Origin of the sequence: Promicromonospora sp. NPDC059942 (assembly GCF_042731755.1) — a bacterium.
GTDB lineage: Bacteria > Actinomycetota > Actinomycetes > Actinomycetales > Cellulomonadaceae > Promicromonospora.
On the sequence record NZ_JBHWLR010000001.1, the window covers coordinates 400543 to 456129 of the forward strand.

At 71.1% G+C, this 55587-nt stretch carries 49 protein-coding genes, 7 tRNA genes and 2 pseudogenes; 25 read left to right on the forward strand and 33 right to left on the reverse strand.

Features of this window, described 5'->3' with window-relative positions:
- Window positions 1–137 precede the first annotated feature (137 nt).
- Window positions 138–854 carry a DUF1361 domain-containing protein gene (locus ACFV9Q_RS01675; RefSeq protein WP_377232863.1) on the forward strand — a complete coding sequence of 239 codons (717 nt, stop codon included), beginning with the start codon at window positions 138–140 and terminating at the stop codon, window positions 852–854.
- Window positions 855–891: 37 nt separating this feature from the next.
- Here the strand turns inward: ACFV9Q_RS01675 and ACFV9Q_RS01680 are convergent, their stop codons facing one another.
- The 4 genes from ACFV9Q_RS01680 to ACFV9Q_RS01695 form a co-directional block, all read right to left on the reverse strand.
- Entirely contained in the window at window positions 892–2094 is a 1203-nt protein-coding gene (locus ACFV9Q_RS01680) for a sialidase family protein (protein ID WP_377232864.1), read from the reverse strand.
- Between the two features lie 137 nt (window positions 2095–2231).
- Complete coding sequence (locus ACFV9Q_RS01685; protein WP_377232865.1) at window positions 2232–3548, reverse strand: ABC transporter substrate-binding protein; 1317 nt, start codon at window positions 3546–3548, stop codon at window positions 2232–2234.
- Window positions 3549–3583: 35 nt separating this feature from the next.
- Window positions 3584–4483, reverse strand: a complete 900-nt coding sequence (locus tag ACFV9Q_RS01690) for a carbohydrate ABC transporter permease (protein WP_377232115.1) — start codon at window positions 4481–4483, stop codon at window positions 3584–3586.
- A complete protein-coding gene (locus ACFV9Q_RS01695) occupies window positions 4473–5432 on the reverse strand; it encodes a carbohydrate ABC transporter permease (protein ID WP_377232866.1) in 960 nt (319 codons plus the stop codon). Before ACFV9Q_RS01695 ends, ACFV9Q_RS01690 begins: the two co-directional genes overlap by 11 nt.
- 238 nt (window positions 5433–5670) lie before the next feature.
- Between ACFV9Q_RS01695 and ACFV9Q_RS01700 the strand changes: the two genes are divergently transcribed.
- Window positions 5671–6687, forward strand: a complete 1017-nt coding sequence (locus ACFV9Q_RS01700) for a LacI family DNA-binding transcriptional regulator (RefSeq protein ID WP_377232867.1) — start codon at window positions 5671–5673, stop codon at window positions 6685–6687.
- 10 nt (window positions 6688–6697) lie between these two features.
- Here ACFV9Q_RS01700 and ACFV9Q_RS01705 read toward each other — a convergent pair whose 3' ends face one another.
- On the reverse strand, window positions 6698–7162 hold the full coding sequence (locus tag ACFV9Q_RS01705) for a GNAT family N-acetyltransferase (protein WP_377232868.1): 465 nt from the start codon (window positions 7160–7162) through the stop codon (window positions 6698–6700).
- 52 nt (window positions 7163–7214) lie between these two features.
- Between ACFV9Q_RS01705 and ACFV9Q_RS01710 the strand changes: the two genes are divergently transcribed.
- Window positions 7215–8192 carry a GlxA family transcriptional regulator gene (locus tag ACFV9Q_RS01710; protein WP_377229496.1) on the forward strand — a complete coding sequence of 326 codons (978 nt, stop codon included), beginning with the start codon at window positions 7215–7217 and terminating at the stop codon, window positions 8190–8192.
- A 93-nt stretch (window positions 8193–8285) separates the two neighbouring features.
- Here the strand turns inward: ACFV9Q_RS01710 and gap are convergent, their stop codons facing one another.
- Complete coding sequence (gene gap, locus ACFV9Q_RS01715; protein WP_377232869.1) at window positions 8286–9284, reverse strand: type I glyceraldehyde-3-phosphate dehydrogenase; 999 nt, start codon at window positions 9282–9284, stop codon at window positions 8286–8288.
- A 145-nt stretch (window positions 9285–9429) separates the two neighbouring features.
- Window positions 9430–9891 (reverse strand): protein-tyrosine phosphatase family protein, encoded by a 462-nt coding sequence (locus ACFV9Q_RS01720; protein ID WP_377232870.1) that lies wholly within the window; start codon window positions 9889–9891, stop codon window positions 9430–9432.
- Window positions 9892–9977: 86 nt separating this feature from the next.
- Between ACFV9Q_RS01720 and ACFV9Q_RS01725 the strand changes: the two genes are divergently transcribed.
- Window positions 9978–10559, forward strand: a complete 582-nt coding sequence (locus tag ACFV9Q_RS01725) for a dihydrofolate reductase family protein (RefSeq protein WP_377232871.1) — start codon at window positions 9978–9980, stop codon at window positions 10557–10559.
- 76 nt (window positions 10560–10635) lie between these two features.
- On the opposite strand, the gene ACFV9Q_RS01730 is transcribed toward ACFV9Q_RS01725, so the two are convergent.
- The 9 genes from ACFV9Q_RS01730 to ACFV9Q_RS01770 form a co-directional block, all read right to left on the reverse strand.
- On the reverse strand, window positions 10636–12249 hold the full coding sequence (locus tag ACFV9Q_RS01730) for a beta-1,3-glucanase family protein (protein WP_377232872.1): 1614 nt from the start codon (window positions 12247–12249) through the stop codon (window positions 10636–10638).
- Between the two features lie 192 nt (window positions 12250–12441).
- On the reverse strand, window positions 12442–12696 hold the full coding sequence (locus ACFV9Q_RS01735; protein WP_377232873.1) for a hypothetical protein: 255 nt from the start codon (window positions 12694–12696) through the stop codon (window positions 12442–12444).
- A gap of 109 nt (window positions 12697–12805) precedes the next feature.
- Window positions 12806–14221: a DUF1254 domain-containing protein gene (locus ACFV9Q_RS01740; protein WP_377232874.1), complete on the reverse strand. Its 1416-nt coding sequence runs from the start codon at window positions 14219–14221 to the stop codon at window positions 12806–12808.
- Window positions 14222–14350: 129 nt separating this feature from the next.
- A tRNA-Val gene (locus tag ACFV9Q_RS01745) sits at window positions 14351–14422 on the reverse strand.
- Window positions 14423–14504: 82 nt separating this feature from the next.
- Entirely contained in the window at window positions 14505–15353 is an 849-nt protein-coding gene (locus ACFV9Q_RS01750; protein WP_377232875.1) for an aminotransferase class IV, read from the reverse strand.
- A gap of 13 nt (window positions 15354–15366) precedes the next feature.
- Window positions 15367–15957 (reverse strand): dihydrofolate reductase family protein, encoded by a 591-nt coding sequence (locus tag ACFV9Q_RS01755; protein WP_377232876.1) that lies wholly within the window; start codon window positions 15955–15957, stop codon window positions 15367–15369.
- A gap of 64 nt (window positions 15958–16021) precedes the next feature.
- Entirely contained in the window at window positions 16022–16408 is a 387-nt protein-coding gene (locus tag ACFV9Q_RS01760; RefSeq protein WP_377232877.1) for a VOC family protein, read from the reverse strand.
- Window positions 16405–17268 carry a helix-turn-helix domain-containing protein gene (locus ACFV9Q_RS01765; RefSeq protein ID WP_377232878.1) on the reverse strand — a complete coding sequence of 288 codons (864 nt, stop codon included), beginning with the start codon at window positions 17266–17268 and terminating at the stop codon, window positions 16405–16407. Before ACFV9Q_RS01765 ends, ACFV9Q_RS01760 begins: the two co-directional genes overlap by 4 nt.
- Before the next feature lie 76 nt (window positions 17269–17344).
- Window positions 17345–18412, reverse strand: coding sequence for a chorismate-binding protein (locus ACFV9Q_RS01770; RefSeq protein WP_377232879.1), 1068 nt, complete (start codon window positions 18410–18412; stop codon window positions 17345–17347).
- Between the two features lie 191 nt (window positions 18413–18603).
- Between ACFV9Q_RS01770 and ACFV9Q_RS01775 the strand changes: the two genes are divergently transcribed.
- From ACFV9Q_RS01775 to ACFV9Q_RS01785, 3 genes are all read left to right on the forward strand, one after another.
- Window positions 18604–18675: transfer RNA gene (locus ACFV9Q_RS01775), tRNA-Gly, on the forward strand.
- Window positions 18676–18739: 64 nt separating this feature from the next.
- Window positions 18740–18810 (forward strand) — tRNA-Cys (locus ACFV9Q_RS01780).
- A gap of 11 nt (window positions 18811–18821) precedes the next feature.
- Window positions 18822–18893: transfer RNA gene (locus ACFV9Q_RS01785), tRNA-Val, on the forward strand.
- Between the two features lie 65 nt (window positions 18894–18958).
- Here ACFV9Q_RS01785 and ACFV9Q_RS01790 read toward each other — a convergent pair.
- The 3 genes from ACFV9Q_RS01790 to ACFV9Q_RS01800 all read right to left on the reverse strand — a co-directional run bounded on the left by ACFV9Q_RS01790 (window position 18959) and on the right by ACFV9Q_RS01800 (window position 20898).
- Complete coding sequence (locus tag ACFV9Q_RS01790; protein WP_377232880.1) at window positions 18959–19795, reverse strand: MBL fold metallo-hydrolase; 837 nt, start codon at window positions 19793–19795, stop codon at window positions 18959–18961.
- 31 nt (window positions 19796–19826) lie between these two features.
- Entirely contained in the window at window positions 19827–20393 is a 567-nt protein-coding gene (locus ACFV9Q_RS01795; protein ID WP_377232881.1) for a dihydrofolate reductase family protein, read from the reverse strand.
- Between the two features lie 106 nt (window positions 20394–20499).
- A complete protein-coding gene (locus ACFV9Q_RS01800) occupies window positions 20500–20898 on the reverse strand; it encodes a PPOX class F420-dependent oxidoreductase (RefSeq protein ID WP_377229509.1) in 399 nt (132 codons plus the stop codon).
- Window positions 20899–21113: 215 nt separating this feature from the next.
- Here ACFV9Q_RS01800 and ACFV9Q_RS01805 point away from each other — a divergent pair, with 215 nt between their 5' ends.
- The 5 genes from ACFV9Q_RS01805 to ACFV9Q_RS01825 all read left to right on the forward strand — a co-directional run bounded on the left by ACFV9Q_RS01805 (window position 21114) and on the right by ACFV9Q_RS01825 (window position 26242).
- Entirely contained in the window at window positions 21114–21992 is an 879-nt protein-coding gene (locus ACFV9Q_RS01805) for a S1 family peptidase (RefSeq protein WP_377232882.1), read from the forward strand.
- 200 nt (window positions 21993–22192) lie between these two features.
- Window positions 22193–22264 (forward strand) — tRNA-Gly (locus tag ACFV9Q_RS01810).
- A gap of 25 nt (window positions 22265–22289) precedes the next feature.
- A tRNA-Cys gene (locus ACFV9Q_RS01815) sits at window positions 22290–22360 on the forward strand.
- A 1-nt stretch (window position 22361) separates the two neighbouring features.
- A tRNA-Val gene (locus tag ACFV9Q_RS01820) sits at window positions 22362–22436 on the forward strand.
- 299 nt (window positions 22437–22735) lie between these two features.
- A complete protein-coding gene (locus ACFV9Q_RS01825; RefSeq protein WP_377232883.1) occupies window positions 22736–26242 on the forward strand; it encodes a glycoside hydrolase N-terminal domain-containing protein in 3507 nt (1168 codons plus the stop codon).
- A gap of 95 nt (window positions 26243–26337) precedes the next feature.
- On the opposite strand, the gene ACFV9Q_RS01830 is transcribed toward ACFV9Q_RS01825, so the two are convergent.
- Together ACFV9Q_RS01830 and ACFV9Q_RS01835 are read right to left on the reverse strand one after the other, a co-directional pair.
- The gene (locus tag ACFV9Q_RS01830) at window positions 26338–27039 is read right to left on the reverse strand and encodes a tyrosine-protein phosphatase (protein WP_377232884.1); all 702 of its coding nucleotides are present in this window, start codon (window positions 27037–27039) and stop codon (window positions 26338–26340) included.
- A 9-nt stretch (window positions 27040–27048) separates the two neighbouring features.
- Window positions 27049–28830 (reverse strand): cation:proton antiporter, encoded by a 1782-nt coding sequence (locus ACFV9Q_RS01835; protein ID WP_377232885.1) that lies wholly within the window; start codon window positions 28828–28830, stop codon window positions 27049–27051.
- 178 nt (window positions 28831–29008) lie between these two features.
- Between ACFV9Q_RS01835 and ACFV9Q_RS01840 the strand changes: the two genes are divergently transcribed.
- The 9 genes from ACFV9Q_RS01840 to ACFV9Q_RS01880 all read left to right on the forward strand — a co-directional run bounded on the left by ACFV9Q_RS01840 (window position 29009) and on the right by ACFV9Q_RS01880 (window position 37898).
- Window positions 29009–29194 (forward strand): hypothetical protein, encoded by a 186-nt coding sequence (locus ACFV9Q_RS01840; protein ID WP_377229514.1) that lies wholly within the window; start codon window positions 29009–29011, stop codon window positions 29192–29194.
- A gap of 130 nt (window positions 29195–29324) precedes the next feature.
- Window positions 29325–31352 (forward strand): threonine--tRNA ligase, encoded by a 2028-nt coding sequence (gene thrS, locus ACFV9Q_RS01845; RefSeq protein ID WP_377232886.1) that lies wholly within the window; start codon window positions 29325–29327, stop codon window positions 31350–31352.
- Between the two features lie 22 nt (window positions 31353–31374).
- Window positions 31375–31947 carry an HIT family protein gene (locus ACFV9Q_RS01850; RefSeq protein WP_377232887.1) on the forward strand — a complete coding sequence of 191 codons (573 nt, stop codon included), beginning with the start codon at window positions 31375–31377 and terminating at the stop codon, window positions 31945–31947.
- The gene (gene pgsA / locus ACFV9Q_RS01855; protein ID WP_377228647.1) at window positions 31947–32615 is read left to right on the forward strand and encodes a phosphatidylinositol phosphate synthase; all 669 of its coding nucleotides are present in this window, start codon (window positions 31947–31949) and stop codon (window positions 32613–32615) included. Before ACFV9Q_RS01850 ends, pgsA begins: the two co-directional genes overlap by 1 nt.
- Window positions 32615–33610, forward strand: coding sequence for a phosphatidylinositol mannoside acyltransferase (locus ACFV9Q_RS01860; RefSeq protein ID WP_377232888.1), 996 nt, complete (start codon window positions 32615–32617; stop codon window positions 33608–33610). Before pgsA ends, ACFV9Q_RS01860 begins: the two co-directional genes overlap by 1 nt.
- Window positions 33607–34836, forward strand: a complete 1230-nt coding sequence (locus ACFV9Q_RS01865) for a glycosyltransferase family 4 protein (protein WP_377232889.1) — start codon at window positions 33607–33609, stop codon at window positions 34834–34836. The genes ACFV9Q_RS01860 and ACFV9Q_RS01865 overlap by 4 nt, the downstream gene beginning before the upstream one ends.
- Window positions 34833–35420, forward strand: a complete 588-nt coding sequence (locus ACFV9Q_RS01870) for a hypothetical protein (protein WP_377232890.1) — start codon at window positions 34833–34835, stop codon at window positions 35418–35420. The genes ACFV9Q_RS01865 and ACFV9Q_RS01870 overlap by 4 nt, the downstream gene beginning before the upstream one ends.
- A gap of 161 nt (window positions 35421–35581) precedes the next feature.
- Entirely contained in the window at window positions 35582–36484 is a 903-nt protein-coding gene (gene pdxS / locus ACFV9Q_RS01875) for a pyridoxal 5'-phosphate synthase lyase subunit PdxS (RefSeq protein WP_377233001.1), read from the forward strand.
- 340 nt (window positions 36485–36824) lie between these two features.
- Window positions 36825–37898, forward strand: coding sequence for a hypothetical protein (locus tag ACFV9Q_RS01880; protein WP_377232891.1), 1074 nt, complete (start codon window positions 36825–36827; stop codon window positions 37896–37898).
- 48 nt (window positions 37899–37946) lie between these two features.
- On the opposite strand, the pseudogene ACFV9Q_RS01885 reads toward ACFV9Q_RS01880, so the two are convergent.
- The 7 genes and pseudogenes from ACFV9Q_RS01885 to ACFV9Q_RS01915 all read right to left on the reverse strand — a co-directional run.
- Window positions 37947–38132, reverse strand: a pseudogene (locus ACFV9Q_RS01885) (hypothetical protein); the annotation flags it as partial.
- Between the two features lie 31 nt (window positions 38133–38163).
- Window positions 38164–38337 (reverse strand): annotated as a pseudogene (locus ACFV9Q_RS01890) (peptide deformylase); the annotation flags it as partial.
- Window positions 38291–38557, reverse strand: coding sequence for a peptide deformylase (locus ACFV9Q_RS01895; RefSeq protein WP_377232892.1), 267 nt, complete (start codon window positions 38555–38557; stop codon window positions 38291–38293). The gene ACFV9Q_RS01895 and the pseudogene ACFV9Q_RS01890, both read right to left, overlap by 47 nt.
- Window positions 38554–38766: a hypothetical protein gene (locus tag ACFV9Q_RS01900; protein WP_377232893.1), complete on the reverse strand. Its 213-nt coding sequence runs from the start codon at window positions 38764–38766 to the stop codon at window positions 38554–38556. Before ACFV9Q_RS01900 ends, ACFV9Q_RS01895 begins: the two co-directional genes overlap by 4 nt.
- Window positions 38767–39116: 350 nt before the next feature.
- Entirely contained in the window at window positions 39117–41159 is a 2043-nt protein-coding gene (locus tag ACFV9Q_RS01905) for an ATP-binding protein (protein WP_377232894.1), read from the reverse strand.
- 168 nt (window positions 41160–41327) lie between these two features.
- On the reverse strand, window positions 41328–42338 hold the full coding sequence (locus ACFV9Q_RS01910; RefSeq protein WP_377232895.1) for a DUF4917 family protein: 1011 nt from the start codon (window positions 42336–42338) through the stop codon (window positions 41328–41330).
- Between the two features lie 150 nt (window positions 42339–42488).
- Complete coding sequence (locus ACFV9Q_RS01915) at window positions 42489–43196, reverse strand: hypothetical protein (protein WP_377232896.1); 708 nt, start codon at window positions 43194–43196, stop codon at window positions 42489–42491.
- A 440-nt stretch (window positions 43197–43636) separates the two neighbouring features.
- On the opposite strand from ACFV9Q_RS01915, the gene ACFV9Q_RS01920 reads away from it, so the two are divergent.
- Window positions 43637–44572: a hypothetical protein gene (locus tag ACFV9Q_RS01920; protein WP_377232897.1), complete on the forward strand. Its 936-nt coding sequence runs from the start codon at window positions 43637–43639 to the stop codon at window positions 44570–44572.
- Window positions 44573–44608: 36 nt separating this feature from the next.
- On the opposite strand, the gene ACFV9Q_RS01925 is transcribed toward ACFV9Q_RS01920, so the two are convergent.
- Window positions 44609–45595, reverse strand: a complete 987-nt coding sequence (locus ACFV9Q_RS01925; protein WP_377232898.1) for an Abi family protein — start codon at window positions 45593–45595, stop codon at window positions 44609–44611.
- 212 nt (window positions 45596–45807) lie between these two features.
- Between ACFV9Q_RS01925 and ACFV9Q_RS01930 the strand changes: the two genes are divergently transcribed.
- The gene (locus tag ACFV9Q_RS01930; RefSeq protein ID WP_377232899.1) at window positions 45808–46755 is read left to right on the forward strand and encodes a S41 family peptidase; all 948 of its coding nucleotides are present in this window, start codon (window positions 45808–45810) and stop codon (window positions 46753–46755) included.
- 48 nt (window positions 46756–46803) lie between these two features.
- Here ACFV9Q_RS01930 and ACFV9Q_RS01935 read toward each other — a convergent pair whose 3' ends face one another.
- Entirely contained in the window at window positions 46804–48303 is a 1500-nt protein-coding gene (locus ACFV9Q_RS01935; protein ID WP_377232900.1) for an SDR family NAD(P)-dependent oxidoreductase, read from the reverse strand.
- A gap of 173 nt (window positions 48304–48476) precedes the next feature.
- On the opposite strand from ACFV9Q_RS01935, the gene ACFV9Q_RS01940 reads away from it, so the two are divergent.
- Entirely contained in the window at window positions 48477–49859 is a 1383-nt protein-coding gene (locus ACFV9Q_RS01940; RefSeq protein WP_377232901.1) for an FAD-dependent oxidoreductase, read from the forward strand.
- Between the two features lie 24 nt (window positions 49860–49883).
- Here the strand turns inward: ACFV9Q_RS01940 and ACFV9Q_RS01945 are convergent, their stop codons facing one another.
- Together ACFV9Q_RS01945 and ACFV9Q_RS01950 are read right to left on the reverse strand one after the other, a co-directional pair.
- Window positions 49884–50597 carry a hypothetical protein gene (locus ACFV9Q_RS01945; protein WP_377232902.1) on the reverse strand — a complete coding sequence of 238 codons (714 nt, stop codon included), beginning with the start codon at window positions 50595–50597 and terminating at the stop codon, window positions 49884–49886.
- The gene (locus ACFV9Q_RS01950; RefSeq protein WP_377232903.1) at window positions 50594–51457 is read right to left on the reverse strand and encodes a hypothetical protein; all 864 of its coding nucleotides are present in this window, start codon (window positions 51455–51457) and stop codon (window positions 50594–50596) included. Before ACFV9Q_RS01950 ends, ACFV9Q_RS01945 begins: the two co-directional genes overlap by 4 nt.
- 43 nt (window positions 51458–51500) lie before the next feature.
- Between ACFV9Q_RS01950 and hrpB the strand changes: the two genes are divergently transcribed.
- Window positions 51501–54029, forward strand: coding sequence for an ATP-dependent helicase HrpB (gene hrpB / locus ACFV9Q_RS01955; protein WP_377232904.1), 2529 nt, complete (start codon window positions 51501–51503; stop codon window positions 54027–54029).
- Window positions 54030–54089: 60 nt separating this feature from the next.
- On the opposite strand, the gene ACFV9Q_RS01960 is transcribed toward hrpB, so the two are convergent.
- A complete protein-coding gene (locus ACFV9Q_RS01960; RefSeq protein WP_377232905.1) occupies window positions 54090–55583 on the reverse strand; it encodes a tripartite tricarboxylate transporter permease in 1494 nt (497 codons plus the stop codon).
- Window positions 55584–55587: the final 4 nt, after the last annotated feature.

The window sequence follows — 55587 nt, forward strand, 5'->3', positions numbered from 1 at the left end:
TCTCGCTGGGCGTGTGGAGTTGTGTGCCTGGAACACAACGTGGGCTCGGGGGCTGGGGTACACCCTCGCCTCGCCTGTTCCCTCTTTTCTTTCTTCACCGGGGCGCGACGGCGGGGCCGCGGTGATGATGTGCGGTGATGAACGCGATCCTGCTGTTGCCCGCCGGCATCGTCCTGCTCAACGTCTTCGCCCTGGCCCTGGTGCTGCTGCGCGCGCCGGTGTTCCGGCTGCCGGTGTACTGGCCGATGGTGCTCAACATCGGGCTGTCGGTGGCCCCGGCCGTGGTGCTCGGGATCGGGTTGCTGCTGGTGCTGGGCGTCATCACGTTCGTGCCCAACCAGGCGCTCATGCTCACCGTGATCGCGGTGGTGCTCCTGGTGTGGGTGCTGCTGCTGCCCAACTCGGCGTACCTGGTCACGGAGCTGAACTTCTCCCACCGGCGGCCCACGGACGACCCGGCGCCGCTCTGGTACGACATCGTGATGGTGCTGTCCCTGGCGCTGTCCGGGGTGCTGAACATGCTGATGAACGTGCTGCTGGTGCAGTTCGCGTACGTGCTCATCGTGCGGCCCAACGACGACGACCCCTACCGGCAGCCCGACTCCTGGGTGCTGGTGGCGCTCACCCTCCTGCTGGTCAGCGTCGGCATCTACCTGGGGCGCTACGTGCGGTTCAACTCCTGGGACCTGCTGCACCCCGGGTCGTTCGTGCGCAAGCTCGTCGGGCACTTCCGGGTGGGCGCGCACTGGCGGACGGTCGGCGGCTTCGTCGTCGTGCACACGCTGTTCTTCGGCCTGATGTACCTGCTGGTGGTCGCGCCCGTGGTGCTGATGGTGGCCGCCGTGAGCGCGTGAGGCTCGCGGCGGCCACCCCTGTCGCAGGTGGGTCAGGTCAGTCCGGCAGATCGGCCACCGCGAAGTACGTGGTGCAGCTCCCGCCCTCCGACTCGTACCCCGTGGACAGCTCCAGCAGCTCGCCGCGCTCGGGCAGGGCCAGCAGCGTGGGGCTGTAGTTGGGGCAGTAGTTGTTCCACGGGTCGAGGATGCCCACCGGCGCCTCGGCCGTGGCCCAGGAGTCCTCCGGCACGCCCTCGTTGGTCATGATCGTGGACCCGCTGCCGGGCAGCACCGCGCCGTCGGCGCCGTAGAGCATCTGCCCGACGCCGAGGAGCCGCCCGTCACGCGTGCCGTCGTCGTACCAGCTGATGTTCGGGGTGTGCCGGAAGTGCGTGCCGTCCGCCGTCGCGACCGGGCTGCCGATCTCGGTGACGGGCTGCCAGGCGATGCCGTCGGCCGAGCGGCGGGTGTAGTGCCGGCAGTCCTGCACCGGGCCGCACACCTCGTAGCTCATCAGGTAGGTGCGGTCCGGCAGCCGGCGCACCACGGGCATCCCCGGGCGCAGCCCGGCGTCCGGCAGAGCGATGACGTCCTCCAGGGGCGTCCACGTCACGCCGTCGCGCGACGTGGCCTGGACGATCACCTGGCTGTGCGCCGGCTGCTGGTTCTCGTCGGAGACGTACAGCACCAGCTCACCGCCGGGGGAGACGGCGAACTCCGGCTCCCACAGCCCCTTGCCGCCCGACGCCGTGGCCGCCGTGGACACGTGCTCCCACGTGCGGCCCTGATCCCGGCTGGCCCACACCGGCAGCGTCATCCGGCGGGTGGACTCGTCCACCTGCTGGCCCACCGACGCCGACCACAGCAGGGTGCCCTTCGGCAGGTCGCCCACCTTGCGCGGCAGCTCGAACAGCGTCGAGCAGCACAGCCCCTGCGCCGCTCCCGGGTCCGAGACCGTGCCGACCCGCTCGAAGCTGCGACCGTCGTCCGTGCTGGTGAAGATCGCGCCGTGCCCCGTGTCGCCGTCGAACGTGACCGTGCTGACGACGATCGTGCCGTTCGCCCGGCCGGAGTGCTCCAGCCGGATGGCGCGCGGGTAGAGGGAGGTGCCCTCCATCAGGCGGGTCCCGTTCACCGCCCCGCCCGGCGGCGGTTCCGCCCCGCCCGCCCCGCCCGCGCCGGCCGTCGCCGGGACGACGGCGGTGGACAGGGCGAGCGCGGCGAGCGCCAGGACGGTGAACAAGCGTCGTACGACCATGGGTGGTACCTCTCTGATCGACTCTGATCTCGGCTTCACGCTAGTGATCCTCGGCAAGTGCGTCAACGTTGCACCACCCCGCCCGGACCCGCCCGCCTCGTTGGGCGGCCGGGTCCGGGCGAGCGCGGCCCGGCGGGTCAGCCCGCGGCGTCGACCGCGGACTGCAGCTCCTCGATGAAGCCTGCGGCCGCTTCCTGCGGGGAGAGCTTCCCGAACTGGACCTGCTGGTTGTACCGGGACAGCATGGTCTCGATCTCGCTCGCGCCGTTCGGCGTGATGGGCGGGGCGTCGCCAGAACGCTCGCCCACCAGCTTGGTGAAGTCGAGCAGCTTCCTGGCCTGCTCGTCGAGCGTGGGCTCGAGCGCCGCCTGGAAGGCCTCGTTGGCGGGGATCCCCCGGTCGGTCCCGAAGGCGTGGGCGACCTGGGGGTCGTTGACGAGGAAGTCGATCAGCAGAGCTGCCTCGGCCGGGTGCTCGGACTGGGAGGACGCCGCCCAGTACATCGACGGCTTGGGGTACTGGAAGCCCTCCGGCGTGTCCGGGTCGGCGGGCCAGTCCGCCACCTCGTACTCGAAGTCGGGTGCCGCCGCGGCGATCGCGGTGAACTGGCCGGCGGCGATGAAGGCCATGGCGGTGTTGCCCACTACCGTGTCGCCCTGGTCCAGGGGCACGCCCGCCTTCTCGCTCAGGGCGGCCGCGTCCGGCGCCGCGCCGGACTCGATCCAGTCGAGCTCACGCTGCCAGTACGCGGCGACCGTGGCGGGGTCGATCGCCACGTCACCCTCGGCGTCGAAGATCTGGTCACCCTGCTGACGGGCGAACACCTCCAGGCTGAACGAGTCCGCCCCGAACGGGGACAGGCCGCGTACCTTGCCATCGGATGCCTCGGTGATCGCCTGCGCGGCGGCGTCGAACTCCTCCCAGGTCCACGTGTCGGTGTCCGGCACCGGCACGTCGTACTTCTCGAAGAGGCTGGTGTTCAGCACGACGCCGTTCCCCGCGACACCGATCGGCACGGCGTACAGGCTGCCGTCGACCTCACCGGAGGCCAGCACGTTGTCGGGCAGCGAGCTCGCATCGAGGAACTCCGGCACCGCGTCGAGGTCCAGCAGCGCCCCGCGCCCCGCGTAGGAGGAGAGGTAGAGCTGGTCGAACTGGACGACGTCCGGCATGTCGCCGGCCGCCGCCGTGGTCGCCAGGCGGTCCCAGTACCCGCCCCAGTCCGCGTACGTCGGCTCCACGTGGATCCGGGGGTACTTCTCCTCGAACAGCTCGATCGCGTCGAGGGTCGACTGGTGGCGGGCGTCCGCGCCCCACCAGGTCATCGTCAGGGTCACCTCGCCGTCGCTGAGCTCCGCGTCGGCGGGGTCGGGCGCGATGCCGCACCCGGCCAACCCGACGCTCAGGGCGAGGGCCGAGCCGGCCAGCACACCCCGTCGCGCGCGTCGTTCCATCGTGGTTCTTCCTCCGGTCGTCAGTCGTCGGCTCATCACTTGCCGCCCGTCGTCGCGATGCCGCGCAGCAGGAACCGCTGCCCGAACAGGAACACGAGGAACACCGGGATCAGCGAGACGACGCTCATCGCGAACAGGGCCCCGAAGTCGGACTGCGACTGGGCGTCGATGAACTGCCGCAGCGCCACCGGGACCGTGTAGAGGTCGGGGTCGGTCACGAAGATGAGCTGGGAGAAGAAGTCGTTCCAGGTCCAGATGAACGTGAAGATCGTGGTGGTCGCCAGGGCGGGCACCATGAGCGGCAGGATCACCTGGAGGAAGATCCGGGCGTGGCCGGCGCCGTCGATCCGCGCGGCCTCGTCGAGCTCGCGGGGGATGCCGCGCACGAACTGGACCATCAGGAACACGAAGAACGCGTCCGTGGCCAGCAGCTTGGGCACGATCAGCGGCAGGTAGGTGTTGATCCAGCCGATCTGGGCGAACATCACGTACTGCGGGATGATCAGCACGTGCACCGGCAGCATGATCGTCAGGAGCATCGCGGCGAACGCGACGGTCTTGGCGCGGAACTGCAGCCGGGCGAACGCGTAGGCCGCCATCGAGCAGGAGATGAGGTTGCCCACCACGGAGCCCAGCACGACCAGGGCCGAGTTGAGCAGGTAGCTGCCGAACGGCTTGCTCAGGGCGTTCCAGCCGTCGGGGTAGTGGCTCAGGTCGAACGTGTCGATCAGCAGCCCGGGGCTGGTGAAGATGTCTTCGTTCGGCCGCAGCGAGCTGGTCACCATCCACAGCAGCGGGTACAGCATCACGATCGCCACGAGGATCAGGCCCACGTGGGCCAGGATCCGCGGGCGGCGTCGGCGCTGCTTGATGACGAGGGGGCGCCTGCCCGGCCCCGTGGTCGGTTCGGTGGTCAGAAGAGTTTCAGTCGTCATAGAACACCCAGTACTTCGAGGCCCAGAAGTTCAGGGCCGTGAACGCGCCGATGATGATGAGCAGCAGCCAGGCCAGGGCCGAGGCGTACCCCATGCGGAAGCCGGCGAAGCCTTCCTGGTAGAGGTACAGCGAGAAGAAGAGCGTCGAGTCGGCCGGTCCGCCGCTGCCGTTGGAGACGATGAACGCCTGCGTGAACGACTGGAAGCTGCCGATCAGCCCGAGCACCAGGTTGAAGAAGATGATCGGGCTCAGCAGGGGCAGCGTGATCTTGCGCAGCTGCTGCCACTTGTTCGCGCCGTCGGTCGACGCCGCGTCGTAGTACTGCCGCGGGATCTGGCGCAGGCCGGCGAGGAAGATGACCATCGGCGCGCCGAAGGTCCACACGTGCAGCACGATCAGGGTGCCCAGCGCGGTGTCCGGCTCGGCCACCCACGCGGGTCCCTGGATGCCGAACAGGCCGAGGAACGCGTTGAACAGGCCCTCTCCGCCGAACACGAGGCGCCACAGCACGGCGATGGCCACGCTCGCCCCGAGCAGGGAGGGCAGGTAGAGCACCGACCGGTACAGGGCGAGCCCGCGGATGCCGCGGTCCAGCAGGAGCGCGAGGCCGAGGGCGACCGCGAGCTGGATGGGCACCGAGACCACGACGTAGGTCATCGTCGCGACCAGCGACTTGCCCAGCCGCTCGTCGCCGACCATGCGCTGGATGTTCTCCAGCCCCGTGAAGTTCGGGTCCTGCAGCAGGTTGTAGTCGGTGAACGCCAGGTACAGGGAGGCGAGCATCGGGCCGAGCGTGATGGCGACCAGGCCGAGGAGCCACGGGGCCAGGAAGACCGCAGCGGCCTTCGAGTCCCGGCGTCGTTCCTTGGCCAGCGCCTGCTTCTGCTCGGTGGTCAGACCGCTGCGGCCGTCGCGGCGCAGCGTCCGCAGCTCGCCGATAGCGCTCACGACGTGCGCCCCGGGCTGACCGGACGAGTGCGCCGTCCGGCGGCGGACCCTCCGTGAAGGGTGGTGGGAGCTGAGGACACAGATGCTCCTTCGGATCGTGTCGTGCGTCTTCGCAGATGGTGTACGAGGAATAGTGATCGTTCACTTTTCCGTCCGGCGTCAACATAGTGAACGTTCACTATGCTGTCAACGCTGGTGTCGGCGGCCCGCCGGCCGCCGCGAGCGAGAGGATGGCGGAATGTCCGAGAATGCCGTGCGCCGGCCGACGATCGTCCAGGTCGCGCGCCTCGCGCAGGTCTCCCACCAGACCGTCTCGCGGTACCTGCGGCACAACGGCGGGCTCAAGCCCGAGACGGTGCGGCGCGTCGAGGCGGCTATCGAGGAGCTCGGCTACCGGCCCAACCTGGTGGCCCGCTCCATGCGCACGCGCCGCACCGGCCGGCTCGCGGTGCTGCTGCCCGCCCCGGCGCTCCTGCTGCCGACGCGCCTGCTCAGCGCCGCCGCCACGGTGGCGCACGACGCCGGGTTCCTCATCGAGGTGGTCAGCGTGGAGGGCGGCGCACAGGAACGCAGCGACCGCGCCATGGACCTGATGTCCTCCGGCCAGGTCGAGGGGGTGCTCTCGCTCACCTCCCTGCCCGGGCTCAGCGACCAGCCGGCCACCGCCTCCGGCGCCGCCTTCGCCGTCGTGGGGCAGTACGACGACGAGATGCGCGGCATCGGCGAGCTCGCCTACGCCTCGGTGGTCGCCGAGATCGTCGAGCACCTCGCGGGCATCGGCCACCGCCACTTCGTGCACATCGCGGGCCCCGACGTCTGGTCGTCGGCCAGGGCGCGGCGCCAGGTCTACCTCGAGGTGATCGAGCGGCTCGGGCTCACGTCGCACGGCGTCGTCGACGGGGACTGGTCGGGGGAGTGCGGGTACGAGACCGTGCGCTCGCTGCCCGACTCCAGCCCCGTCACCGCGGTCATCGCGGCGAACGACCCCATGGCGACCGGCGCGGTGCGGGCGGCCCTGGACCGCGGCTGGGGCGTGCCGGAGCGCCTCAGCGTCGTCGGCTGGGACGACCTGGAGCTCGGCCGTTTCGCGACGCCGTCGCTGTCCAGCGTGGTCGTCGACCGCGAGGAGCAGGGGCGGGTGGCCATGGAACGGCTGATCGCGCTGATCCGCGGCGGGCCGGAGCCCGAGGCCCCGCGGCTGCCGCTGAACCGGTTGGTGCTGCGCGAGTCGACGGGGCCGGCGCCGGTGCTGTGAGCAAGGCCGCCTAGCGCCGGGCCCGCGTCATCATGCCGCCCTGCGCCGTGAAGCCCAGGCGCTCGTAGAACGGCATCACGGAGACGCGCGAGTCGAGCGTGAGCTTGCGGACGCCCAGGTCGTCGGCCGCGCCGCACAGGGACTCCATCAGCCGCCGGCCGATGCCGCGCCCCTGGTGCTCGGGCACGACGAAGACGCTCTGCACGTCACCGGACCGGCGGACGGCGTCGCCCGGGTTGGGCACCCGGTCGAACAGTGCGAGCCACGCCATCCCGACCAGGGCGCCGTCCACGGTCGCGACGTGGCACACCGACCGTTCGCCCTGTGCCCGCATCCACCCGCTCAGCGCGGCGGCGAACTCCCGGGCCTCGTCCGGGCCGGGCGTGCGGCCCGGCTGCGCCCAGCGCCACCGCAGCGCGGACAGGGCCTGGGCGTCGGCGAGGGTGGCTGGTCTGATCACGAGGTCCGGTTGCACGACGCAAGCCTGGCACGGACCTCGCGGTGGCGCGGTGCATAGGATTCCTGGCGTGAGCGCCGCCCGTCGCAAGAACCACCAGGTCGCCGTCCTCGTGCTGGAGGGCGCCAAGCCGCTCGACGTCGGCATCCCGGCGCAGGTGTTCTCGAACCGGCCGAGCATGCCGTACGAGGTGCGAGTGTGCGGCGCCGCGCCCGGCCTGGTGACCGGCGGCGACGGCCTCTCGTACCACGTGGCCGAGGGGCTGGACGCGCTGGAGCGCGCCGACACGGTGTTCGTCCCCGGGTACCGGACGCCGGCCGCCGCCGACCCGCCGGCCGTCGTCGTCGACGCGCTGAAGGCGGCGCACGCGCGCGGGGCTCGGCTCGCGGCCATCTCGACCGGCGCGTTCGCCCTGGCGGCGACCGGGCTGCTCGACGGTAAGCGCGCCACGACGCACTGGCACTACACGAGGGCGCTGCGCGAGCGGCATCCGCTGGTGCAGGTGGACGAGAACGTGCTGTTCGTGGACGAGGGCGGCGTGCTCACCTCGGCCGGTGCGGCGTCGGGCATCGACCTGTGCCTGCACCTGGTGCGGCGCGACCACGGCGTCGGCCTGTCCAACCACGTGGCCCGGCGGCTGGTCGCCGCCCCGTACCGCAGCGGCGGACAGGCGCAGTACGTGCCGCGCAGTGTGCCAGAGCCGCTCGGCGACCTGTTCGCCGACACGCGCGAGTGGGCCCTGGAGCACCTCGCCGAACAGCTCACCCTGGAGGCGCTCGCCCGCAACGCGCGGGTCTCGGCGCGCACCTTCTCGCGGCGGTTCGTGCAGGACACCGGCTACACGCCGATGCAGTGGGTGCTGCGGGCGCGCGTGGACCTGGCGCGTGAGCTGCTGGAACGCAGCGACCTCAGCGTCGAGCAGGTCGCGCACCGGGTCGGGCTCGGCACCGCGGCGAACCTCCGCCTGCACTTCCACCGGATCCTCGGGACGTCGCCGACGGAGTACCGGCACACGTTCTCGGCCGGTGCCGAGGGCGGCGACCTGTAGGCCGGGTGGTCGGCAAGAGGTCTGCCGACCACCCGGATCCCGGGCATCAGCCCGGGAGCGCCTCGGCCGCCGGAGCCTCAGCGCTGGCGGGCCTCAGCCCTGGGCGAGCAGCTCCAGCGTGTCGATCACGCGGTTGGAGAAGCCCCACTCGTTGTCGTACCAGGCGACGACCTTGACGTGCTTGCCGTCGACCCGGACCAGGGCGGAGTCGAAGATCGCCGAGGCCGCCTCCCCGGTGATGTCGCTGGAGACCAGCGGCTCCTCGGAGTAGTCGAGGATGCCCTTCAGTGCCCCGTCGGCCGCGGTGCGGTACGCCGCCAGGACCTCCTCGCGGGTGACCTCGCGCTCGACCGTGGTGTTCAGCTCCACGACGGAGCCCACCGGCACCGGAACGCGGATCGAGTCGCCCGACAGCTTGCCGTTCAGGTTGGGCAGCACCAGGCCGATCGCCTTGGCGGCACCCGTCGTGGTCGGCACGATGTTGACGCCGGCGGCGCGGGCCCGGCGCGAGTCGCGGTGCGGCCCGTCCTGCAGGTTCTGCTCCTGGGTGTAGGCATGCACGGTGGTCATGAACCCGTGCTCGATGCCGGCCAGGTCGTCCAGCACGGAGGCGAGCGGCGCCAGCGCGTTCGTGGTGCACGACGCGTTGGAGACGATCACGTGCTCCGCGGGGTCGTACGCGTCGGTGTTCACGCCGTAGGCGAGCGTCACGTCCGCGCCGGCCGAGGGGGCGCTGACCAGCACCTTCCGGGCGCCGGCGTCGAGGTGCGCGCGGGCGGCGTCGGCGGAGGTGAAGCGGCCGGTGGACTCCAGCACGAGGTCCACGCCGAGCTCCGCCCACGGCAGCTTGCCGGGCTCGCGCTCGGCGAGCACCTTGATGCGGTGGCCGTCGACGACGAGCTCGTCGCCGTCGACCTCGACCGGACGGCCCAGCCGGCCGAGCGCGCTGTCGAACTTGAGCAGCTGGGCCAGGGCGTCCGGGGCGGTAAGGTCGTTGATCGCGACCACCTCGAGCTTGCTGTCGCGCTCGAGCAGCGCGCGCAGGGTGTTGCGTCCGATCCGGCCGAAGCCGTTGATGGCGATGCGGGTCATCGTTTTCCTTTCGTCACCGACCATGCTGCGCGTCTTGGCATCGAGCCGAAAGCGGCTGGAAGGCCACTGTCCGCAAGGATTCCGCCAGAGGTTTGGTCACCGGTCGCAAGGATCTCGCCAGCCCTCTGTGACGGCCTGCGGCCGATCACCCCGCCTGGTGGTGCCCCCTCCCGAGGGACGATGCCGACACCTCCGCGATCCACCTGCGCTGTGCCCGCGTCTCCACCGCGCGCGGGTGGTAGCGGTCGCGGACCCACGCCACGGCGTCGTCCGGAGACACGCCGCTCATGATCGCGAGCACCGCCATCGCCGTGCCGGTTCTGCCGATCCCGCCGCCGCAGGCGATCTCCACCCGCTCCGTGGCCGCTCGTGCGTGAGCCTCCTTGAGCGCGGCCAGTGCCTCCTGCGTCGAGTCGGGCAGGCGGAAGTCGCGCCAGCGCACCCAGCGGTACTCCCTGTTGGGAACCGCGGGATCTCGGCCGCGCAGATACACGGCGAAGTCCGGGAGGGGAATCTCGCCGCGCGGGCGGCGCAGCCCCGTTCCTCGGACGCGCCGTCCGTCGGGAAGCTCGACCACGCCGCCGTCGGCCAGGTTCCAGTGATCCATCGCTCCAGCCTAGGGAGGCGGGCGGCGATGAGTAATGGGGTTGTCCGCAGTCGGACGGTGAGGAGAACCGGAAGAGGGAGCCTGAGATGAGCAAAGTCATCACCCACATGACGATGTCCCTGGACGGGTTCATCGCCGACCCGGACGACGGCATCGACGACATCTTCGACTGGTACGCGGTCGGGCCGGTCAGTGTGCCCAGCGCCAACGAGGGCGTCTCCCTGCTGGTCGACGAGGCCAGCGCCGAGATGCTGCGCGACCTCACCGAGGGCACAGGCGCACTCGTGTCCGGTCGGCGCCTGTTCGACATCACCGACGGCTGGGGCGACAACCACCCCGTGGGCGCCCCCGTCGTCGTGGTCACGCACCACGTCCCCGAGAACGCGGACCGCTGGCCGCGGACCACGTTCGCGGGCGACGTCGAAGAAGCCGTCGCCCGTGCCCGCGAGATCGCCGGCGACAAGGACGTCACCGTCGCGAGCGCGAACGTGGCCCAGCAGGCGCTCGCGCTCGGCCTGGTCGACGACGTGTGCGTCAGCCTCGCCCCGGTGCTGCTCGGCGCGGGCATCCCGTACTTCGCCGACCTGGGCCGGCACCTGCTCCTGGAGGACCCTGAGGTGGTCCAGGGCAAGCGCGCCCTGCACCTGCGGTACGCGGTGCGGCGCTGAGCGGCGTCGTGCGACGACCCCCGGCCGGCGAGACGCCGGTCGGGGGCCGTTCACCGCGGTGCCGGACGGCGCCGGCTCAGAAGGTCCAGCGCTGCTCGGCGCCGCCGGAGCAGGTGCGGATCTCCAGGCGCTGGCCGTCGTGCAGGGGCGTACCCCCGACCGCCGTCAGGCACTTGCCCGACTGCGGGTTCACGAGAGCCTGGGTGCCGGACTGGTAGGTCCAGCTCTGCGCCCCGGTGCCGTTGCACTCCCAGAGCTGCACGACGGCGCCGTCCGCCGAGCTCCCGGACGCCACGTCGATGCACCGGCCCAGAGCGCTCAGGGTCGAGCCGGACCGGGTCCAGGTCTGGGCCGTGTTGCCGCTGCAGTTCACGATCTGCAGCGGGTTGCCGTTGAACGAGTCGGCCCAGGGGACGTCCACGCACATGCCGTTGGACGCGTGCACCGCGCCCGTGCCGGACGGGAGCGGCCCGCTGCCGCCGTCACCCCCGCCGTCGTCGGACCCCGCGATGGGCGTCGCGGCGCCGGAGAACGGGTCGAGCTGGATGTAGGCGGCCGACGGGTTGCCGTCGTGCACGAGGGACTCCTGCGCGAGGACGTCGTCGAACGCGAACCCGTACGCCTTGCCGTTGGCCATCTGCTGGTGGATGAACTTGGAGTAGTAGTCGGTCACGGAGGCCTCGTAGAACCCCGTGGTGCTGGTGCCGGGCTGGGTGGTGCGGGTCAGCAGGGTGGAGCGGTGGAAGCCGGCACAGAGGGTGCGGGCGATGGCGCCGATGTCGTTGTTGGGCGCGGCCAGGTCGTTGTAGCAGCCGAAGACGGAGTCGCTCGACGGCTTGCGGAACTCGGTCACGTACGCGCCCGAGGCGTTGGTGAAGCGCATGACGCCGTTCTGCACCCGGCCGGTGAACACGGCGGCGGGGTCGTAGGAGTAGGGCGCCACGGTGAGGTTCTCGTTCGTGTACTTGGCCCACACCTGGTCCACGTAGGACGAGAGGATGTTGGCGTCGAGCTGGCCGGTCCCGATCGCGTGCCCGGGGGCGAGGATCCGCAGCTGCGACCCGTCCGGGGCGCGCTGGGCCAGGTTGGTCCAGCCGGGGGTGGCGGCCAGGGCGTTGACGATGTTCTGGTAGCCGTCGGGCTTGAGCATGCCGGTGCTGATCACTGAGCCGTCGGCCTTGCGCAGACCCGTCTGGTACGGGGCCGAGAGGAAGTCGACCTGGGTGCTGTTGATCCACAACCCCGAGTCGTTGAGCGTGAACTCGGTCCAGCTGAAGAGCTTGTTGCGGTTCGGGTCGCTCGGGTTCTGGACGGCGGGCTGGACGAGGCGGCCGTCGTTGACGACCTTGAAGCTGAGCTTGCTGCCGTACGAGAAGTAGACCCGGCCCGACATCTTGGGCAGCTGGATGGTCTTCGATTGCCCGTCGGCCGGGCCGGCGATCGAGGCGTCGGGCGCGTCCACGGGGGTGCCGCCGACGGTGGGCCAGGCGTGGAACACGCCCGCGGCGTCGGCCCAGCCGAGCTGGCCGGTGCCGGGGTCGCCCAGGACGTAGACGAACACCTGGTCGCCGCGCCCGGAGTCGTTGGTGATGGTCAGGGGGATCGTGGCGGGGACGGCCGCCGCGGGAGTGGGCTGCGCGACGACGAGTGCCGCCGCCGTGATCGCGAGCGCGCCGAACGCGGCGAGCACGCTGCGGAGCGGGTGGAGTCTGAGCCTTCGTGCACGTGACGGGGTTCGTGACATGGGGAGATCTCCTCGTGTATCCGGGTAGCACGCCGTTGTACTTACTGGACTGTCAGGGAATCGGATATTAGTGAGGATCCCTGCCAATGTCACGAGTCGGGCGAAACTTTCTCCTGCGCAAGGTGGTCGGGGAGGCGGTCAGGGGCGGCGGTCCAGGATCGCCTGGGTGGCGTTGTCGAGGTTCTCGACGAGTTTGTGCACGCCGTCGAGCAGGGCGGCGACGCCGATCAGGAGGGCCGCGACGCCGACGATCACGGCGACGGTTCCGAGGGCGGCGCCGACGGTGAGGACGATCGGCCCGATGAGCAGCCCGGCCAGTCCCAGGGTGATCGTGCCGGCGGAGCGATTGGCCGCGGTGGGGGAGTTGCGCACGTTCTCGTTCGCATCAGTCATGCGGCACATCGTGCTGCCCCGGTAGGCCCCGTGACCAGGGAAGTCGGTGTACTGGCGTGCGCGCCCCGAGGGCCGGTCGACCCCGCCCGGTACTTTGTCGCCTGATCCGTCAGCCAATTCGTCGGACCGGTGGTGGGGTCCAGTCGCCTCCGGTGGTCTCGACCGTCGGCCAGTAGGCGCGCACGTAGAGGGAGATGTCGCCGGCCGGCGCGGGGAGCCAGTTCGCGCGCCGGGTCGCGTCGGTGGGTTCGTCCGCCTGGACGTAGATGGTCAGCGAGCCGTCGTCGGCGACGACGAGGTCCTTGTTCTTGGTGCCGACGGAGAACCGGTTGATGTCGTTGGCGACGAAGAAGTGGTGCTCGTTGTAGATCGACAGCGACCAGAACCCGTGCACCGGAGGTGTCTGCCCGGCCGGAAAGGTGACCTCGTACCGGCTACCGCCGTTGAGCCGGTGCCCGTCGGCGTCGAGGTCGGCGTAGAAGTACTTCGTCTCGTTCGGGCTGTTGACCAGGATGTTCGACTTCGCGACTGCCGTGCGCGTGTAGTAGTCGACGCCGAAGGCGGACTCGTTGGAGATGGTCGTCCAGTGGTGCGGCAGCTGCCGGCCGTAGCTGCGGAACTGGAACAGCGGCTTGACCAGCTCGGCATCCGCCTCCACGGCCCCGTCGGTCATCGCCTGGTGCACGTCGGGGTCGTTCTTCGCGGCCTCGAGCACGGCGAGCACCTGGGCGTAGCGGGCCTCCTCACCCGGCAGCGGGGTCGCGTCGGCCAGAACCCGGGGCAGCTCGTCGACGAACTTCTCCGGGAAGACCCACTGGGTCTCCTCCTCCCCGTGGGGCAGCTCGGGAAGCTGCGGTATGCCCTTCCAGTCGATGACCTTCATCTGGCCGTCGTACTGGTCCACCGGGTACATCCGGACCCGCGAGATAACCTCCTGGATGGCGGCACGGTCCTCGTCGGTGTCATCCATGAAGATCCGCGGCCCGACCAGCCCGGTGCTCGTCGGCGACCGGAACACCTGGGTGATACCGGGCGGCACGTCGCCGTCCCAGTCCGGCCCGACCAGCAGGTAGAACCCGGGCGTCGTGGCGTACATGGCGCCGAGCCGGACGAAGCTGTCGGTGCGGAGATCGACAGCCTGGTAGACCCAGAACCGGTCACCGAAGTCCGGGACCTGCACCACGACGGGTGACTCGTCGAGCCCGATCGCGCCGAGTCCGTAGACGACGTCCTGGTTCGGGCAGGCCACGACCCGCTCCTCGGGGCTCACGTAGTCGGTGAGCATCGTGAACTGGTTGACGGGCGCCTGGATGAGCGGCCCGACGTGGGCGAGCTCTGAGGTCGTCGCGAAGTGAAGGCGACGGTTGAAGACGTTGACCATCGGCCACGTCCAGAAGTACGCGTCACGGCCGACATGCCTGGCGTATGCGGTCGTGATGCGCACCGAGGCATCCGGGGCGGCCGGCATGCCTCGGGCCCAGCCGGGGCCGATCTGGACGGGGGCGGGAAGATGTGGGGAACCCATGCGTGCACGGTTCCGAGGTGACCGCTCGGGCGGGGTCACCCGAACAAGGTGAACCGGTGCGGCGAGTCCACCAACGCGAAAGGCCCTCCCGCTCAGCGTTTCCGCTGGCTGGAGGGCCTTTCTGCACGGTGGGCGATACTGGGATCGAACCAGTGACCTCTTCGGTGTGAACGAAGCGCGCTACCCCTGCGCCAATCGCCCGTGCTGCCTGCCCGGTAGGGCGTGCGTGGACGATATTAGCCTGGTTCGAGCGCGGATGCGAAATCCGAATCGCCGGGCCGCGTCAGGGGTCGGTTCGCTCGCGCATGTTCCGCTCGAACAGGTCGCGCGCGGCCGCCGAGAGCTCGCCGATCTGCAGGTCGGCGCCGTCGAGCCAGACCGTCGGCTGCACGTTGCGCACCGAGCCGGTCAGCAGCATCTGCGCCTCGCCGGCCGAGACCCGGTCGAGCACCGAGAACGGCAGCTCGCCGTCCTTGGCCTCGCGCACGGGCAGGCCCGCCTCGGCGCCCCACTCGAGCAGCAGCTCGCGCGTGATGCCGGCCAGGCAGCCGACACTCAGCGGGGGAGTGACCAGCTCGCCGTCGAGCTCCAGGAACACGTTCGAGCCCGTGCCCTCGCACAGGTCGCCCGCGGTGTTCGCGAAGACGGACTCGTCGGCGCCCTTGCCGATCGCGTCGGCCAGGGCCACGACGTTCTCGGCGTACGACGTTGTCTTCAGGCCCGCCACCGCGCTGTTCTCGTTGCGGGTCCAGGGGGAGCGGGCGGCCCGTCCGGTGCGCACGACGACGGCCTCCGTCGCCGCGACCACGACCGTCTGCGGGGTGTCCGACCGGCCCGAGCCCAGCGGCCCGATGCCGTCGGTCACCGTGATGCGCAGCCGGCCGGCGTCCGGCGAGGCGGCCAGCACCGCGTCCACGCCGTCGCGCACCTTGCGCAGGTCCAGGGGTGCCATGCCCATGCCGGACGCCGACCGCTCCAGGCGCGCCAGGTGGCGCGTCAGCGCGAACGCCTGCCCGTTCAGGACGGCGCAGGTCTCGAAGACGCCGTCGCCGACCGTGATGCCGTGGTCCACCGCGCTGAGCGCGGCCTCGCCGGGCGCGACCATGCGCCCCTCTGTCCAGATGACCGTCATGCCGCCCAGTCTGTCACCGGCGGAGGGTCACGTGGGTCACCTCCGGCGTGTGCCGCACGCTCGTGGACGAGAACTCGATGGGCGGCACGCCGTCGAACACGCGCGTGCCCGAGCCCAGGGTGAACGGGACCACGTGCAGGCGCAGCTCGTCGATGTGTCCGGCGGCGAGGTACTCGTTGACGGTGGTGGCGCCGCCGGCGATGGAGATCTCCTTGTCCCCGGCCGCCTCCCGGGCCTGGGCCAGCGCGCTCTCGATGCCGTCGGTGACGAAGTGGAACGTGGTGCCGCCCTCCATCTCCACCGACTCGCGCGGGTGGTGGGTGAGCACGTAGACGGGCCCGTGGTACGGCGGGTTGTCGCCCCACCAGCCCGTCCAGTCCAGGTCCCACGCGCCGCGGCCGGCCGTGAACATGTTGCGGCCCATGATGTACGCGCCCGCGCCGACGATGGCGTCCGCCTCGGCCTTGTGCGCGTCGCCGTACTCGAACATCCAGGTGTGCAGGCGCTCGCCCGCCAGCGGGCCGAACGGGTGCTCCAGGCTCTGGTCATGGCCCGCGGAGTAGCCGTCGAGCGAGACTGCCAGGTCTGCTTTCACGATTCCCATGCCCGTCCGACGACGGCGGCCGCCGGTACTCATCGGTGGCCGCCCGCGCCGTCGGAAAGGTGACTCAGCCCTCGCCCCGGTAGCTCCCGAAGCTCCACAGGTTGCCCTCGGGGTCGCGCACCACGCAGGACCGGCCGCCGTAGTCCTGGTCGGCGGGCTCGCGGAGGCCGGAACCCCCGGCGGCGAGCGCCGCGTCGTAGGTGCCGTCGACGTCGTCGGTCACCGCGTAGGCCGAGCCGGTCCCGGTCTGGTCGGGCCACTGGGGGCGCGGCCGGTGCGTGCCGAGCATGACGCCACCGCCCTCCGGCCAGGTCAGCTCGGCGTGCTGGACGACGGCGGGGTCGGCGTCGTCCCGGTAGACGGCGCGCTCGGTGAAGCCGACGGCCTTGAGCCAGGCCAGGCCTGCGTCGGCGTCGCGGTAGGACAGGGTCACCCACAGTCCGGTGCTCATCGTGGTCCTCCTCGTTCGGGTGCCTCCCACGATGCCCGGGGCGGGTCGGCGACGTCTTGAACGAACGGGAACTCTTCCCGGAGCCAGGTGCTCGGGGTGCAGCCGCCCAGGGCCACCCACTCCCGGGTCAGGTGGGCGTGGTCGGCGTACCCGGCCGACGCGGCGACGTCGGCCAGGCCCACGCGCCCCGACCGGGCGGCCACCACGATCGCGCGGCGCGAGCGGGCGAGGCGCGCCACGCGCCGCAGGTCGCGGGGCGTGAGCCCGCACTCGGCGCGGACGAGGTCCTGCAGGCGACGGCGGCTCCAGCCCTGCTCGGCCGCGACGTCGCGGACCTGGCCGCCGCGCGCGATCCCGGCCAGTGCCCGCCCGACGTCGGCCCGCGGACCCGGCTCCCCGGCCCCCGCGAGGTGTTCGACGAGGACCCGGACGACGGCCGCGGCGTCGGGGGAGGCGCCGTCGGAGGACGCCGCGAGCAGCTCGGGCAGGTGCGCGAGGTGGGGCGCGACCTCGGACAGGTCCGTCAGCTCGCCGGCCAGCTCGCCCGCGGGCACGCCGAGCAGCGCCCGCGCGCCGCGCAGCGTGAGGGACACGCTGACGCCGCGCTGCCGGCCGCCGTGGTGGATGGCAGCGGGCCGGGTGTGCAGCCCCGACACGCACGACCAGGCCTGCCGCCGCGATCCGTCGGTCCCGGCCCACGAGACGTCGAGCGGCTCGTCCAGCGGCAGCTCGAACGTCACGCCCGTGCCGGGCATGCCCCGGTGCACGCCCGGGGCTCCCAGGTCGAGGTCGTACGGGACGACGGCGGAGACGTAGGGAGCGAGAACCCCCGGGACCCCGGAGCCGAGGACGTGCGCCACGCCTCCACGGTAGACCGGGCCTCCGACACCCGGCCGGACGACGGCACCCGGCCGGACTCCACCCGCGCCCGGGCCGCTACGAGGACGCCAGCGCGACCAGCCGCTCCGCCTTGAGCTGCGTCTCGTGCCACTCCGCCGTCGGGTCGGAACCCCAGGTGATCCCCGCGCCCGTGCCGAACCGGAGCACGCCGTCGGCCCACCAGAAGGTCCTGATGCCGACGGCGAGCGACGCCCGGCCGCCGTCGACCCAGCCCACGGCCCCGCAGTACGGGCCGCGCGGGGCGGTCTCCAGCTCGCGGATGATCCGCAGCGCGCTGGACTTCGGGGCGCCCGAGACCGACCCGGGCGGGAAGGTGCCGGCCAGCACCCGGCGCCACAGCTCGCCGGGGCGGACGACGTCGTCGGCCAGGACGCCGCGCACCCGCGAGACCAGGTGCACCAGACCCGGGTGCTCCTCGACGGCGAGCAGCGACGTGACCTCGACCGTGCCCGGGCGGCAGACCGTCTGCAGGTCGTTGCGCACGAGGTCGGTGATCATCACGTTCTCGGCGCGGTCCTTGTCCGTGAGGCCCTCGGGGGTGCGGGCGGTGCCCTTGATCGGGCCGGACTCGACGACGGGCCCGTCCGGGCCGTCGGCCAGCGACAGGTACAGCTCGGGCGACGCGCTCACCACCCAGACCGGCTCCAGCCCGCTCGCGGCGGGGACGTGGACGGCGGCCGCGTGCGGGGCCGGGTTGCCCGCCGCGAGCCGGGCAGCGAGCGCCCGCGCGTCGGGCTCGGAGCTCGCGGCGTTCCCGCCGACGGCGCCGGGCAGGGGAGCGGACAGCACCCGGCAGATGTTGGCCTGGTAGACCTCGCCCTCGCGCACGTACTCGCGCACCCGCTCGACGGCGGCCTCGTAGGCGGCCTGGTCCATCGAGGTGGTCCACGTGTCGGACGTCGGTCCGTGCCAGGCGCCGGCGGGCTCCGTGCCGGCGTCGTGCACCTGGGCGAAGCGCCACGCGCGCGCCCGGCCCTCGAAGTCGGCGACGACGAACCAGGTGCCGGTCTCGAGCCGTTCCGGGTGTTCGTGCACGTCCACGCACTCGACGGCGTCCGTGGCGACGCGTCCGGCGAAGCTCGCCCAGCCGGTGGCGCCCGTCACGTCGGACGGGGCCGGGAGAGGGCCGGGGCGGGACGAAACCGGTGGGATCGTGCGGTTTGCGGGCAGATGGGCCGGGCGGGGTGACACGGGACAACCGTACGGGCGGCGCGCGCGATTGGACGGTTCGCCCTCCGTTCGATTAATGTTCAGAACGCCGGAACACCGGGGGAAACCCCAGGATGCCCGGCTTCGCGGATGTAGCTCAGTGGTAGAGCATCACCTTGCCAAGGTGAGGGTCGCGGGTTCAAGTCCCGTCATCCGCTCGGAAAGTCGCTCTCGTGATATTTCGGCTGAAGAGAGCAGCCGTCGGCTGCGGTCTGGCCGAGCGGTGGGTTGGCCGAGAGGCGAGGCAGCGGTCTGCAAAGCCGTACACACGGGTTCGAATCCCGTACCCACCTCGCAGCACGACGGGCGATTGGCGCAGCGGTAGCGCGCTTCCCTGACACGGAAGAGGTCACTGGTTCGATCCCAGTATCGCCCACGCGCAGAAAGGCCCCCGGGGCCGGCGGAGACGCCGACCCGGGGGCCTTTCGCATGTCTGGGGTCCTAACCGGCCGTGCCCCGCCGCTCCTTCCACCGCGCGAAGCAGGCCGCCTGCCCCTCGTGGATGGCGCCCACCCACTCCCAGCCGGGTTCGATCCCGCCGATGCGCGGGTCGTCGGGGGTGCGGCCGTCCCGCAGGGCGTGCAGGTACGCGCGGTCCAGCTCGATCCGCGCCCAGATCGCGTCCTTCCCGGCGACGGCGGACCCGTGGCCCGGCACCAGCACCTCGACGTCGTCCGCGACGTCCTCCAGCGCCCGCAGCCCGGCGAGGTACTCCTCGACCGGGTCGCTCGTGTCGGTGAACTCTCCGAGCATCGGCACGAAGACGTCGGACAGCATGTCGCCGGCGGCCAGCACGCCGGACTCCTCGACGAACAGTGCCGCATGCCCCGGGGAGTGCGCCGGATGCTCGATGACCCACACGTCGGGGCCGTCCCACGGGATCCGTGGCGTCCCGGCGGGCAGGCCGGTGACCAGCCCGAAGAGGTCCAGCGGCACGTCGTCGGCGATCTCCGGCGGCAGTCCCTCGGTCACGCGGGCCCGCCACGCGTCGTCCGATCGCAGGTCGCGCAGGTCCGCGGCGCAGCGGGCCGTGCCGTAGCGCGGGGCCTCGCCGAGGCCGGTGTGCCAGAGCACGTGGTCCCAGTCGGGGTGTGTCGAGAAGCCCGCGACGACCGGCAGGGCGAGCTCGTCCAGGTCGTTCGCGAGGCAGGTCAGCTCGGCGCCCGTGATCCCGGCGTCGACGACCAGTGCGCCGTCCTGGCCCCGCACGACCAGGGTGTTGTTCCGGAGCAGCTCGCTCCGGTGGACCAGGACGCCGTCCGCCACCTGCGTCAGCATGGCGTCTCCTTCCGCGCGTCGGTGCCCGGCATCAGCTGCCCGTCCCGGGCGGTCCGTCCATCACGGTCGGCACGTAGTCCAGCAGCTGGAGGCGGCCGTCGAACGTGCGGTGCTCGACCAGCTCCATCGCCACGTCGGGGTACCCGTCGAAGATCCGCTCCTTGCCGCTGGCGCCCGTGACGACCGGGAACACGACCACCCGGTAGCGGTCCACCAGCCCGGCGAGCAGCAGCGACCGGCACAGGCTGAGGCTGCCGAGCGTGCGCAGGGGACGGTCGGAGGTCTCCTTGAGCCTGCGCACCGCCTCGACGGCGTCGCCGGTGACGAGCTCGGTGTTGGCCCAGGACAGCGGCGTCTCCAGCGTCGAGGAGAACACCACCTTGGGCATGTCGGCGAGCGGGTCCTCGGGGATGTCGGCCATCAGCGTGGTCATCACACGGTACGTCGTCGCGCCCATCAGCGTGGTGTGCTGGTTCTCGGCGTCCTCCGCGAGGAAGGCGAGGTATTCCGGGCCCTCCAGGCCCCAGAACCCTGGCCAGCCCTCCGCGGCCGCGTAACCGTCCAGCGAGATGATGAAGTCCACCATGAGCTTCTGCATGGGTCTCTCCTCGGATTCGGTCTCTGCCTTGGTGACCGACCGTGCCGAGGAAACTCATCGGTGGACGGCGGCCCGCCTGCTGTGCGGCCCGCCGTCCGGGACCCGCCTACTGCGTCGTGTAGTGCTCGATGCTCATCACCAGGATCACGCGGTCGGCGCTGTCCGCGGGCGGCTGCTGCGCGGCGTTGCCGTAGCGCTTGCCCAGGTGCACGTAGAACTCGCCCGTCGGGTCGGGGACCACCTCGACGAGCTTGCCGCGCACCTCGATGTAGTTGAAGGCGTTCTCGTCGTTGAGGATCGCGAGGCTCATCGACGGGTTGTGCTGCAGGTTGCGGTACTTGGCGCGGTACGTGGTGTGCGTGAAGCGCAGCGTCTCGCCGTCGAAGTCGAACCACATGGGGTTGACCTGGACCGTGTCGTCGGGGCGGATCGTGCCGAGGAACGCGTAGTTCGGCGCCTCGAGCAGGTGCATCAGGTGGGCGGGGATGATGTCGGAAGCACTCATGCCGCCGAACATAGCCCGCCCGCGCAAGCGCTGCCGGGGGTGAAACCACCTCGAAAGAAGCTGTTTTCGTTTCCTGCCGGTTACATCTGCTTTGAGGTCTTGTAGGTGAAATGTGCCACACGTCACACTCGGGGTCAGTGAGACGGCGCGGACGACGATCCGTCCTCGCCGAGCAGGGCCCGCCGCCAGCGGGTCCATCACCCCAGGAGGATGCAATGACGTTCATTCGCACCGCTCTCCGCCCCGGTCCCGCCCGGCGGGCCCGACTGATCGCACTCACCGCCGGGCTCGGCCTCGTGGTGTCCGGCCTGGCCGGACCGGCGGCCTCGGCCGCACCCGACAAGCCCACGGCTGCCGAGCTCGCGACGGTGAACGCCGCCGTCGGGACGGCGGACGTGGACGGCGTCGCCTGGTACACGGACCCGGCCACCGGGAAGGTCGTGGTCACCGCGGACTCGACGGTCACCGCGGCCGAGCTGAGCACGCTCCGCAAGGCGGCGGGCTCCGAGGCGGACGCCCTGACCATCAGGCGCGCGCCCGGCACCTTCAAGCCGCTGCTGGGCTCGGGCGACGCCATCTACGGCTCGGGGTACCGCTGCTCGGTGGGCTTCAACGTCCGCAGCGGCAGCCAGTACTACCTGATCACCGCCGGGCACTGCGGCAACGCGGTCCCCACCTGGTACACCAACTCGGCGCAGACCACCCTGGTGGGCGCCACCGTCGGCTCCAGCTTCCCCGGCAACGACTACGCGATCGTGCGGTACGACAACACGTCGCTGAGCCACCCCGGCGGATACACGGCGGGCAACGCCTTCGTGGGCCAGAGCGTCACGCGCGACGGTTCCACGACCGGCGTGCACTCCGGCACCGTGACCGCGCTCAACGTCTCCGTCCGGTACGCGGAGGGCGTCGTGCGGGGCATGATCCAGACCACCGTCTGCGCCGAGCCCGGCGACTCCGGCGGCGCCCTGTACAGCGGGTCGACCGCGCTGGGCATCACGTCCGGCGGCAGCGGCAACTGCTCCACGGGCGGCACCACGTTCTTCCAGCCCGTCACCGAGGCGCTCAGCGCGTACGGGGTGTCCATCTACTGACGGGGCCCGCCCCTGACCTGCTCGGGCGGCGTCGCCGGACCATTCCGGCGGCGCCGCACGGGCGCCGTTCGTGCGCCGTTCGGCGGTGCGGGACCCCGCGCAGGTGGCGCGGCGATTTCGATTGGACCGGCACGCCGTTTGTGAACTACTCTTCCGGAGCGTCACCACGCCAGGACCGAAGGGTCCAGGATGGTCATAGCGCGGATGTAGCTCAGTGGTAGAGCATCACCTTGCCAAGGTGAGGGTCGCGGGTTCAAGTCCCGTCATCCGCTCGATACCCGCTTTGGTGGGGAGCACGGTGGGTTGGCCGAGAGGCGAGGCAGCGGCCTGCAAAGCCGTACACACGGGTTCGAATCCCGTACCCACCTCGGGCGATTGGCGCAGCGGTAGCGCGCTTCCCTGACACGGAAGAGGTCACTGGTTCGATCCCAGTATCGCCCACCAGCACGGTTAGGCCCCCTGGCCCGCGGAGACGCAGGCCAGGGGGCCTTTCGCATGCCCGGTGCCGGCGGACCGCACACCCATACATCGGATCTCTCGGTGCGGGCGCCGACTGAATCGCCCCATGTGCTGGGTATCTCAGGCGGGAGCGGCAAGGAAACATCAGGTGTTTGGTTGACACCACTCCGGGCGCGTTGCTTGAATGCTCGCGAGCACCGCCCGGCGTCCACGTGGCGCAGGTAACGACGACGACGTCGATGGTCCGGAGGCCGATGATGACCTGCCGCTCGATCCCACTTCTCATGCGCCGCCCACCTCGACGCGCGATCGCGGCAGCACTGGCGCTGCTGCTCGCCGCCCCGGCGTCCGCTGCCGCGGCAGTTCCCGCCGCGGCCGCCCCAGGGGGCACGACCACGACCGCCCCCAAGGGCACAACAGCACCGGAGGACACGACCGTGCGGGACGACCGACCACGCCTCGACGGGGCGCCCGACACGATCTGGTTCGACGAGCCGCTGTCGACCGCCGGCGACCACCAGCGCAACTGGGAGCAGCGGGCGCTGCCGATCGGCAACGGTGCCCTCGGCGCCGTCGTCTACGGGGGCGTCACCGACGAGAAGCTCCAGCTCAACGAGAAGAGCCTCTGGACCGGGGGACCCGGTGCGCAGGGCGGCTACGACTACGGCAACTGGACCGACGGCCGCGGGCCGGGGACGATCGACGAGGCCCGGCAGCTCATCGCGCAGTCGCCGACCGGCGGCGTCGCCCCCGAGACGATGGCGGACCTGCTGGGCAAGCCGAAGCTCAACTTCGGGTCGTACCAGACCTTCGGCGACCTCGACCTCACCATGACGGGCATCGGGGAGGCGAGCGACTACCGCAGGCAGCTCGACATCGGCGACTCTGTGGTGACCACGTCGTTCACCGCCGACGGCGTCGGCTACACCCGCGAGTACTTCGCCTCCGCGGCCGACGACGTCGTCGTCGTGCGCCTGTCGGCCGACGAGCGCGGCCGGATCGGGTTCGACGCGCGGCTCAATCTTCCTGCCGGGCGGACGGCGGTGACCCAGACGGCCGACGGCGGGCGGCTCACGACGGCGGGGCGGCTGGCCAACAACGGGCTGCGCTTCGAGTCGCAGCTCCGGGTGCTCAACAGCGGCGGGTCGGTGACCGCCGGCGACGGGACCATCGGCGTCCGGGGCGCGACCTCGGTCACGCTCGTGCTCGGCGCCGCCACGGACTTCGCGATGGACCACGCGGCCGGCTACCGCACCGGCGTCGACCCCCACGCGCAGGTCACCCGGGCAGTGGACGCGGCGTCCGGCCGCGGGTTCAAGAGCCTGCTGAAGCGGCACCAGAGCGACTACCGGGGCCTCTTCGACCGGGTGGAGCTCGACCTCGGCGCCCGGCTCCCCGACATCCCCACCGACGAGCTGCTGGCGGAGTACCGGTCGACCATCGACGCCGAGAGCGCCCGGGCGCTCGAGGAGCTGTACTTCCAGTACGGCCGCTACCTGCTGGTCTCGTCCTCGCGCGGCGGCTCGCTCCCCGCCAACCTGCAGGGCGTCTGGAACCGGGTCAACAACCCGCCGTGGGACGCCGACTACCACGTGAACATCAACCTGCAGATGAACTACTGGCCGGCCGAGACCACGAACCTCGCCGAGACCACGCAGCCGTTCTTCGACTACGTGGACTCGATGGTCGCCCCGGGAACGGTGACGGCGAGCCAGATGTACGGGGCGCGCGGCTGGGTCGTGGGGAACGAGACGAACCCCTACGGGTTCACCGGCTTCCACCAGTACCCGCAGTCGTTCTGGCAGCCGGACGCCGCGGCGTGGCTCGCGCAGCACTACTGGCAGCACTACCTGTTCACCGGCGACGAACAGTTCCTGCGGGAGCGCGCCTACCCGATGCTCAAGGCGGTCTCGGAGTTCTGGATCGACTTCCTGGTGCGCGACACGGACGGCACCTACGTGGTCACGCCGAGCTACTCGCCCGAGCAGGGCGACTTCACGGTCGGGGCGTCGATCTCGCAGCAGATCGTCACCGAGCTGCTGACCTCCGCCGCGGCCGCCGCCGAGCTCACCGGCGAGGACGACGCCGCCTACCTCGCCGACCTCGACGAGAAGCTGCGGGGCATCTACCCGGGCCTCGCGGTCGGGTCGTGGGGCCAGCTCAAGGAGTGGAAGGTCGAGCAGGCGCTCGACAACCCGTCCAACCAGCACCGGCACGTCTCCCACCTCTACGCGCTCTTCCCCGGGACGGCCGTCTCGCCCGCCGCGACGCCGGAGCTCGCCGAGGCCGCCCGCACCACGCTGGAGGGGCGCGGCGACGGCGGGACCGGGTGGTCGAAGGCGTGGAAGATCAACTTCTGGGCGCGCCTGCTCGACGGCGACCGCGCGCACAAGCTGCTCTCCGAGCAGCTCAAGGGCTCGACCCTGGACAACCTGTGGGACGACCACCCGCCGTTCCAGATCGACGGCAACTTCGGCGCGACGTCCGGCGTCGCGGAGATGCTGCTGCAGAGCCAGGCCGGGCGGATCGACGTGCTGCCCGCGCTGCCGACGGCCTGGCCGGACGGCTCGTACTCGGGTCTGAAGGCCCGGGGCGACGTCGAGGTCGACGCGACGTGGGCGGACGGCTCGGTCCGGCGGATCGAGATCCGCCCCGCGGACGACGGCGAGCTGCGGGTCGGGAACCAGATCTTCCAGCCGGGCCTGTTCACGCTGACCGACCACAAGGGCCGGCCCGTCGCGTCGACGGTCGAGGACGGCGTCGTGGTCTTCCAGGGGCAGGCCGGGAAGCGGTACGTGGCGAAGGCCACGGCGTCGCTGTCGGTCACGGCCCCCGCGACGGCGACGTCGGGCGACGAGATCCCGGTCACCGTGCGCGCCGAGGCGATCGGTGCCGAGCCGGTCGAGGACGCGGCCGTGCGGGTCACGGTCCCGGACGACACGGCGCCCGGCTACCCGCAGTGGTCGGCCGAGCCGGCGGAGCTCACGTTGGGCACCATCGAGCCCGGTGAGAGCGTCGAGCGGACCGTCACCGTCACCGTCGGCGCGGGCAACTCCACGCGGCAGTCGCCGATCACCGCGACGTTGACCGCGGGCGACGTCACGCTCAGCCGCACGGCGGCGGTGGGCGTGCGACCGCCGACGCCGTGCCCGGTACCCGGTCCCGACGGCACGCTCGTCGCGTGGAACCTCGGCGGCGACGCCGACGGCGACCAGTCCGGCAACGGCCGCGACTGGCGGGTCGAGGGCACGCTCGGCGTGCTCGCCGACGGGCCGACGGGTGCGGCCCAGCAGCTCGCGACGACGGGCTACGTCACGAGCGCCGAACCCTTCCCGCTCGGGTACCTCGAGGAGTCGACGTTCGCCGGCGAGTTCCGGATCGACAGCGGTCAGTCCGGCCACCGGCGGCTGTTCGACCACCGGTCGGCGAGCAGCGACTCCGACGGCATCATGATCGACACGACGCCGTCGAACAACGTCCGCGTCATCACGGCGGGCACGGGGACGACGACGAGCGCCGTCGTCCCGACCGACCGCTGGTTCGAGCTGGTCGTGACCCTCTCGACCACCGGCCTGATCACGGTGTACGTCGACGGCGCGCAGGCCGCCACCGCCACGATCGGCGGCTACGAGGCGGCGAACGCGTGCACGTCACGCACCCTGCACGTCGGCGCGAACCGGGACGGCGGCGAGCGGCAGTCCGGCGGCGTCGACCGGCTGGCGATCTTCGGCCGGGCGCTGACGGCGGACGAGGCGGGCCGGTGGCAGGAGCTGGCCTTCCCCGGGAGGTAAGGCGGCTCAGCCTCTACCTATGTCGGCTGAACCTGCGGTTCCGCTCCGGGCGCGTGCCTCGTTCCTCGGCCCGCACCCTGCGCTGCACCTCCGGCTCAGCCGATCAGCCTCGCGCGCAACGCGCGCACGTGGCCCGGGGTGAGCCCGCCCCGGGCCAGGTACGCCTCGACGCCGCCGTGCCGCGCGGTCAGGTGCTCCAGCGCCCCGAGGATGACGTGCCGGGTGGGCGGCACCCGGCGCTCGGCGGGCCGGTCGTAGCCGGGCTCGGCCTCCCGCTCGACGTACCGGGGCGCGAGCCGCTCGTTGGTGACCTCGTAGTCGTCGGCGAGGGCGTCGACGTCGGCCCCGGCGAGCGTGAGGGCGAGCGCGACGACCAGGCCCGTGCGGTCCTTGCCGGCGGCGCAGTGCACCAGCACGGGCCCCTCGGGCGCGTCCGCGATCGCCGCCACGGCGCGCGCGAACAGCTCCGGGCGCCGGTCCAGCATCCCCTGGTAGAGGTGCACCCAGGGGCCCTCCTCGGGGTCGCCGGGGCCCTGCACGGGCAGGTGCAGGGTCGTCCCTCCCGCCAGCCGGCTGGGCCACTCCACGAGCTCCTCGGGCCGGCGCAGGTCGATGATCCGCCCCAGCCCGTAGGCCGTGGCGGCGGCGAGGCCGGCGTCGGTCAGGTAGCTGGGGCACTCGGAGCGCACGAGAACGCGCCCGCGGATCGCGCCGCCGCCCGTGAGCGGGAGCCCGCCGAGGTCGCGGACGTTCAGGCAGCCCGGCCAGTCCAGATGCAGCGGTGTGTAGTCCGTCACGTCCGGAGGCTAGCGCTCCGGGTCCTCCTCGCGCAGGGAAAACCTGCCCTTGCGCATCTCGACGGCGATCTGCTCGGCGTCCAGGAGCTCCAGGGCGTTGCCGAGCTGGGCCGAGTCGTAGGTGCCGGCGGAGCGCGCGGCGAGCAGCTCCTCGCGCTGGGCGGTGATCGTCGCGAGCCGCAGCTCCCGGTACTGGATGAAGCGGTCCTTGGTGAGCACCGCGTCCTCGTCCTGCGACTCGTGCTCCCGGTACGTGTCCTTGCGCACGCGGGCGACCACGCCGGCGTCGTACGGCGTGCCGTCGGGGCGGCGCGGGTCCGCCAGGAAGTCGCGTGCCGCCTGCTCCGTCTCGCGTCGCAGGGCGGGCAGGTCGCCCGCCGTGTCCTGCTCGATGAGCCCGAGGCGCCGCGTCACCCACGGCAGGGTGCTGCCCTGGACCAGGAGCGTGCCGAACGCGACGCCGAAGGCGACCAGGATGAGGAACGACCGGTGCGGGGTGCCGTCGGGTCCGCCCGGCAGGGTCTGCGCCGCCGCGAGCGTCACCACACCGCGCATGCCCGCCCAGACCAGCAGCGTGCCCTCGCGCCAGCCGAGCGGCCGGGCGAGGTCGTAGTCGATGTCGGCGGTCCGGCGCCGCAGGGTGCCCTGGATCCGCTCCAGGCGCTCGGCGGTCGAGCGGCGGCCCTTGCGCCGGCCCGTGCCCTGCTCCGGTTCGGCGGAGGCGGGCGGGGCCGCGGCCGCACGCTGGTCGATCCGGTCCTGGAACGCGGTGAGGGTCTCGCGCACGGCCTCGCCCCGTCGGGCCCGGCGCGCCTGGATGCCGATCAGCGGCGTGACGAACGCGGCACGCACCACGAGGATCGCGACAGCGGCGATCGCGGCGACCTGGACGGCCTGCCAGACGGACCCGGTCCCGGACTCCACGTCCTCGATCAGCGCGAACAGCTCGATGCCCATGATGAGGAACACGGCGCCCTCGAGCAGCAGCTCGACGGTGTGCCAGTTGGAGCGTTCCGCGATCCGGTCCTGCGGGCGCAGGTAGCGCGGCGAGCCGTTGCCGGTGACGAGGCCCGCCGCCACGACGGCGACCAGGCCGGACGCGCCGAGCTCCTCGGCCGGGATGTAGGCGACGAACGGGACCACGAACGACATGGCGGTGCTCAGCGCGGCGTGGCCCAGCCGGCGGCGCACCCGCAGGCCCAGCCAGCCGACGGGCACGCCGATCGCCACGGCCACCAGGGCGGCGTAGGCGAAGTCGCCCACGACCTCCCACAGGCTGACCGAGGCCGCGGTGGCCGCGATCGCGGACCGCAGCAGCACCAGGGCGGACGCGTCGTTGAGCAGCGACTCGCCCTCCAGCATGGTGACGACGCGCGGGGACGCCCCGAGCCGTTTCACGATCGAGGTCGCCACGGCGTCGGTCGGGCTGACGATGGCGCCCAGCGCGATGGCCGTGGCGAGGTCGATCCCGGGGATCAGCCAGCGGAAGAGCAGGCCGAGCAGCACCGAGCTGATCACCACGAGCGTGACGGACAGGCCGCCGATGGCCGTGAAGTCCCGCCGGAAGTCCATCGACGGCAGGCCGACCGCCGCGGAGTAGAGCAGCGGGGGCAGCACGCCGCCGAGGATCACCTCAGGAGGTATCTCGACCGCCGGCACCCACGGCAGCAGGCTGACGCCCGCGCCGAGCACCACCAGGACCAGCGGGGCCGCGACGCCCGCCTTGGGCGCGAGCGAGGTGACGGCGATGATCAGGATGGCGGCGACGACTGCGACGATCAGGTACTCCACAGGCTGACGTTACGAGACGGCGGCGTCGCACGCCGACTTTTTCAGCCCTGCGAGATACCAGGTGGGCCGGTGTTACCGCGCGCGCGAGGCCTGCTGCGCGTAGGTTCGGGGTGCCGGCGGGACCCCGTCGTGCGCAGGGGGCGCACCTGGTGTGCCAGTGTCGAAGAGGAGTCGAACCATGGGGCTTTTTGACAAGGCCAAGGAGTTCGTGACCGACCCGGACAACGTCGCCAAGGCGAAGGAGCAGCTCACCGACGAGAACGTCGACGCCGCTACCGACAAGCTCAAGGAGTTCGCGCCCGACAAGGCCGACGGTGCGATCGACTCGCTGGGCGAGAAGGCCAAGGACTTCCGCGACAGCTGATCCGCCGTCCCGCCCGCGGGTGCGTCCGCGGGCACGGGACCGGCACTGTATCGGTACGATCGAGGGGCACCGTCCGTATGGACGGCGCCCCTCGATCCATTTCGTCTTCCGTTCCCCAAGGAGCACTCCTGTGTCCGACGTCGCATCGCCGCCCAGCCCTACCGACCTCGCCGCCGGCGAGACCCCGGCGCAGAACTCCACGGAGGCGACGACGACCACGGCCACGACCACCGGCGTCGAGCTGTACGGCGACCGCCGCGACGTCGTCGTCGTGCGCGTGGACGGCGAGCTGTGGGACCTCGACCGCGAGATCCCGGCCGGCCACGAGGTCGAGCCGGTGACCATCGGCGAGCCCGACGGCCTCGCCGTGCTGCGGCACAGCGCCGCGCACGTGCTGGCGCAGGCCGTGCAGCAGGTCAACCCGGACGCGAAGCTGGGCATCGGCCCGCCCGTCACGGACGGCTTCTACTACGACTTCGACGTCGAGACCCCGTTCACGCCCGAGGACCTCAAGGCCCTCGACAAGACGATGGGCCGCATCATCAAGGAGGGCCAGACCTTCCGCCGCCGCGTCGTCACCGAGGACGAGGCGCGCGCCGAGCTGGCGAACGAGCCGTACAAGCTGGAGCTCATCGGGCTCAAGGGCGGCGCGGCCGACGGCGACAGCGGCGAGAACGTCGAGGTGGGCGGCGGCGAGCTGACCATCTACGACAACGTGCGCGGCGCCGGCCGGGAGAGCGAGACCGTGGTCTGGAAGGACCTGTGCCGCGGCCCGCACCTGCCGAACACCCGCCTGATCGGCAACGGCGTGCAGCTCATGCGCAACGCCGCCGCCTACTGGCGCGGCAGCGAGAAGAACCCGATGCTCCAGCGCGTCTACGGCACGGCGTGGCCGTCCAAGGACGAGCTGAAGGCGTACCTGGAGCGCCTGGCCGAGGCCGAGCGCCGCGACCACCGCCGCATCGGCGCCGAGATGGACCTGTTCAGCTTCTCCGACGAGGTCGGCTCGGGTCTGCCGCTGTTCCACCCCAAGGGTGGCGTGATCAAGCGGGTCATGGAGGACTACGTCCGCCAGCGCCACATCGAGGAGGGCTTCTCCTACGTCGGCACCCCGCACATCACCAAGGACGGGCTGTTCCACACCTCGGGCCACCTGCCGTACTACGCGGACACGATGTTCCCGGAGATGGACCTCGAGGGGTCCAAGTACCGGCTCAAGGCCATGAACTGCCCCATGCACAACCTGATCTTCGCCTCGCGCGGGCGCTCCTACCGTGAGCTGCCGCTGCGCCTGTTCGAGTTCGGGTCGGTGTACCGCTACGAGAAGTCCGGCGTCGTGCAGGGCCTGACGCGCGTGCGCGGCCTGACCCAGGACGACTCGCACTCCTACGTGACGCCCGAGCAGGCGCCGGGCGAGGTCAAGCACCTGCTCGACTTCATGCTCAGCGTGCTGCGCGACTTCGGCCTGGACGACTTCTACCTGGAGCTGTCCACGCGCGACGACTCCAAGCCGGACAAGTTCGTGGGCTCGGAGGAGGACTGGACCTCCGCCACGGAGATCCTGGAGCGCGTGGGCCGCGAGACCGGCCTGGAGCTCGTGGCCGACCCGGGCGGCGCCGCGTTCTACGGCCCCAAGATCTCCGTGCAGGCGAAGGACGCCATCGGCCGCACCTGGCAGATGGGCACCGTGCAGTACGACTTCAACCAGCCCAAGGGCTTCGGGCTGGAGTACACCGCCGCGGACGGCACCCGCCAGCAGCCGGTCATGATCCACTCGGCCAAGTTCGGCTCCATCGAGCGGTTCATGGGCGTGCTCATCGAGCACTACGCCGGCCAGTTCCCGGCCTGGCTCGCGCCCGTCCAGGTGCTCGCCGTGCCCGTGGCCGACGCCTTCGACGACTACCTCAAGGACGTCGTCGCCCAGCTCCGCGCCCAGGGCATCCGCGCCGAGCTCGACCTGTCCGACGACCGGTTCGGCAAGAAGATCCGCAACGCGTCCAAGGAGAAGGTCCCGTTCGTGCTCATCGCGGGCGGGGAGGACGTCGAGGCGGGCGCCGTGTCGTTCCGCTTCCGGGACGGCACCCAGGAGAACGGGGTGCCGGTCGCCGAGGCGATCGAGCGGATCGTGAAGGCGGTCAGCGACCGGGTGCAGGTCTGACCGGCCCGAAGGTCGTCCTCGGATGAACAGCGAGCCCCTTCCCGAGTCGCCGACGGCGTTCGGTCCCTCCGACGACGGCCTGCAGCGGCTCTGGACGCCGCACCGCATGGTCTACATCGGCGGGCAGGACAAGCCGGCCGACGGGACCACCCAGCAGTGCCCGTTCTGCCGCATCCCGGCGGGCGACGACGAGCAGGGCCTCGTCGTCGCCCGCGGGGAGCGGTGCTACGTGGTGCTGAACCTCTACCCGTACAACTCGGGGCACATGATGGTGCTCCCGTACCGGCACGTCTCGGACTACACGGACCTCACCGAGGCCGAGACGGTCGAGCTGGCGCAGATGACTCAGCAGGCCATGCGCGTGTCGCGCGCCGTCCACGCGCCCGCAGGCTTCAATCTTGGTATCAACCAGGGCGAGGTCGCGGGCGCGGGCATCGCGGCGCACCTGCACCAGCACGTGGTGCCGCGCTGGCTGGGCGACGCGAACTTCCTGCCCGTGGTGGGCCAGACCAAGGCGTTGCCCGAGCTGCTGGCGGACACCCGTCGTCGGCTCGCGGAGGCCTGGGAGACCGCGGGGGGCGGAGAGGAGAACTGATGTTACGGGGCCTGCGCTCCTTCATGACCACGCTGTTCACCCCGTTGGCGCGGCTGCTGCTGGCCCTGCGGGTCTCGCCGGACGCGGTGACGATCGCCGGCACCGTCGTGGTCACCGCGGTGGCCCTGACGCTGTTCCCCACGGGGCACACGCTCGTGGGCGGCCTGCTCATCGGCTTCTTCGTCCTCTTCGACTCGCTCGACGGGGTGATGGCGCGCCAGGCCGGGCGCTCCGGCCCGTGGGGCGCGTTCCTCGACTCCACGCTGGACCGGGTGTCCGACGGCGCGGTGTTCGCCGGCATCACGCTCTGGTTCGTGCTGCACCCCGACGAGCACCACGGCCTGTGGGGCACGTGCGCCGCCCTCGCCTGCCTGGTGCTGGGCAGCGTGGTGCCGTACGCCCGCGCCCGGGCCGAGAGCGTCGGGGCCACCGCCCAGGTGGGCATCGCCGAGCGTGCCGACCGGCTCCTGCTGGCGCTGGTCCCGTTCACCTTCATGCAGGTGGGCCTGCCCGTCGTCGTGCTGGAGGTCGTGCTCACCCTGCTGGCGCTCGCGAGCCTGGTGACCGTGTTCCAGCGCATCGCCACCGTGCGGGCGCAGCTCGCCCGGCACACGGTGGACACCCGCAACGGCCCGCACGAGGGCCCGCTGGCCGGACAGGGAGCCTGATGGACGTCGCGGCGGCCTACACGTTCGCGTGGCGCAACGCCACGAAGATCCCCGAGCCCGTGCTCCGGGCCGTGTTCACCGCGGTCGCCGACGTCACCTGGCTGCGGCGCGGCAAGAGCGTGCGGCGCATGGAGAGCAACTACGCGCGGGTGCGGCCCGACCTGGACGAGAAGGCGGTCCGCCGGCTGTCCCGCGTGGGGATGCGCAGCTACATGCGCTACTTCCGCGAGGCGTTCACCCTCCAGGGCGTCACCTCCGAGAAGCTCCGGGCGCGCGTGCGCCTGGAGGGCTACGACGAGCACGTGCGGCCCGTGATCGCCGACGGCGGCGCGGTCTCGCTCGCCCTCGGCCACCTGGGCAACTGGGACCTGGCCGGCGCCTACGCCTCCCAGAACCTCGCGGGCGTCCTCACCGTCGCCGAACGGCTCAAGCCCGACGAGCTGTTCGAGGAGTTCGTGCGGTTCCGCGGCTCCCTCGGCATCGACGTGCTGGCCCTCGGCAACGGCGACGTGCTGGGCTCCCTGGTGCGCGGCGCCAAGGAGGGCGGCCGGCTCATCCCGCTCCTCAGCGACCGCGACCTCACCTCGACCGGCATCGAGGTCGACCTCGCCGGGCACCGCGCCCGCGTGGCCGCCGGCCCGGCCATCCTGAGCCTGGAGGCGGGCGTCCCCGTGCACGCCGTCGGCATCACCTACGAGCGGTTGCGCGGCGACCGACGTCGGGCGGCCGGCACGCCGTGGGGCATCGTCATCCGGTTCTACCCGCCCCTGCCCGTGCCCGACGTCGGGCTGCCCCGCGCCGAGCAGGCGCGGATCCTCACCCAGGGCTGGGTCGACCAGCTCAGCGGGACCATCGTGGAGCACACCCACGACTGGCACATGCTCCAGCGCGTGTTCGTCGCCGACCTGGGCCCGGCCCGGCAGCGGGCGGCCGGGCGGGCCGCGCAGCGGTCCACGAACCCGCCCGACCCGGCCCAGGCGCGGGAGAACGGATGAGGGTCGCGCGGCGGCGCGGTCACCGTGCGCTGCGTGTCGGCATCGTCTGCCCGTACTCGTTCGACGCCCCCGGCGGCGTCCAGTTCCATGTGCGCGACCTCGCCGAGGCGCTGCAGGCCGCGGGGCACCACGTGTCGGTGCTGGCCCCCTCCAGCGACGACACCGAGCTGCCCGACGTCGTCACCGCCGCCGGCCGCGCCGTGCCCGTGCCCTACAACGGCTCGGTCGCGCGGCTGACGTTCGGGCCGCTGACCGCGACGCGGGTGCGCCGCTGGCTGGAGGGCGGCATCGGCGGCACCCCGTTCGACATCGTCCACCTGCACGAGCCGATGGTCCCGTCCCTGTCGATGCTCGCCCTCTGGCAGGCCACCGAGCCGGTGGTGGCGACGTTCCACACCTCCCAGGTGCGCTCGCGCGCGCTGCAGGTCGCCTACCCGCTGGTGCGGCAGTCGCTGGAGAAGATCGCCGCCCGGATCGCCGTCTCCGAGGACGCGCGCCGCACCCTCGTGGACCACCTGGGCGGCGACGCCGTCGTGATCCCGAACGGGGTGTACACGCAGGTGTTCGCGAGCAGCGGCCGGCGGCCGGAGTGGACGGGCACCCCCGACGCGCCGACCGTCGCCTTCCTCGGCCGGCTCGACGAGCCGCGCAAGGGGCTGAGCGTGCTGGTCCAGGCCATCCCCGCGATCCTGGACCGGGTGCCCGGCACGCGGTTCCTCGTGGCCGGCCGGGGCAACGGTATCGTCGCCGAGACGCGGGAGGCGCTGGGGGAGCGGGCGTCGTCCGTCGAGTTCCTGGGCGCGGTGTCCGACGCCGAGAAGGCGGCGCTGCTGGCCTCCGCCGACCTGTACGTGGCCCCGCAGACCGGCGGCGAGAGCTTCGGCATCGTGCTCGTGGAGGCGATGAGCGCCGGCTCGGTCGTGGTGGCCAGCGACCTGGGCGCCTTCCAGCGCGTCCTGGACGACGGCGCCGCGGGGGCGCTGTTCCGCACCGGTGACCCCGCCGACCTCGCCGCGACCGTGCTGGACCTGATCGCCGACCCGGCACGGCGGGACGCCTACCGCGCGCACGCGGTGCAGTGGGTCCAGCGGTTCGACTGGTCCGGCGTGACCGAGCAGGTCCTGGCCGTCTACGAGATGACGCTCGACGCCGACCACGCCATCGCGGGCGACGCCGTGGGCCGCATCATGGGGCTGTTCCCGCGCCGGGTCGGGGGTGACACGTGACCTGGTCCGAGATCGCGCTCGTCGCGCTCGCGGCGGTCGTCGTCGGCCTGGTGTTCGCCTGGCAGGGCGCCTCCCGGCTCGACCGGCTGCACCGCAAGGTCGCGGCGTCGCGCATCGCCCTGGACGCGCAGCTCGTGCGGCGGGCCTCGGCGGCGGTGGAGCTGGCGGCGTCGGGCGCCCTGGACCCGGCCAGCTCGGTGCTGGTGGCCGACGCCGCGTACTCGGCGTCCGACGCCGGACCGGTCACCTCGGCCGCCGCCGCGCTGAAGATGGACGGGCTGGACTCGGCGCGCGAACGGGCGGAGTCCGGGCTCACGGCGACCCTCCGGGAGGCGCTCGGCTCGCCCGAGGCGGTGCGGGACCTGCGTGCGGGCCCGGCGGGCGAGGTCGTGGCGGGCCTGGCGGCCGCCTGGTACCGGGTGACGCTCGCCCGCCGCTTCCACAACGAGGCCGTGGCGCAGGCCCGGCGGGTGCGCAGGCTCTGGTACGTGCGGCTGTTCCACCTGGCCGGCCGGGCGCCGATGCCGCGCACCGTCGAGCTCGACGACGCCCTGCCGCCCGGTCTGGAGCCCGCCGCCGGGTGATCACCGGGTGGAGGCGCTGTCCACCAGATGACCGTTCTGCGGGCGGCGGCGGGGACGCCGCAGACCGGGCGATAAGATCGAGGCAGGGCGCCGACCGCGCCCGGAACGACCGGCGTCGATCCCACCGGCGAGAACTATGCGAGGTAACCGTGACTGAATCCGTGACCGGCGAGAACACCGTGGGCACGGTCGGCACCGCGCGCGTGAAGCGCGGTATGGCCGAGATGCTCAAGGGCGGCGTCATCATGGACGTCGTCACGCCCGACCAGGCGAAGATCGCCGAGGACGCGGGCGCGGTGGCCGTCATGGCGCTCGAGCGGGTGCCCGCGGACATCCGTGCGCAGGGCGGCGTGTCGCGCATGAGCGACCCCGACATGATCGACGGCATCATCGAGGCCGTCTCGATCCCCGTGATGGCGAAGGCGCGCATCGGGCACTTCGTCGAGGCGCAGGTGCTCCAGTCGCTCGGCGTCGACTACATCGACGAGTCCGAGGTGCTGACGCCGGCGGACTACACGAACCACATCGAGAAGTGGAACTTCACCGTGCCGTTCGTGTGCGGTGCGACCAACCTGGGCGAGGCGCTGCGGCGCATCACCGAGGGTGCCGCGATGATCCGCTCGAAGGGCGAGGCCGGTACCGGCGACGTCTCGAACGCGACCACGCACATGCGCCAGATCCGCCAGCAGATCCGCCGCCTCACGTCGCTGCCCGAGGACGAGCTGTACGTGGCCGCCAAGGAGCTCCAGGCGCCGTACGAGCTGGTCAAGGAGATCGCGACCACCGGCAAGCTGCCGGTCGTGCTGTTCACCGCGGGCGGCATCGCCACTCCGGCGGACGCCGCGATGATGATGCAGCTCGGCGCCGAGGGCGTCTTCGTCGGCTCGGGCATCTTCAAGTCGGGCAACCCGGCGCAGCGCGCCGAGGCCATCGTCAAGGCGACGACGTTCTTCGACGACGCCGACGTGATCGCCAAGGTCTCCCGCGGCCTGGGCGAGGCCATGGTCGGCATCAACGTGGACGAGATCCCGGAGCCGCACCGGCTGGCCGAGCGCGGCTGGTGACTACGACAGGTCGTTGACCGGCTCTGCAGCCGAGGGAAAGGCCCCGTGGACACCATGTCCATGGGGCCTTTGCTCGGCACCCGTGGGGGAGAAGCCACGAACGACGCAGCTAGAAACGCCAGAAGCACTGCGGCTGAGCCGCGGTTTGTGAGACCGGCTGGTAGCGTAGAGATTGGCAGGGGAGTTCGGGATCGCACCTGAACCACCACCACTCACATCTTCTTTGCGGCATGGAGCGTGGGATTGCGCCTGCGCCACCGCTGCGTCTCCCTCATTCTTCTTTCTGCTGGCGGGTATACCCGCGCCCTGGGCGCGTCCTCCGCTGGAAAGGTTGTGCGTGATGACCATCTATTCTCAGCATCCCAGCCGTGGGAAAATCCAGGTCCTGGCCACGTTCCATGGACCAGACGGCGTGGCGTCCGAGACGGTGACCAGCGTCGATTCAAGGGAACTGGCCGGCCCGCTGGTGGAAGCACTGAACAGAGTCTCGGCCGCCGCGACGATCCCGGTGTGCCTGCACGACCAACGCGGTGACAAGCTCGACCGGTACCCGCACTCGCACCTGGCTGCACTGATCGACCAGGGAGCACGGGAGGACCTGCTCGAGGGCACCCACAGTCTTTGGTACGTCGTCGCCACGTGGTCGCTTCACCAGGCACTCACCGAGTTGGATGACGCCCTGAAGCAGGTGCCGGCCCCGGTGCGCACTTCTGTCCTGACGGAACTAGCCGTTGAAGCCAGGAGCCTACGCGTCAAGGTGGCCGAGGAACGCGGAGAGGAAGTCGACGAGGCTGAGGGCCGCGACAAGGACGCTCTTGGTGGGAAGATTCGGCGGGTGTGGGACTCTACGTCGTTCATGCTGGACGACCAGTTGCGGGTCCTGGAGGTGCCCCAGCCCTTCGTGTTCGACGAGGATCTGCTTGGTTCGCACCTCGACAGAACGCTTGAGAAGCTTGAAACCGCCTGTGCAGACGGGGAGGTGGAGCGCGCAGCAGACGACCTGCGGCTCTTGCTGGACGTTTGGGTGCGAAGCACTGAAGCCCAGTTGGAGCTGAGGATGGAGGGGCTGGAGGTCACGTTCGATCCGTCGTACGACTCCGACCTGCCCGACGGCAAGAGCGAGCAGTTCTTTGTGAACCTGCATGCGCCCCAGCCGGGCGGCAAGTGGGGTCGCGACGAATGGGGCATCTCGCTGGATCGGTGGGTGACTGATGCGTTCGACGAAGACGGGTACCCCAGTGAGACACACAGCGAAGAAGTGCTGCACTGTGCATTGGCGACCCGTCCAGCGCTGTCCGACCTCCTCGTCATGTTCGACCAGGCAAGCGACAACCTTGAGGACTGGGCCAACACCCCGGTCGGCCGACAGGTAAAAGGCACAGGATTCGTCGTGACACGGCGGACTCGGAGTTAGCCGATCTGCGCGGTGGTCGGGCGGGTGCTGATGCCTTGCCCGGCCACGCTAGGCACTGGCCAAGGCGTGGGGAGAGTCCATTGGAATTACCCGCGGGCGGTGTTCGGGTAGTTCCACCCGGCTTCCGGTCTGGCGGTACTCCTCAACTGGGATGGGTCTCAGGCCGGGCCGCATGCGTGCTGTGTAGAGCAGGCCGTCGAGGTGGTCGATCTCGTGGTGGACCAATCGGGCGAGGCCGTTTTCGTAGGGCGTCGTGGTGACTTGTGCCGTCGAGTGCGACCGCCTGGACGGTGATGTGCAGTGGGCGGGACACCATGCCGCGCACGTCGAAGAAGCTCAGACAGCCCTCGTCCTGCTCGTCGCTGGCGTCGATGTGCGCGGGTTGAGCAGGATCAAGACGTCCGCAGCGTCGTCGGGCGGTGGACGACGGCGGCTGCACGGTCGAGGCCGATCTGTGGCGCGGCCAGGCCGCGCCCCTTGGCGAACTCGTGGACCTCGGTCAGTCGGCGCAGCACTTCCAGGAGCCGTGCGGTCGTCGCCTTGGCATCGGCACGCTCGGCGGGTAGCTCGAACCGGCGTGCCGGGTGGGTCAGGATCGGCGCGCCAGCCTGGACGATGCCGAGCTGGTTCTTCTGGTCGCGGAGCTTGGTAGAGGTCACGGGTGCTCCTGATCGGTCTTGGTCCGGAACCGCCATTCGAGGCGGTAGCGGGCGTGCAGATGCGGGTTGTCAGTGCTCCAGGTGAACACGTCCACTCCGTTGTCGGCGACGTGCGTGGGCGCTGTTGCCAGCGGTTCTGCCTGGGCGGTCATGGAGGTATCGGTGCTCCACACGACGGGGTCGAGGCGGGTGGGGAACGTGAGCTGCACCTCAAGGTGCTCGGTGGGTAGACGCACGGCGCGCTGGAACCAGCGACCCCATTTTTCGGCCCCGACGGTGTATGTAACTGTGTGACGTCCCGACTCCCGATGGTTCTCAAGTGGACCGCTGGATGTTTCTCCGGGCCCCGTTGTCCGGCGGCGGAGGGGAAAGCGCGCTTGAGTCGAGCGATTTGAGGGCGGCGACACGATCGCCGTGTGGACGTCGCCGAAATCGAACCTCGAGAATTCTCACCGGGCCCGTCCTGATGGCCTGGCCGCCAGTCGATCGCAGCGACCACACCCGCGTCGTCGTTACTGGCGGCGGCGGTCGGGGTCGCGCGGAGGGTCACCAAGTGGGTCTAGATGGCGGGAAGTCCCAGTTTGTCAAAGAATGCTCTGTTTCGCTGGGATGCGTCGTTGAGTAGATGGTCGAAGCTGATGACCTCGATGTATGCCTTGGCAGGTTCGTTGAAGCCGAAGTAACCGAGGCCATCGTGCGTCGGGCGCAGGTTCGCGTACTCGCACCTGTCGATCATCGTTGAGGTGAGGTCCGCGATGACGTAGCAGAAGGCTGGAGGCTGAGGAGTTTCTGGGATCAGTCGTCCCGATGTGGTCTTGACCCGGCCGGCGCGTACCCGCTTGACGTAGTCGAGGCACTGCTGGATCGGATCTTTGTCCGCGGACGCGTCGTTACGCATCGGTCGCTTGATCTCGACTACGACGATGGATGGAAGTGGGAGCCGCTCGCCTTCGGAGACCAACACTGGCCCGGGGGCAACGCGCGTCGCGAGGATGTCAGGTTCCTTCGTCGACTCCGAGCCGGTGATCGGCATGCTCTTGAGCGTTTTGTCCGACGCGAGGTAGTCGTGGAAGGCCAAGCGTTCGTCGATGATCCAGAGGTTCGATGCGTCGGCTCCAACTTCGTTGGAGTCCGTCCGCATCGGGAAGAGCAGCTCGTGGATCTGGTCTTCCCGGCTGTACTTTCCCAGGTCGTCGGTCCGAATCAAACGTGCGAGGACATCAAGGATTGCTCGGCGTCTTGAGACGTATGCCGCCAGGTCGGACTGGTTGATGTCTGTCACCGTCTCGAGATACCGAGCCAGGCGTTCGGTGTAGTCCTCCGGCTCTGCGAACCCGTCCTCGGCGAAGATCGCATGGCCCTCAGCCATGGCCTCGGCTTCGAGCTTCTGCAAGTTGCGGTGCAGAAGCAGCTCGAGGTCCTGGTCCTTGGCAGCAGGATCGACGGTCACGCCGAGCGACTCGAGTCGGGCAAGTACGGGGCGATACCTCGGTGCGCGGTTGGCGACGAAGTCGTTAACCCGGGCCCTGCCCTCGTCACGGGCGGCCTTAAGCGGGTTGGCGAGGATCTTCTCGACCTCGTCCAGCACGCCCGCGCGGATGCCGTCCAGCGAAAGTTCCTCGACGGTAGCTGCATCGGGGGCGCGTTCGGCGAGATCGAAGGCGGTGCGATCCGCTCGGACGTGTTCGTCGAGAAAGTTGGAGGACAGGTAGCAGGCGTAGGTGAACTCGGTGGACGCTTCGTCCTTAAGCCTTCCATAGAGGCCTGGGATCTTGCCCGTGAGGTTCTCCTCCATGACTACCCGGTTTGTGGCGCACCAGTAGAGGCGGGGCATGACGTTGCGCGCTTTGAGACGGAGGTTGACCATGTTGAAGCTCTGGCCCTTGATCGCAATCGTGGCCGTCTCCATCTTGGAGTGCAGGAAGTCGTCCATCAGGTGCTGGAGCGAGACGGTTTCACCGTCGTGTTCGTCGATCACCGTCACTTCTGGTGCGCCGCCCGGACGCAGGAAGTACCAGATGCAGTGCTCAAGAACCTCGCGAGCGATCGGCTCGACGGACTTCGGCGCGCTCTGCTGGAAGGACTTCTTGAACCCGTCCAGGCTAACCAGCGTTCCAAGGTCGGTGAAGTCGACCGGCTCCTGGTCCTGTTCGACCTCCCTCGCCACCGAGAACCGGAACTGGCGCGCTCGCTGGCCGCCGGAGGCGTCCTGGTAGGTGCTGCGGACCGCTATCTTATCGAATGCCTTGAGCCAGAGCAGGCGACCTACACCACGGCAGCCGATGTCGGCCTTGTGATCGCTGTCGAGAGTCTCGAAGGAGGCCATGTTCTCCGGAGTGAAGCCCACGCCGTTGTCTTCGACACTAAACCCGACGATCGGCTTCAACGGTGTGCGGCCTGGCCCTGCCTGGCCGAGGTCCAGCTCTCCTTGGAGGCTGCGCTGGATCCTGATGATCAGGCGGCCCTGCTCGCCGGCCTCGCCAAAACGAGCATCGATGGCCTGGATGCCGTTGACGACGGCTTCGAGGAGCGGGAGGAGGGCATGGCTCTTCGGCAGGCTCGTATTCCGAACTCTGCCGGCCAAAGACGTGGTCAGTGCCATGCCCACACCCTCCTCGATCGGACGTCCCGAAACCATATCGACCTAACAGACAGTAGGGGCGATGGCGCGCCCAGGCGGCTCAGGCACCCGGGTGATATGCCGTCTGGATGCGGCGCCCGCTCCTGCTTGCTTGTGCGGTCAGAGTCGAGATCGAGAACAGGGATCCTGCTACGGCGTCTTCGGGATCGTCAGCGACGGCACGCCGAGCGGATGGGACGTGCTGTCGAAGAAGCGTGGTGTGTTGCTGCCGAGCAGTTGGGTGATGCGGGCTTTCTCCTGGATGATCCGTTGGGCGCCGGTTTCTGGGTGGATGGACACCGCGACCTCGCGTGGTTCCCCCGCGTTGAGGGCCGTGATGATGTGGGAGTCCTGCTCGCTGAGGGAGTGTCCGAACACGACCACATTGCCGTGTTCCTCCCGGAGCGAAGTCAGGCAGAAGCTCAGGTAGGGGGACTGGCCGATGGTGCGCAGCTTTGCCTTGGAGCTTCCCTCGCTGACGAACAGGGGCCATCGTGCTGCCGTCGACGAGTAGTTCGCCGCCATGGACAACAGGCTTCCACCATCGGCGTTGGTCCATTTCCCATTGTCGCCTTGGTCGTCCTGCCAGAGGTGGACGGCGCCGTGGAGGTGGTACATCGCGGTTCGGCCGCGGATCTCCACGCTGTCGGGGTCGAATGTGTGGTCATTCCAGAAGAAGTCGATGACCTGGCGCCTGGTGACACGGTGGGCGGCGTTGAGGCGAGCCCAGTACAGGCACAAGTCGTAGTTGGTGGTGTAGACCGCGTCGTGGCCCTGCAGGACCTCGGCGATGGAATCGAACCGGGCCGAGTCCAGTGCGCTCCAGACGACGTGCGCGTTGTTTACCGCGTTGAAGAGGGCGTCCTTGACGTGTTCGTACTGCGCGTCCACATCGTCGGTGGGCCTTCCCAGTGCTTTGACGACCACATGGGCGTGGTGAATTGCCTCAAGCGCGGTCTCGAAGTTGGTCACTCTCAGGTCACTGAATACGGCCTGAGCCACCGAGGACAGATCTGCTCGTTCGTAGAGGCTTCCATACCTGAAGTCGTCCCACAGGTTGATCGAGGCTCCGTTCCCGATCAGTAGCGTCGGCCACGTGATGTCGCCCGCGGCCTCGACCCACGGCTTCAGTTCCGCCGTCTGTTCAGCTATGGCGATCATGTCCTCATCCTCGGCGGTGGACCCGCCGGTCCGACTTCGGTGCTCACGTTCCGTTAGGCGCCGCCCATCAGTGGGAGGTACGCGTCGATGGGCTTTCCAGGCGTGCGCATTGGGTGGCGATCAAAGCTGGTGCTTTGGCTGTGGTTCGGGCTACCGCTGCTGTCGTATGCGTGCCTTGAGCGCGATGACAGTCTCGCCGGGCAGCGCATCGTCGGGGTACGGCTTGCCGTGACCCAAGGCACTGCCAATATGCGCCCGCCACGCCTCTTCGAGACTGTCCGCCGTGCTGGAGGCGTTGTAGGTGACGCCGTCAACCAATGACGTGGACATGACGCTGTGTACGCCGTCGTCTTCCCAGACCTTCACGTCGGTGTGGGTGGCCCGTATGAACTGGATCGCGGGTTCGAGCTCCCCGATCCAGACCCATGTGGGCAGACTCGTGGACCGTGCCAGGTCGTCGTCGGTCGGCTGGAAATCGGTCGGCAGGTCGACGGGGTCCATAGGGGTGATCGTCTCCCATTTCCGTGGTTCGTTCCGTTCTTTGAGGTGCTGCTCCCACTCGGCGGCCTCTTGCTGGTATCGGTACTTGGCGGTCGAACGGGAGACCCCCATGGCTGCGGCGAGGTCAGCCCACGAGGCACCTCCGGCCTTCGCGGCGGGCGCGATGGCACGCTGCCCAGACTCTCCGAAGAGGTTGAGCCAGGCTGCGGCTTCGATTGCGTGTAGCAGCTCCCGCGTTCCCATTCGAGATAGGGAGCCGCCGAGTGCGTTCCTAAGGACTTCTGGTGCTTCATCGAGGATCTCGGGCATCTCGGTCGCGGGGCTGCTTACAACCTCGCCGTTCCATGTCGGGAGCACGTGATCTCCTTGGTGTGCAAGTTTTCGCACACCGTAGCAGGGTGTATCAAGATTCGCACACTGCCATGTTGTGGGGCGTGGTGTGTCTTGGAGAGGCCCTGGCCTTCGCCGTGCGGACGAACTGGGACCGATGTCCAACTGGGACTGTCGCGGCGGCTGCCGACTGTGGAGAAGCGATCCGGGAGCCGAGCGGCGGTCGAAACCAGTTCCTCACCTGCATGGATGGCGATGGAAGGTCCGATCGCCAGACGCCTGTACTTGCTAAGGCCGGCAGCGTCTTGGTGTCCAATCTTGCACCGCGGCATCAACGTGGACGAGATCCCGGAGCCGCACCGGCTGGCCGAGCGCGGCTGGTGAGCTGAACCGTCGTCGGAGGGGCCCCGCGGACCTGGTGTCCGCGGGGCCTCTGTCCTCCCGGGCGCGCCGCTACCCTGGCGTCCATGTCCGATGACTACGCGTTCGATGCGCAGGTCCTGAACGGCCTGGTGCGCTCGGCGTCGGTCATCCGTGTGTACGACCGTGGTGCGTCCGGGAGTCTGCCGCGCGACGTCGAGCCCGTGCTGACGATCAGCGAACGTGCAGAGCTCGACGATCTGGCCCGGTTACTGGAGGTCTCCCGATCCACGGGCATGTTGTGCCTGTGCCTCGGCGACTCCGCGTTCGAGCTGCTCGACCACGAGGGCACCGCAATCGATGTCCTCGGCTGGCACCACGGCTCGACGCTGCGCTGGCAGGGCACGCCTGGCGGCGATGTCGAGCTCGCACACGGTCCGGAGCTCATCGCCTGGCTGGCTGCTCACGGCTATACACACCCTGGTGAACGGGTCGACCGTCGCGAACAGCAGCGACGAGATCAGGCGCGGGCCCTCGAGTCCTGGACGGCGGCCGCACCCGAGGCAGTTCGTGCAGAGGTTCCCCGGATACTCGCGGAGGTCGCTTCGGGGCTACCCGAGCCGCTGGCCGACGGCGTCGCCCGCAGCCTTGTTGAGGCGCACCCGGGCGAAACCGACCAGGCGCTGGCGCTCCTGCGCTGGCGGTCAGGCGGCACCGGCCGCTACTCGGGCTACCCGGTGCACGAGCAGACGGCGACGACCTTGCTCGAGCGGTTGCCCCTGCAGGCCGTCTTCACGGCCTTGGCCGGTGTACCCGCCACCGACCCCGCATGGTCCGGTGCCGTCCGCTACCTGTTGGCCTGGCGCCCCAAGGACATGGTCCTGCTGCGCCGCATCCCGGAGAGCGTCTGGAGCGTGCTTGCCCAGGTGGTGCACGACGAGGTCGACAGCACCTGGGCCGACCGCTACGAGACCTGCCACCGCCAGGTCGAGCACGCCCACGCCCAGAGGGAGCGGGCCCGCAGGCGCGCCAGTAGAGGCTGAGACTCCGCTTGCAGCGCTGGCCCACGGACCGTCAGGTCAGCCGCGCCATAGGTCGAGCGACTCCCAGCCCTTTGGCGTCCCCGTCGATGCGATCGTGAGGGCATGCGAGGCCGGGAACTCCCGCAGCAGCGCTGCCAGCTGCTTCGCCCAGTCCGAGTCGGCATCGATGGACGGCAGGATGTAGGCGATCACGGCGAGGGCGTTGTAGGTCCCGAAGACGCCCTTGGCCGTCTCCTCGTCCCGCAGGTGGTCGAGGACCGGGATCTGCCCCGCCTTCGGACGGGCCGGCGCGTGCTGGAGCTTCCTGTTGAACAGTCGGGAGTGGTGCGCCGCGACGTTGCGGACGTAGTTCAGACTGGCGAGCCAGCTGGTCATGATCTTCTTGGTCGGGACTCCGAACGCCAGGGCGATCTCCTCGGCGTCCTGCTGGTGCATGCCACGGTAGAGGACGGAGAGGTGGCCCAGCTCGAGAATCTCGGTGAGCGCCCAGACCGGCACGCGGTCGTCGTACTTTTCCCGGAAGTGCTCGACGAACCGCTCGTCGGAGCTGGCCTTCCTGTCGTTGACGCGTTGGAGCCACTGCACGTGCCTGCTCGGCGCGGGGTCCCGGTCATCGGTGCTTTCGGCGGTGAAGGCCTCGGTGAAGCAGTTCGGGTCCTCGTAGGAGAAGGGGGACCTCCTGCCGAGCACGTAGCCGATCCGCATGCGGACGGCGACCTCGATGCGCTCGACGCCGTCCATGACCAGCATGCGCAGCTGCCGGTCGAAGTCGATGATGTCCTCGGCGTGCCGCAGTGTCGTGCCCGCCTGGTAGTCGCTGAGCACGCGGATCCGCGTGCGGCCCTCGTCGTCGAGGTGCTGCTCGGACTTGCGGAAGGGGTAGAGGTAGCCGGTGAGTCGGTAGTAGCCGACTGACTGCAGGACCGACGTGGCTCGGCTGCGGTCCTCGATCCCAATTCCGTGCCCCGCCAGCCGGTCGATCTGCTCGTCGACGGACAGCCACGGCTTCGCGTACTCCGCCATGGTCCTCCCTGGAAAAAGAAAATCAGCCCGCGCCTTGCGGCAACGGGCTGATCGTGATGGAACCAGATTAGCACGATGGGGCGTGTCTCGGCCCGAGGTCGTGGTCGCGTTCGACGAGATCCCGGAGCCGCACCAGCTGGCCGAGCGCGGCTGGTGAGCTGAACCCTCGTCGGAGGGGCCCCGCGGACCTGGTGTCCGCGGGGGCCTTTCGCATGGTCGGCGGTGTATGCGGGGCGGAATTAGCGACCTTTGCACTGCAGAACAGCGACTTGCGGGAAACCCCGTTGACGCCTCATCAGGCCGTTCGGTTGACTCCGCGCATGCTGATCGCCCAGGTCCAGGACCTCGTGAGAACCCACTACGTCTTTCCCGACGTGGCGCAGGACGTCGCCGCCGCGCTCGACGAGCTCACCGTCGACGCGGTCGACGAGCCGGCGTTCGCCGAGGCCGCCACGGCCGTGCTGCAGTCGGTCAACGGCGACCGGCACCTGCGGGTCCGGCACTACCCGGAGGGCGTGCCTCCCGAGCAGGACGAGGCCGAGGTGCGCGCCTACTTTGCCGCACTGGCCCGGGAGCACGGCCCCGCCATCAGCGAGGTGCGCCGCCTGGAGGGCAACGTGGGCCTGCTGGCGATCGGCCCGCTGATCCTTCCGCCGGAGTACGTCCGACCGGGCGCGTCGGCGGCGTTCACGCTGCTGCAGGGCGTGCGTCGGCTCATCGTCGACCTGCGGGGCTGCGTCGGTGGTGTGCCCGAGTCCGTCGCCCTGCTGGTGAGCCACCTGCTCGGCGACGAGCCGGTGCACCTCCTGGACCTCGTCCACCGCGACGGCACCGTCGAACCGTCGTTCACCACGCCGGGCGTGGCGCCGCGGCTGCCCGACGTGCCGGTCGTCGTCCTGACCAGCAGCCGCACGTTCAGCGGCGGTGAGGAGCTCGCCTACGACCTGCAGGCCCTCGGCCGGGCGGTCGTCGTCGGCGAGACGACGGTGGGCGGGGCCCACCCGCGGGAGGCGTTCGACCTCACCGCCCACCTGCAGCTCCACGTGCCGATCGCGCGGTCGGTGCACTCCGTCACCGGCACCAACTGGGAGGGCGTCGGGGTCGTCCCCGACCACCCGTGCCCCGCGGAGCAGGCGGTCGAGGTCGCGCTCGCGCTGTGATCCCGCCGGGGAGCCGTGGCTCCCCGGCGCGTCGGTGTGACTACGCCGCTACCAGGGCGACGGCTCGTAGTCCTTGAGGAAGCAGCCGTACAGGTCGGTCCCGGCCTCGCCCTGGACGATCGGGTCGTAGACACGGGCGGCGCCGTCGACCAGGTCGAGGGGCGCGTGCCAGCCCTCGGCGGCGATCCGCAGCTTCTCCTGGTGCGGGCGCTCGTCCGTGATCCACCCGGTGTCCACCGCGGTCATCAGGACCCGGTCCTTCTCGAACATCTCCCCGGCCGAGGTCCGGGTCAGCATGTTCAGGGCGGCCTTGGCCATGTTGGTGTGCGGGTGTCCCGCGCCCTTGTACCGGCGGGAGAACTGCCCCTCCATCGCCGAGACGTTGACGACGTACCCGCGTCGCGACGTGGACGTCGCCGCCCGCATCGCCGGGCGCAGCCGGGAGATGAGCAGGAACGGCGCGATCGCGTTGCAGAGCTGGACCTCCAGGAGCTCCAGCGGGTCGACCTCGTCCACGACCTGGGTCCACGAGTTGTTCTTCTGCACGTCGGGGAGCAGCCCGCCGGCGTCGACCGCCGTGCCGGCGAGGTGGGCGTCCAGGGAGGCCGAGCCCGCCCTCAAGGCCAGCGCCGTGAGGGACGCCGCGGTGTGCGTCGCGACGGCGTCGTCCTGCGACTGCCCTTCGTGGTGGGCGACCGACAGGGCGGCCAGGGCGCCCGCGATCGCCGCGGGGTGCGCCTCCGAGACGTGGTCGAACGTGACCATCTCCGGCGGCTGGAGGCCGAGGGGGAGCGGGGGGACCGGCGCCGACTCGCCGGTGACGAGCTGCGAGTAGGCCCCCGGCGACCGGCGGACCGTCTGGCACGCGTTGTTGATCAGGATGTCGAGCGGGCCCGCCGCTGCGACGTCGTCGGCCAGGGCGATCACCTGGGTGGGGTCGCGCAGGTCGATCCCGACGATCTTGAGCCGGTGCAGCCAGTCGGCGGCGTCGGGCATCGCCGAGAAGCGGCGCACCGCGTCCTTCGGGAAGCGGGTGGTGATCGTGAGGTGGGCGCCGTCGCGCAGGAGGCGCAGCGCGATGTACATGCCGATCTTCGCGCGGCCCCCGGTGAGCAGGGCGCGACGGCCGGTCAGGTCCGTGCGCTGGTCGCGCCGCGCGTGGCTCTTCGCGGCGCAGTCCGGGCACAGCCAGTGGTAGAACGAGTCGACCAGGGTGTAGTCCGTCTTGCAGATGTAGCAGCCGCGGGCGGTGCGCAGCTCCCCGGCGAACGCCCCCGGCACGGAGGAGACCAGCGGGATGCCCGCGGTCTCGTCGTCGATCCGCGCCGCCGAACCGGTCGCCGTCCGCTCGATGATGGCCCGGTCGTGCGCCTGGAGCTCCTCGCGGACCGCGGCCTTGCGGGACTTCTTGAGCAGCTTCCACATGTAGCCGGTCGCCTGCTTGACCGTCTTGACGTCGGGGTGGTCGGGCTCGAGGTCATGGAGCTGGCTCAGCACGCGAAGGGTGGTGGCGAGCTCGTCCGGGTCGATCCCCGCTTTCGTTGGCACCGCCGAAGGATATCTGGCGGCCTGCGCCGCACGACCACCCGTTGCTAGGGTGCACGGGACGTTTGCGACAAATCGGCACCCCCGATGTGACGAAGATCCACCAGCTCGACCCCCTGCCGCAGTCTTGCGCTGCCCTTCGAGAGGAACTGGCCGTGAACCTGAGCCGCAAAGAGATGCTGAGACTGATCGGTACGGGCGCCGGGGCGGTGGCGCTCGGGTCCGCGGCGGCGAGCCCCGCTGCCGGTGCGGAGGCGCGCGGCGGAGGCGACATCGTGCGCGACGTCGCCGTGATCGGTGGCGGTGCGGCCGGGACGTACGCGGCGATCCGGCTTCGGGAGCTGGGGCAGAGCGTCGTCGTGGTCGAGCGCAACGGGCGGCTCGGCGGGCACACGCAGACGTACACCGACCCCGCCACGGGCAGCACGCTCGACATCGGCGTCGTCGTCTGGCACGACCAGCCCCTGGTGCGGCAGTGGTTCGAGCGCTTCGACATCCCGTTGCAGAAGGCGTCGTTCAGCGCCGGGCAGACCCTCTACGCCGACTACCGCACGGGCCGCGAGGTCCCGGGCTACGCGCCGCCGAACCCCGGCGCGGCGCTGGCCCTGTACGGCGAGCAGCTCGCCAGGTTCCCGTACCTGGAGCACGGCTTCGAACTGCCCGACCCGGTACCGGCGGACCTGCTCCTGCCGTTCGGCGACTTCGTGCGCAAGTACGGCCTCGACGAGGTGGTGCCGACGGTCGTCCAGTTCGGCCAGGGCCTCGGCGACCTGCTGAGCCAGCCGACCCTGTACGTGATGAAGAACTTCGGCTCGGACATCCTGCGCAACCTCCAGACCGGGTTCCTCAGCACCTCGCGCCGGAACAACAGCGAGCTCTACGAGAAGGCGCTCGCCGAGCTGGGCGACGACGTGCTGCTCAACAGCCGCGTCGTCTCCACCGACCGGGACGGCGGGAAGGACGCCGCCGTCCGCGTCGACACGCCTGCCGGACCGCGGACCATCCGCGCCCGGAAGGTCCTGGTGACGATCCCGCCCCTGCTCGGCAACCTGGACGGGTTCGACCTCGACGGCCTGGAGCGCAACCTCTTCGGCCAGTTCCGCAACAGCGCCTACTACACCGGTGTGCTGCGCAACACCGGGCTCCCCGACAATCTGTCGGTGCGCAACGTCGGCCTGGACACTCCGTTCAACACGCCTCAGCTCCCGGGCGTCTACGTCATCTCCCCGACCGGCCTCCCCGGCCTGCACAACGTCAAGTTCGGCAGCCCCGTCGCGCTGTCGGACCGGGCGGTGCAGGACGAGATCCGGGCGAGCGTCCTCCGCCTGGGTGAGGCCGGCACCGTACCGACCACGCGCCCCGACTTCGCCACCTTCGCCAGCCACACCCCGTTCGAGCTGACGGTGCCGGCCGCCGCCGTCCGCGCCGGCTTCTACCGCCGCCTCGGCACGCTCCAGGGCCGCAACCGCACCTACTACTCGGGGGCGGCCTTCCACACGCACGACTCGTCCCTGATCTGGCAGTTCACCGAGACGCTGCTGCCGCGCGTGGCCGCCTGACCCCACCAGCGCCACGGACCGGGGTCAGCCCACCGGGACGATCCCGGTCCGTCCCTCCCAGGCGCCGTGCTCCGCGAGCGGCCGGAACCGGAAGGTCGCGAACTCGTGGTGGAAGTCTCGCCGCCGCCGTTCGACCATGGCGTCCACGTGCCGCCGGTCCGCGGGCGCCGCACGGGGCGCGTGGGCGGGGCGGCCGTGCACCATCGACTCCATCTCGCGCACGGTGCGCCACACGGAGAACGTGGAGATCGTGCCCGGCGGCCGGAAGCCGGCCAGGGCGAGCGTCGTACCGGGGTGGTCGCGCACCTGACGCTCGACGGGCCTGCCCCAGCGCAGGAACCGGGGCACCTCGGGCAGCCGCATCCGCGCGACGGTCACCCCGACCACGGGCTCCTCCTGGTCCCAGTCGCCGGCCCGGGCGGGCAGACCGGGCAGGGCCGCCAGCCGGGACCAGCGGCGCAGGTACTCCAGGCGGACGTGCCAGCCGGTCGCCAGCCGGCGGCCGAGGGCGTCGTCGGACAGGAAACGGTCCACGGCGTCCTCGTCGCGCCACTGCGCGAAGACCGCGATCCGCCGCAGCTGCAGCCGGTCCGGGGACACGACGGGCGCCCCCAGGCGCATGAGGGCCAGGCACTCGGCGTGGTCCAGGCCGGGCGTGGTGGTGCCCGACGGCGGACGCACCAGCGCGCGGGCCGTCACCGCGGCCGGGAGCTCGGCGAGGTGGAAGGTGTGGATCATCGGGCGCGCTCCATCTTGTAGTGCAGACGCATCATCCAGGTGCGCCACATCCGCAGCTCGTGGTCCGTGCGCAGCACGCCGTACGGGTCGGTGTACAGGCGGAAGGTCTCGTGGAGCGGGACACGCGCCGCGAAGTCCCGTCCGCCGTCGCGCGCGACGACGTACGCGCCGTCCTGCCCGAACCGGCCCGCGGGCGACTCCAGGACGAGCCCGCCGTCGTCACCGACGGCCGGGCGCAGGAACACCTGGACGTTGCCGGACTCCAGCGGGAACGCGACGTGGACGCTCGGCTGCGCCGTGCCGGGGAGGCGACGTGCCGAGTAGCACCCGCTGAACACGTAGCGACCCGACGGTCGGAGCGTCCGGAGCCACGCGGCGCCCACCTGCACGCCGTCGCGGTCGCGGATCACGCGGACCCGGCTGTCCATCCCGTGCGCGACGTCGAGCGGGCGCATCGGGAGGGAGAGCTGCTCCACCCGGCGGGCGAACAGTCGCGCGATCAGCTCGCCGGCCGGCCAGAACAGCGGCGACCACCCGCTCCACACCTCCATGTGCCAGGCGGCGGTGTGCTCGTAGAAGTCGCGTATCCGGGGGTCCAGCCGGGACGCGTCGAAGCCGGGACCGTCGAGCACCGTCATCGCCGGGAGCAGGCCGGGTGCGGGGCCGGCCGACGCCTCGGTCGCGGCGTCGTCGTCGACCGTGCCGCCGTGGTGCGCGGCCTCCGCGGCGAGCCAGCCGTCCGCCACCGTGGAGGAGCTGCTCACCGGGGCGCGCAACCAGGAGTGTTCGCCGGCGAGGTCGACGGGCCGGCCGACCAGTCGCCAGAACTTCCGGGACCCGAGGTCCAGCAGATGGTTCACGAGAACGCATTGTTGCAGGGTGTCCGTCGGTTACGGTCGGGGCGTGCTGCTGCCTGATCTGTCGACGCCGGGGGCGGACCTGCCCGTCCGGGCCGTCCTGCCCGCCACGGTCGACGCCGTGCGGTCGAGCGGTACCGCGGTGCTGGTCGCGCCGCCCGGATCGGGCAAGACCTCGCTGCTGCCGCTCGCGCTGGCCGACGCGCTCGGGGGCACGGTCGTCGTCGCCGAGCCGCGCCGGATGGCGACCCGCGCGGCGGCGGCCCGGCTGGCGACGCTCGTCGGCGAGCCGCTCGGGCAGCGGGTCGGTTACGCGATGCGGGGTGAGCGCAGCGGCGGCGCCGGACTCCGCGTCGAGGTCGTGACGACGGGGCTCCTCGTGCGGCGTCTGCAGCGGGACCCGGAGCTGCCGGGCGTCTCCGCGATCGTGATCGACGAGTGCCACGAGCGGCACCTCGACGCCGACCTGCTGCTCGCGCTCGCGATCGACGTCCGGGCCAACCTTCGGGAGGACCTGGCGCTCGTCGCGACGTCGGCCACGGCGGACACGGTCCGGCTGAGCCGCGCGCTGGGCACGAACGTCCCGGCGCCCGTGGTCACCGCGTCCGCCGCGCTGTTCGACGTGGCGGTCGAGTGGGCCCCGCCGCCGGTCCCCGCGCCGCTGCTGCCCGGCGGGCGGGTCGACCCGCGCCTGCTGGACCACGTCGCGGCCGTCGTCCGGCGCGCGCTGGCCGAGAACGAGGGCGACGTGCTCGTGTTCGTGCCCGGCGAGGCCGAGATCAACGGCGTGACCCGCCGGCTGGCCGACCAGAACGTGCTGCCGCTGTTCGGCCGGCAGTCGAGGGCCGAGCAGGACCGCGCGCTGGCGCCGTCCGCCATGCGCCGGATCGTGGTCACGACGTCGGTCGCGGAGAGCTCGCTGACCGTGCCCGGCGTCCGGGTGGTTGTGGACTCGGGTCTGGCCCGGGAGCCGCGGACCGACCAGTCCCGGGGGCTCGGCACGCTGGTCACCTGCCGGGTCTCGCGGTCGTCGGCCGACCAGCGCGCGGGGCGCGCCGGGCGGGAGGCGCCCGGCCGGGTCTACCGGTGCTGGTCCGCCACCGACCACGGCCGGCTCGACGACCATCCGGCGCCGGAGATCGCGATCGCCGACCTGGCGTCCTTCGCCCTGGACCTCGCGGCGTGGGGCGCGCCCGCTGGTGCGGGTCTGACCCTGCTCGACGCGCCGCCCGCGCCGGCGCTGACCGCGGCCACGGAGCTGCTGGGCCGGATCGGTGCCGTGGACGACGCCGGCCGGATCACGGAGCGGGGCCGGCGCATGGCGGCGGTCGGGGCGCACCCCCGCCTGGCCCGCGCGTTGCTCGACGGCGCGCCGCGCGTCGGCGCGGACCGGGCGCGCGAGGTCGTCGCGCTGCTCTCGGACGACTCCGGCCGCGGCGACGACCTGCCCGCCCGCTGGCGGTCCCTGCGCCGCGGCGAGGACCGCGGGGCCACGGCCCGCTGGCGGGAGGAGACGAAGCGCCTGGGCCGGGGCACGACGACGGGCGTCGGTGCGACGGCCGGCGGCCCGCCGGACGGCCCGGCGACGCGCGGGGTGCCGGACGATCTCGCGATGGGGATCCTGGTCGGGCTGGCGTACCCGGAGCGGATCGCACGGGCCCGAGGGGCCGGCTCGGCGACCTACCAGATGTCCGGCGGCACGGGCGCCGCGCTGGACCCGCAGTCGCCGCTGCGGTCCACGACCTGGCTGGCGATCGCGGTCGCGGACCGGGCGCCCGGCCGCGCCGACGCCCGGATCCGGTCCGCGGTGCCGATCGACGAGGCCACGGCGCGGGACGTCGCGGGCGACCTCGTGACGACCACCGACCAGATCCGCTGGGACGACGGCCGGGTCGTGACGCGACGCGTCGAGGCGCTCGGCGCGATCGTGCTGGGCGACGTCCCGCTGGCGAAGCCCGACCCGCTGCTGGTCCAGGCGGCCGTCCGCGACGGCATCCGGCGCGAGGGGCTGTCCGTCCTGCGCTGGTCGGAGGCCGCACTCGCCCTGCGGGAGCGGCTCGCGTTCTGCCACGCCCACCTCGGCACCCCGTGGCCGGCGGTCGACGACGACGCGCTCCTGGCCGGGCTCGACGACTGGCTGGGCACCGAGCTCGCCGCGGTGCGGGGCGCGCGCGACCTCGCCCGGATCGACGTGACCTCGGCCCTGAGGCGCCTGCTGCCCTGGCCCGCGGCCGCGCGGTTCGACGAGCTCGCCCCGGAACGGCTCCGGGTCCCGTCGGGCTCGCAGGTGCGGCTCGCGTACGACGGCGTCGAGCCGCCCGTCCTCGCGGTGAAGCTGCAGGAGGTGTTCGGCTGGACCACCACCCCGGCCGTCGCGGACGGTCGGGTCCCCGTCGTCCTGCACCTGCTGTCGCCCGCCGGACGCCCGACCGCGATCACGAGCGACCTCGCCTCGTTCTGGAAGCAGGGCTACCCCCAGGTCCGGGCCGACCTGCGGGCCCGCTACCCGCGGCACCCGTGGCCGGAGGACCCGCTCACGGCGGCCCCGACCAAGCGGACGAAGCCGCGCGGGTGAGCCGTGCCGCCCGAGAGGCCCCGCGGACACCGTGTCCGCGGGGCCGCTCCGACCCTGCTCTCACACGCGGGTGGCCCGCCTCTTGAGCCGGCCGATCACGACCGGCACCACCAGCCCGAGCGCGGCCACCACCCACAGCACGATGCTGAGCGTGCTGTCGAACAGCACCGCCGGGTCGCCCTCGGAGATGAGCAGCGCGCGCTGGAGCTGCTTCTCGAACAGCGGCCCCAGGATCAGCCCGACGATCGCCGGCGCGACGGGCACGTCGGCCATCGCCATCAGCACGCCCAGCGCGCCGATCACGTAGAGCACCATCAGGTCCGCTAGGCCGCCGCCGGAGGCGAGCGCGCCGAGCGTGGCGAAGACCAGGATGCCCGCGTAGATGCCGTACGCCGGGATCTGCAGCATCTTGGCCCAGACCCGGGCGAGCGGCAGGTTCAGCACGAGCAGCATCAGGTTGCCGATGAACAGCGACGCCAGCAGCGCGTAGACCAGCGGTCCGGACTCGCTGAAGAGCTGCGGGCCGGGCTGGAGCCCGTAGGCCTGGAACGCCGTCAGGATCACGGCCGCCGTGGCGGACGTGGGCAGCCCGATGGTGAGCAGCGGCACCAGCACGCCGGCCGCGGCGGCGTTGTTGGCCGCCTCCGGTCCCGCGACGCCCTCGATGGCGCCGTGCCCGAACTCGTCCTTGTGCTTGGAGAGGTTCTTCTCCGTGGCGTACGACAGGAACGTGGGGATCTCGGCGCCGCCCGCGGGCAGTGCGCCGATCGGGAAGCCGAAGGCGGTGCCGCGCAGCCAGGCCGGCCATGACCGCCGCCAGTCCTCGCGGGTCATCACCGCGCGGCCCTTGAGCGGCGTCACCGTGCCGCCGCCACCGCCCCGCAGGGCGTGCGCGAAGACCTCGCCGATGGCGAAGAGCGCGATCACGACCACGACGACGTCGATGCCGTCCAGCAGGCTCGGCAGCCCGAACGTCAGGCGGGCCTGCCCGCTCTGCGACTCGATCCCGACCAGACCGATCGTCAGGCCGATGACCAGCGAGGCGAAGCCCTTGAGCGGCGAGGAGCCCAGGAGGCTCGCGACGGTCACGAAGGCGATGGCCATCATCGCCACGTAGTCGGCGGGCGTGAAGCTCACCGCGAGGTCCGCGAAGGGCTGCGCCACGAACGTCAGCAGGACCGTCGCGATGGTCCCGGCCACGAAGGACCCGATGGCCGCCGTCGCGAGGGCCGATGCCGCCCGCCCGGCCTTGGCCATCTTGTTGCCCTCCATGGCCGCGACCATCGAGGCGGACTCGCCGGGCGTGTTCAGCAGGATGGCCGACGTCGAGCCGCCGTACATCCCGCCGTAGTAGACGCCGGCGAAGAGGATCAGCGCGCCGGTGGGTTCGAGCCGGAACGTCAGCGGCAGCAGCAGCGCCACCGTGAGGGCGGGCCCGATCCCGGGCAGCACGCCGACGGCGGTGCCGATGGTGACGCCGAGAAGGGCCCAGAGCAGGTTCGCCGGGGTTGCGGCGTCGGCGAAGCCGTCCAGCAGGAGGTTGAAGGATTCCATGTCA

Coding starts and splice junctions, on each gene's coding strand:
- ACFV9Q_RS01675 (WP_377232863.1), top strand. CDS start 138: ATGAACGCGATCCTGCTGTTGCCCGCCGGCATCGTCCTGCTCAACGTC.
- ACFV9Q_RS01680 (WP_377232864.1), bottom strand. CDS start 2,094: ATGGTCGTACGACGCTTGTTCACCGTCCTGGCGCTCGCCGCGCTCGCC.
- ACFV9Q_RS01685 (WP_377232865.1), bottom strand. CDS start 3,548: ATGGAACGACGCGCGCGACGGGGTGTGCTGGCCGGCTCGGCCCTCGCC.
- ACFV9Q_RS01690 (WP_377232115.1), bottom strand. CDS start 4,483: ATGACGACTGAAACTCTTCTGACCACCGAACCGACCACGGGGCCGGGC.
- ACFV9Q_RS01700 (WP_377232867.1), top strand. CDS start 5,671: ATGTCCGAGAATGCCGTGCGCCGGCCGACGATCGTCCAGGTCGCGCGC.
- gap (WP_377232869.1), bottom strand. CDS start 9,284: ATGACCCGCATCGCCATCAACGGCTTCGGCCGGATCGGACGCAACACC.
- ACFV9Q_RS01720 (WP_377232870.1), bottom strand. CDS start 9,891: ATGGATCACTGGAACCTGGCCGACGGCGGCGTGGTCGAGCTTCCCGAC.
- ACFV9Q_RS01725 (WP_377232871.1), top strand. CDS start 9,978: ATGAGCAAAGTCATCACCCACATGACGATGTCCCTGGACGGGTTCATC.
- ACFV9Q_RS01735 (WP_377232873.1), bottom strand. CDS start 12,696: ATGACTGATGCGAACGAGAACGTGCGCAACTCCCCCACCGCGGCCAAT.
- ACFV9Q_RS01740 (WP_377232874.1), bottom strand. CDS start 14,221: ATGGGTTCCCCACATCTTCCCGCCCCCGTCCAGATCGGCCCCGGCTGG.
- ACFV9Q_RS01750 (WP_377232875.1), bottom strand. CDS start 15,353: ATGACGGTCATCTGGACAGAGGGGCGCATGGTCGCGCCCGGCGAGGCC.
- ACFV9Q_RS01755 (WP_377232876.1), bottom strand. CDS start 15,957: ATGGGAATCGTGAAAGCAGACCTGGCAGTCTCGCTCGACGGCTACTCC.
- ACFV9Q_RS01760 (WP_377232877.1), bottom strand. CDS start 16,408: ATGAGCACCGGACTGTGGGTGACCCTGTCCTACCGCGACGCCGACGCA.
- ACFV9Q_RS01790 (WP_377232880.1), bottom strand. CDS start 19,795: ATGCTGACGCAGGTGGCGGACGGCGTCCTGGTCCACCGGAGCGAGCTG.
- ACFV9Q_RS01795 (WP_377232881.1), bottom strand. CDS start 20,393: ATGCAGAAGCTCATGGTGGACTTCATCATCTCGCTGGACGGTTACGCG.
- ACFV9Q_RS01800 (WP_377229509.1), bottom strand. CDS start 20,898: ATGAGTGCTTCCGACATCATCCCCGCCCACCTGATGCACCTGCTCGAG.
- ACFV9Q_RS01805 (WP_377232882.1), top strand. CDS start 21,114: ATGACGTTCATTCGCACCGCTCTCCGCCCCGGTCCCGCCCGGCGGGCC.
- ACFV9Q_RS01825 (WP_377232883.1), top strand. CDS start 22,736: ATGCGCCGCCCACCTCGACGCGCGATCGCGGCAGCACTGGCGCTGCTG.
- ACFV9Q_RS01840 (WP_377229514.1), top strand. CDS start 29,009: ATGGGGCTTTTTGACAAGGCCAAGGAGTTCGTGACCGACCCGGACAAC.
- ACFV9Q_RS01850 (WP_377232887.1), top strand. CDS start 31,375: ATGAACAGCGAGCCCCTTCCCGAGTCGCCGACGGCGTTCGGTCCCTCC.
- pgsA (WP_377228647.1), top strand. CDS start 31,947: ATGTTACGGGGCCTGCGCTCCTTCATGACCACGCTGTTCACCCCGTTG.
- ACFV9Q_RS01860 (WP_377232888.1), top strand. CDS start 32,615: ATGGACGTCGCGGCGGCCTACACGTTCGCGTGGCGCAACGCCACGAAG.
- ACFV9Q_RS01865 (WP_377232889.1), top strand. CDS start 33,607: ATGAGGGTCGCGCGGCGGCGCGGTCACCGTGCGCTGCGTGTCGGCATC.
- ACFV9Q_RS01880 (WP_377232891.1), top strand. CDS start 36,825: ATGACCATCTATTCTCAGCATCCCAGCCGTGGGAAAATCCAGGTCCTG.
- ACFV9Q_RS01905 (WP_377232894.1), bottom strand. CDS start 41,159: ATGGCACTGACCACGTCTTTGGCCGGCAGAGTTCGGAATACGAGCCTG.
- ACFV9Q_RS01910 (WP_377232895.1), bottom strand. CDS start 42,338: ATGATCGCCATAGCTGAACAGACGGCGGAACTGAAGCCGTGGGTCGAG.
- ACFV9Q_RS01920 (WP_377232897.1), top strand. CDS start 43,637: ATGTCCGATGACTACGCGTTCGATGCGCAGGTCCTGAACGGCCTGGTG.
- ACFV9Q_RS01925 (WP_377232898.1), bottom strand. CDS start 45,595: ATGGCGGAGTACGCGAAGCCGTGGCTGTCCGTCGACGAGCAGATCGAC.
- ACFV9Q_RS01930 (WP_377232899.1), top strand. CDS start 45,808: ATGGTCGGCGGTGTATGCGGGGCGGAATTAGCGACCTTTGCACTGCAG.
- ACFV9Q_RS01940 (WP_377232901.1), top strand. CDS start 48,477: ATGCTGAGACTGATCGGTACGGGCGCCGGGGCGGTGGCGCTCGGGTCC.
- ACFV9Q_RS01945 (WP_377232902.1), bottom strand. CDS start 50,597: ATGATCCACACCTTCCACCTCGCCGAGCTCCCGGCCGCGGTGACGGCC.
- ACFV9Q_RS01960 (WP_377232905.1), bottom strand. CDS start 55,583: ATGGAATCCTTCAACCTCCTGCTGGACGGCTTCGCCGACGCCGCAACC.